The sequence below is a fragment of the Photobacterium sp. GB-50 genome (assembly GCF_003026755.1).
Lineage (GTDB): Bacteria > Pseudomonadota > Gammaproteobacteria > Enterobacterales > Vibrionaceae > Photobacterium.
This window is the reverse complement of sequence record NZ_PYNX01000002.1, coordinates 230,687-288,357: the sequence shown is the minus strand read 5'-3', so window position 1 is coordinate 288,357 and position 57,671 is coordinate 230,687. Positions and strand designations below refer to the sequence as shown.

The window sequence follows — 57,671 nt, the reverse complement described above, 5'->3', positions numbered from 1 at the left end:
CACCAATTGTTGCTGTTTTCATTGCTGGTGCATCGTTAATACCATCACCCACCATGGCAACAGAATGTAGCTCACTTAACTTGCGTACTTCTGTCACTTTATCTTCAGGTAATAGCCCTGCACGAAAATCAATATTAATTTCTTTAGCAATCGCAGCTGCTGCTCGTGGGTTATCACCCGTCAGCATCACTGAGTTCACGCCAATGCTTTTCAGCTTAGTGATCGCTTCTAAAGCATCACTGCGTAAATTATCACGCCATGCAACTAAACCCACCGCTTGCTGATTACGAACGGCAACCACCAGCGTTTTCCCTTCGCTTTCTAGATCTAACGCTTGCTGTTGCTGGTTATCCGTTAGCACAATGTGCTCTGGTAGGCGATCGGCAGCACATAACATAAAGTTATCGCCTTCGGTAACACCTTGAATACCGCGGCCAGCTAGTGCTTCACGATTTTCTGCTTCAACAACAGATAATGATTTTTCTCGAGCAAGGTTAACCACAGCCGTTGCTAGTGGGTGTAACGAACCGGATTCAACAGCGGCTGCTTGACGTAATAATTGATCGGGATTGTTATCCCAGCTAATTAAATCCGTCACGACAGGTTTACCTTCCGTTAGCGTACCTGTTTTATCAAACGCGACAGTTTCAACATGACCAAGCTGTTCTAATGCTGCACCACCTTTGATTAATGCACCGCGACGCGCTGCTGCCGCTAAACCTGAAGTGATCGCTGCTGGCGTTGAAATAACAAGTGCACAAGGACAGGCAATAAGTAATAGTGCTAGACCTTTATAAATCCACTCATCCCATGATTGACCAAATACAAGCGGCGGAATAATGATAACAAGTGTTGCTAATAGCATCATTGCTGGAGTGTACCAGCGGCTGAATTTATCAATAAAACGTTCGAGCGGTGCTTTACGTGATTCTGCATCTTCAATGAGATGAAGAATACGGTCGATCGCATTTTCACCTTGCGCAGAGACAATCGTTAATCGAACAACTTTGTCTGATGCCATGCTACCAGCCATGACTTTCTGGCCCGGTGTTCTTTCAACAGGCACAGATTCCCCTGTTAGTGCGCTTTCATCAAAACTCGCAACCACATCTAAAACTTGGCCGTCAGCAGGTAAACGCTCGCCGGGTACAACTTCAATCACATCACCAGGTTTTAATTCGCTTGCTGGAACTTTTTTCTTCTCACCGTTTGGCAGCACAACATTGGCATCTTCAGGCACCAAGTCCATTAACGCTTTTACACCACTTCGTGCACGTGATGCGGCATACCCTTCTAATTGCTCACCAATTAAAAACAGTAAAATCACCATTGCCGCTTCTGCGGTTTCCCCTAAGTACAATGCACCAATAGCCGCAATACTCATTAGGGTTTCAATCGAGAATGGTGAACCTGATTTACCTAAGCTAATGGCTTTTTTCACAATCGGTACTAAGCCAACAATTGTGGTTAAAGTAAATGCCGCTAAACCCCATGAATGTGACACTTTATCAATTAAGAAAGAGGCAATCATCATTGCCGCAATCACAAGGACTTCTAAGTGTTCTTGAATAAATGATTTTTTTGGTAACGCTTCAGCCGCAGCAGCATTAGAAACTAAGGTAAAACCCGTTGCCTGTGCTTTATCTTCAATCTGTTTTTTTAATTTATTGTTATCAGCTTGCTGATTGGCTTGCATGTTGACGATGAGCTTTTCCGTCGCAAACATCACTTTTGCCGTTTCAACTTCAGCAAGACTTGAAATTGATTTTTCCAATTTAGCCGCGCAGCTTGGACAATCCATGCCAATCACTTTCCAGCTAAATGTTTGACCATGAGCCGATTGTGCTAAAGACGCTTCAATCGCTTGATCTTGTTCTTTTGATGAGGTTGACGTTGAACAACAACTTTTTACTGAAGATGAATGACTTGAGTCGTCATGTCCTGAATGCTGGTGCTCTGACTCTACGTGCGCGTGTTGAGAAGCGATTTCAGTGTCTGATGGACCAATAGAAGATACTGTAAAGGTTGATGGTTTTTTATTTGGATGGATGGCATCTATTGCTGATAGTTTTGCAGCGTTAAGTGCTGTGTCACTTTTAGATGAGCAGCAGGAAGCAGGGCCGTCGGTATCAGATTCACCACACCCTTCGGTGTGTTTTTGCACACTCTCAGAAGGGGTTGATGAACAGCATGTCGCTGACTCACAAGATTCAACTGTCACTGTGGCTTTGGTTACTGCCGTTGGTTTTGCAGCATGAACATGCATTTTTTTATTATTACATTGAGCACACATAATCATTCTCCTTGAGTGCTTTGATTATCTGTAACTAATATAAACCTTGGAGTAATGTCTAAGGTCAATAAAAAAAGCCAAACTTTTATCGTTTGGCTTTGGCAATCAATTTCTACTACGCATACCTAACGTAATCGACGTAGTACCGTTGTGTTGTCTAACACCTCACCCCAGGCTTGGTAATCGAACCCCATATCGAAAATGTATTCCGTAAGCAATGTTCTAACGCAATTAACCAACGAGTCTGCATCCCACGGCTTGTCAAAGTAACTTTCAATACGTGCTTGGTTAATCGCGGCAATAGTATCTTGATGAGTTGCTTGCCCTGTCAGTAATACTTTTTTAGTTTTGATAAAACGGCTATCGTGGGTCACATCAGTCAGTAGCTCTACGCCATTTTTACCCGGCATGATATGATCTGAAATAACGACACCAATATAATGCCCTTCTGCATCTAACTCATCCATCAAAACTAAGGCTTCATCACCAGAATCACACTCTTCTATCATAAAAGCCGATTGTAATGGTGACAGATCTTTTAATACCGCATTTAACACTTCTGGTTGATCATCAACACAGATAACGACTATTTTTTCCATAACTCATCCCTTAGAGTGTCGGTAACTTGATCCTAAACGTGGTGCGTTCTTCATCACTTTTAACCACGACCGTACCGTCATAACTTTGTATGATCCGTTGTACAATTGATAAGCCCAAACCTAAGCCAAACGATAATCCCCCTTTTTTGGTCGTAAAATTAGGTTGAAATATTTTTCGTCGTGTCGGCTCATCAATCATCGGCCCATTATTAGTAATAGTGACTAAGATTTTTTGCTTTACATGTCGAGTCACAATTTCAATTTTCGGTGATGCTGTATTCTCCATAGCATCACAGGCATTTTTAATCAGATTAATCCATACCTGCACTAACTCTGTTGAACTCGCATTAATCGGTGGCAAGACTGCGGGGCGCAATACCACTTCAACAGGGCGTAGATTGCTTTGTAGTAAAGCTAGCGATTTGTGTAAGGTTTCATTGATATCAACATCGTTTTGCCGCACATGATCGCTGCCCCCTAATTGCTTTACCGACTTGACGATACTGGCAGAATGTTTAGCCGCTAAGCGCATATCGCGTAAATCACGTCCATAATCCCAATAGCGTAATGCTTCATCTAGCTGAGTGAACCATTGCTTAGGAACATCACCTTGCGGAATAGCTTTCGCTAATGTTTTTGCTTGCTCACGAGTCAAATTATGTTGCTTGATTAACGCCTTTGCTCGTTCTCGTACCTGTTGCGATCCTGTGGTCTGCCCAACGTTAATTCCTTGGAGCATAAATTCAAGCATCTCGGGTTTGCTTGTTGAAATAGAATCAATAATATTGGTTTGAAGATTTTCTGTTTTGCTACTGAGAACGCCTATCGCATTATTCAGTTCATGGGCAATACCCGCCGCAAGTTGTCCAAGAGTTGTCATCTGTTCAGTCGCATAAAGCTTTTGCAGTGCTTTTTCTTTTTCAAGCGCTTCCATACCAGTAAGCATTTGTCGACGAGCAAGTTCATGAACCATGACAGGCATAAACTGCTCAGTCATAGAGCCATATGTTTCTGGATCTTCCACTGGGGTTAGCAAATCAATCCAAGCAATTTCACTGTCTTTTTCTGCGACCACCGTCGTTGATGCCATTAATGTTTGCGCAAAAAAACTATGCACGCCAAAGAACATGCCTTCTTTGACGACAAACACTTTTGCACTTAAGCCATTCTCTTTATTTTTAAGATACCCAGACAATTCACCACTTTTTACCCAGTAAAGTTTGTCGTTATAGTCATTCTGGCGCAGCACATGCGTACCTGATGTAACAGACATCGTACGCGCAGAATCGCGAAAATACGTATCAATAATCCGCTTTAAGGCTTTTGGTTGAACCATGAACGTGTCCTTGTCTATAGGCAATAGCATTAATGCTTAAATATGGCCAATCACATGCAATAACCCAATCATAGCAAAGCTAAGTGCGACACCGACGACACCAATAATCACCCCTACTTTTGCCATTTGATTACTTTCAACATGCCCCGTTGCATGAGCTAATGCGTTGGGCGGCGTACTAATTGGTAGCGACATACCCAAAGAGGCCGCGAACGTCACCACAAGAATTAATGTTACTTCACCACCAAGTGGTACCAACGACGACATGGACATACCCAGTGCAGCCATAATAGGCATCAGTAAATTCGCAGTTGCGGTATGAGACATAAAATTCGCCATCACTAAACATAACATCGCCGCGCCCACCAGCACCAAGTACGGCGAGAAGCTATCAAACGGAATGCTATTGACCACCAGTTGAGCCAGCCCCGTTTTATCAAGTGCTAAACCCAGCGCAATACCGCCAGAGACTAACCACAGCACATCCCAAGAAATCTTTTTCAAATCTTCTTTATTGATAATGCCGGTTAACGAGAAAATAGCGACAGGAATAAGTGCCACAGTATACGAGTTCATACCATGTACTGATCCCATTAACCAAAGTACTATCGTTAATGCAAAAGTGATGTAAACCGTTATTGCTTTTGGTGTTTTAAGAAACTTACCTTGGATCGTTAATTCAATTTTGTCCTGTTTTGCTGGATAAATTGCATTAATTAAAAACCATGAAAAAACCAATAAAACCGCAACAAATGGCACGCCAAAAAACATCCACTCGCCAAAAGTGATCATGTTATCTTCTGATAGGTATTTAAGTGCAATCGCATTTGGCGGTGTACCAATTGGGGTACCAATGCCACCAATATTGGCAGCAACAGGTACACATAATGCAAACGCAATTTTACCCGGATCTTTCGATCCAAAAAGTGCAATGACTGGCGCTAATATAGAAAGCATCATCGCTGTCGTGGCGGTATTTGACATGAACATTGAGAAAGTGGCAGTGATTAGCATTAAACCAAACATCACATATTTAGGTTGATGTCCAAACGGCTTAAGTAATACTCGCGCTAAGTTTACATCTAAACGGTATTTAGTTGCCGCCATTGCAAGGAAGAAGCCCCCCAAAAACAACATGATGATTGGGCTAGCAAAGGTAGCCATAATGGCGTTGTAATCCAGTAACTCACCAAAGTGTGGCTGACCATGATCAATACGAAACTGATATAGTCCTTTATTTGAAAGTAATAACAGCTCTAAAACAATGATCACAACAGAGGTAGCATAAATGGGGATAGGTTCGAGCACCCAACACAGTGCTGCTAATAGAAAGATAGCAATAACCCGTTGCTGAATCACAGTTAACCCTTCAATGGGAAACGCAGAAGCCGGTAATAATAAAATAATTAAAGGCAGTAAAATCGGTATGATGTAACGAAGACTTTGACGCATATAGCATTATTCCCTTAACAATAACTACGCCATCACCTTTTTTATTCCGAATATAAAAGATGAAGTTGAGTGTCTTAATCAAGATGCTATTCTTTGTAACTTTGCGAGATAAAGATTGAACATCTCGATATAACACCCTGATTAGATGCAAGGTTATTTTGTAATGCTAATCGGTTAATTTCACAGCGTTAGATCAATAAAGCGATGAAATTAAAGTTTTCTTACAGAAAATTCAACGGCTAGATGCGACGTTTTATAGCCCTAATCAAACAAGAAGATACATAAACTATGCCCTGAATCACAGATACTATTAATATGGTAATTCAGAGCATATTTATTATTTGTTTTTTTCAGCTTTTACATCATCGTCGAGGTGCTCACTATTCAGTGCTTCTTCCAGTACCCCTTCGGTTCCCATATATGTACGAGATGAGCAGAACGGTGTCACTGGCACAGATGGCGTTAATATTTCATTATCGGCCACGTCTTGATGTTCATGCGCTAAACCCATTTTCTTCACTTGTTTTAATACCAAGTAAAAACCCAGTAAACCAAAGACAACAGAGCCAACCGCTTGACCGATTAACACCCCGCTCGCACCTGCAAGGTGTCCGCCAATAAGTACAAACGGGATCGTACCTATTGTTGCTTTCCCCATGTTCAATGCCGTTGACCATGTAGGGCGATTAAGGTTATTAAATGCCGCATTGGCAACAAAGAGTGCGCCATTAAAAATAAAGGTCACCGCGATGAAGGTACAGAACACACCAACAATTTCTGCGGCATCTCCCGTTAAACTAAAGATAGCAATGAGCTGGTTTTGCCCTAGCCATAAAACGATAGACACGAAAACGCAATATATCGCCGTAAAGAGCATTGCATCACGTAGAATTTGTTGAATACGATCCCAGCGTTCCGCACCAAAGTTTTGCCCAATGATAGGGCCAACGGCACCTGATAACGAAAAGATTAAAGCAAAGCAAACTGGCATAATACGCCCAATAACGGCATAACCTGCCACAAAGCTCTCGCCAAATTGCGCGATATTACTGGTAACGACCGCATTACCGATAGGCGTCGCAGTATTAGTTAAGATGGCAGGAAACGCAATTTTAGCAATGGTTGGCATCGCTAGTTTAAACTGAGAAAAATCAGGTTTTGCTAATAATTGATGTTTATAAATTACAACATATAACGAGAAAAGGGTCACAGCTAGGCGCGCAATAACTGAAGATATCGCAGCCCCTTGCATCCCCATTGAAAATCCAAAAATAAATAATGGATCAAGTACTGCATTAACACCACCACCAATCAGCGTTGCCATCATTGAACGACGAGCATCACCCACACCACGCATTGCAGCGCCTGCCGCCATAGATACCGCCATTAACGGTGCGCTTGGCAGTAGAATAACCAGATACTGGCTAGCGGCTTCTGCGACATATCCTTTTGCGCCAATTGCATCAAGTAATAAGGGCAAATTCCACAGCATCGCTGCAACCATTACAATGCTAATAAAGACAGCAAACAACATCACATTTGTCGCCATACTTTTGGCTTGTTCTCGATCGTTTTTACCTAAAGCGCGCGAGACAAGTGCGCCAGCTGCAATGGATGTCCCTATCGATATAGAGGTAGAAAAGAAGACTAACGTACCAGCAAAACCAATAGCCGCTGCCAGTTCCACTTCACCCAACAGGCTAATGAAAAACATATCTAATAAATCAACCAAAAACAGCGCCATCAAGCCGATTGCACCCGTTCCAGACATCACAACAATGTGACGCATTGGTGAGCCTGTAACAAATTTAGCTTGTTGGTTTTCTGTTATTTCTGTTGATGAGTGCTGTTTCACTAAAACCTCTATACCTTATAAAACGGCTCGAATATCCATATTTACAACCAAAAAAATAAAGGCGCTAATTAGCGCCTCTACATAATCGAATAATACTTAAATATATAGCATTAAAGTGGATGTTTAAAGCTATCCCCTATTTGAGTACTGATAGCGGTAAGTACATCACGACGGGTTATCACACCCAGTAATTGCCCATTATCAACCACGGGATAAATCTTAGGTTTTTGCCCCGTCATAATTTGTGCTAACTCAATAATTGAATCATCACTTGATACCGTTAATACATCATCTCGCATACAATCTTTGACAGTATGAGAGTCTTGGCAGTGATAACCGACTTTCAATAATGTATGGATCATATCTTGTTCAGATAAAAAACCGATAACCTGCTTGTATTCATTGATAACAGGCCCACCAATTTGCTTTGCTGTCAACAACTTGTCTAGCGCTACAGATAATGACATTGATTCACTGAATGTCACTGGGCGGACGTTCATATAATCTTTTACTTTTAATGATTCCATGTATCCCCCAAATTACCTTTGAGTATATTCACCTGACAAGCTTTATGGTTATTGTTGATAGCTAAAAACCTGTCCCTTATTAAAGTTAAGTCTATTTCTTCAAATTTACTAAATTAGAATTTATATTTTTATCAACGGTTAAGGGTATTTGACTCATAATTAATACATTGATACAAAAAAGCGCCTCAAAATTAGAGACGCTTTCACATTAAGCCAATGTTTCTGATTAATGCATCATCAGCATAGACAGCATTGCTAGCGGGATTTTCAAGCCTGAACCAAAGACAAGCTGTGAGCCTTCCACTTTTACAGTTAATTTATAGCTATTTTGATCTTCTGTAATAATCTTCTGTTGCAGTAACTCTGGCACTTTCGCTGCAAGCTGTGGTTCATTAGACACAAAAGCTTTTGGCATTGAGATATTAATGTTACCCACCAATTTATTTGGTAATGCAGCTAAGTTTTCAGACGCACGTGCTAAGCCCGGTTTAAGCTCAAGTAAAAGAGAGGCATTCACTTTGCCTTGATCGGTCATCATGCTGAGATCAGATAAATCAACAGTAGCACCTTTAGCGACTAATAAATCTAGAGCAAGCATTGCATCTTGCATCTGCGCTTGTTGCTGCTCTGCTGTTGTAGACTCTTCCATAACAGCTAAACGACTAATCGCTTTATAGTTAAGATCTTTCAATGCCAGTGCAAAATTGAAATCTGTATATTGCTGACCATCAAGGGTCACAATTTTCTTAATTGAAATATTATTCGTATTCGTTACTTGCTGTGTTTCGTCTGTCGGTGTTTTTTCATCTTTCGGCTGACTTAACGCATTTTTCATCATCACACTCATGCCTTCTAACTCAACATGATGCTGATTATCTGCCGATGCGAAATTTGCTTTACCTAAATTGAATGTCTGATCACCAATCCAGAAACTACCCTGCATTTGACCACTACCTTGACCTGCAAAGGTATTCACTTGCATAGTTTCGCCACTATCAGTTTTCACATCTAAAGAGGGTAACGTATAGTTGAAATCACCTGCACCATCCGCATTTGCACTCCCCGTCAACACAAAAGCTTGGCTTTTTACAAATGCGCCCGACTGATTATAATTAATCGGATTAATCGTCATCGTAAAATCGGTATTTCCCGTTAAAGAGGAGTCTGTCACTAAGGTTACCGGTTGAACATTTTTGCCCCAAATACTACTGATCAACGGCGCGACTTGTTTATCAATTTCTAATTCACTGCTCGACTTAACGCCTAAAAATCCGTTTTGAATATGATGCTTAACTAACCACGTGGTGGGTAAGCCTTCTTCTTCAAATGTTGCTTTTAAGCTATCTTTTAATTCAATACGAGAAACTGCATCAGAAGAAAGATAACCGCGTTCAAAACTTTGATTCGTAATGGTCATATAAGGGCTGTGATAATTTTTAATGGCCCCCATATATAAACTTTGACCTATTTGTCCTGTGGCTAATGGCCAACAAAGGATCACGGCAACCGCACCCGCTCCTGCTGCAACGTTCTTCAACAACATATTGAATCCTAATTAATAAATTTAAGTGCAAACATATGACTATATCATCAACTTTTTAAAGGGTTGACGTCAACTAGAACTCACTGATAACGAAAAAAACAGATCATCCTTGCAATGTCTATTTTTGATACTTTTCCTATCAATACCAGAGTATTTTGATATGGTATTAACAGCACAGAATATAATAATGAATAAATAAGGTAATTTAGTCTTATGAAAATAGCTCTATTTAGCTCAAAAAAGTACGACCAAGAATCTTTTTCTAAAGTAAATAAATCCTTTAGCCATGATATTACTTACTTCGATTTCCCGCTGAATCTACAAACAGCGAAAATGAGTGAAGGGTTTGATGCTGTTTGTGCATTTGTTAATGATGATCTTAGTGCGCCAGTCTTAAAGTGTTTAGCGAAACAAGGGGTTAAAGTCATTGCGATGCGCTGTGCAGGCTACGATCTTGTTGATTTAGAGGAAGCCAAAAAGTTAGGGCTACAAATTGTACGTGTTCCCGCTTATTCACCCGAGTCTATTGCAGAGCATACCTTGGGCTTAATGTTGAGCCTTAATCGCCATATTCATCGTGCTTATCAACGCACGCGTGATGCCAATTTTTCGCTTGATGGCCTAACCGGTTATAACTTCCACGGTAAAACCGTTGGTGTTGTGGGTACGGGGAAAATTGGCTTAGCTACGATTCGTATTTTAAAAGGCTTTGGCATGAATATTCTAGCCTTTGACCCATACCCAAATCCTGCTGCGATTGAATTAGGGGTAACTTATACTAGCCTTGATGAAATCTATCGTTTATCGGATGTAATTACTCTGCACTGTCCGATGTCGAAGGAAAACTATCATATGTTAAATCAACACGCCTTTGACAAAATGAAAGATGGCGTAATGATCATTAATACCAGTCGTGGTGGTTTAATTAAATCAAGTGATGCTATTGAAGCGTTAAAATCACAACGTATTGGTGCGTTGGGTGTCGATGTATATGAAAATGAGAAAGATTTATTCTTCCAAGATAAGTCGAATGATGTGATTCAAGATGATGTATTTCGTCGTTTATCATCTTGCCACAACGTACTTTTCACTGGACACCAAGCCTTTTTAACAGAAGAAGCTTTGGGCAATATTGCTGAAACTACGCTGCAAAATCTGTCTGATTTTGATCAAGGTAAAGTATCAGGAAATGAAGTGTTAGATTAATAAATAATGCCGCTAAATATAAAAATTTAGCGGCATTTTTATTTATGAAATTGATTTAAATAAATAATATTTAGCAGATCTTAACCAATCTCACTGAATAACCAATCACTAAAAGCTTTTATTTTAGGGGTATTTTGCATGTTATGTCGACACACGACATAATAACTAAAAGGTGAAGGCGCCATCATATCAAAAGGTGTAACTAGCCGTTTTTCCACTAACCTTTCAGCAATAAATGAGTGCCTCCCCATGGCAACACCGATCCCGCATTCAGCCGCTTGTAAAGCCAAATCGGAACGATCAAATGTACATTCCGATTCAGGTAATTGCGTACCGTATTGCTCTGCCCATAGCTGCCATTCATCATTCCGCCCAGCTCTAGCCCATGGCGCAGCATCATGGAGTAATAAACATTGCATTAAACCTTCAGGGTTATCATAAAGATCATTTGTAATAGCATAATCATGGCTACAAACGGGCTGCATCGCTTCATCCATTAATTTACACGAATGCAAACCTTGATATTCCCCTTTACCAAAATAAATCGCGCAATCAAAACTTTCCGTTTGAAAATCAACAAGTTCATTACGGGTTCGCAAATGAATACGTAGCATGGGATAAAGATCTATAAAGGATTTTAAGCGGGGTAATAACCAAGTTTGAGCAAACGTTGGGGGTACAGAAATATTTATATCGCCGCTTAACTCAACATTTTTCAAATCACGTATTTCGTGTGCAATATCGCCAAAGTTCGCAGCTAGCACTTGTTTTAAACGAAATCCCTCATCTGTGAGGATGAGCTTGCGGGGCTGGCGAATAAACAGCTGGACGCCTAATGCTTCTTCAAGGTTTTTAATTTTATGGCTAACTGCACTTTGAGTTAAAAATAGAACTTCAGCAGCACGTGTGAAGCTCATTTGTTCAGCTGCGATAAGAAAACAGTGTAAACCAGAAAGTACAGAACCAGAAAGGTTAGAAAGTTGCATAATACCGCCACATTAAAAATCTAGTAGCAAGCATAACAAGAAAATGATCGGGGCTCAGCTATAAATACTACTCCCCGAATAACGTCAATTAATTAGTTGTACTACGGTATTGCTCAAGCAAGCCTGATTTATACTCGTCAGTTAATAACTGCCAGTGACATCCTTTGACAGCACCAGCAAAAATCCATAACAAATTACGATTGACTTCTTCTCCATGGTGTTCGCATACTTTGCGATAAACATTGACTGCACCCAACTCTAGAAAAGTAGATACATCTAATACACCCGTTCGTTTCACCATTCTTTCAAGCGTTAATCGCATATTGGGTAAATCACGTAAACGTTTATTCGCACCAGACTGTTTAAATGCCTTATCTTTACATGAAAACTCAATCGATTTAGCGACCAATTGATTACAAACCTGCGGATCTTTTTCAAAAAGATCTCTTATTTCGTAATAATTAACTGTTGCCGTTTTGCTTTTCTTTATATGTTTAAATTTCGCACAACCTAACATTATTAACTCAGGATCCAGTTTTTCGCCACCTCGAATATACATAGACGCCGGTGTAACTATCGCAAACATCGCACCGTCTATAAATACTCCAGTTCCACCAAACATGGATCGTTTTTCTTGTTCTCCGAATTTGTTTAAATAATTTAAATAATCTTCCTTTGGTGATGTCACAACTAATTCTCCATAATGTGGTGATAATCAATTATTCCAAACACGTCAAATAACCTAGCCAAACAATAGATTAGATTGTTAATTATTCGACAGAGCAATTGTATGCTCTTAAGCATTGTAGATTAAATAAGCAGCAGCCAAAGATGAGATTACTCGCATATTTTTTGTCGCAAAATAATGTAATCAAACTAGATTTGCAGCATTTATCACGCAAGAATCAATAATGAATTGCATATCTATCATCATTATTATCAGCACCGACTATCTTTAAGGTATTTACAGCAAAAAGAGTATGCTCTGGAGATATGAAAAAAATCCCATTGTTCCCATATGCAAACCACATTCTTCCCGATGGAAGGACACAACTAAAAATTGCACAAGCTCGTCATATTCGTATGGTGAAAGAAGCCCTTATTTCTAAAAAAGGGTTTGTCATGGCAATGATAGATAACGAACGTGAGCACAGTGAAATTAAAGATGTTCCTGCATTAAGTACGCACGTTAAAATTATTGACTTCAACCGACTCGAAGGCGATTTATTGGGTATTACGGTAGAAGGTATCGATCTTCTAAAAATAGAACAAATTAAGATTGAGGATGATAAGCTTTTGGTTGCTGAATGTATGCCTGTTAGCACTTGGGCCCCCTCTAAAACGACAACGAGTAACCAGTGTTTAGCTCAACGATTAAAGCAACTTTATTCTTCTCAACCAGAAATGGAAAGTTTATATCCAACACCATTGTTTGATGATATGACGTGGGTCTGTCAACGCTGGTTAGAAGTTCTACCAATAGAAGTAAAATATAAGCAAATGCTGATTCATCAAAAAACGCCTAATCTGGCCATTCGTTTTTTAATAAAGTTACTTCAAGATAAAAATTTAAACCATTAGTGGGATTAATATCAGTTCTTTATTCATTTATAACCTACTCACTTCAAATAAATTACGTGATAAACTACTCGATAAGGCTATGAAACGATAGAATTTGATTATTACTTTATAAGATTAGTTTTACATGTCGCATTTATCTTTTTTTTGGTTAAAACATAGCCGTGATCATCAAATAAAAGCGTTGGAATCTGAGTTTTGTAACTTAGTAAAACAATCTGCGCAGCAAAATAAGCTGGAGCTTCCTCCAATCCCTGATGTGCTAATGAAGCTACATCAGTTATGTAATGATGATGAAAGCACCATTCATGACGTGGCTGATTTACTACTTGATGATCCCGTTTTAACCGCTACCATTATTCGAACATCTAATACGGTATTATTTAACCGCCGTAATGTTGTCTGTAACGATCTTCTTACTGCGGTCTCTCGCCTTGGATTGTTACGGGTCCGTGATATCGCCACCGCTCAAGCAGTTGCCGAATTACGAAAAGTAAAAACTGAAAACTTCGCGTGTAATCAACTGCTCAGCCAAAGTGCGATTCGCTCACGCCAATTTGCAGGTACGATGGCTCTGATTTGTCAAAGCTTGATAAAGCACAGTGACACCCCCTTAAAAATAGAACCAGAAAAAGCGTTATTAACAGGCTTGCTCGCTGATATTGGTATCTTTAGTTTAATCTACGAATATCTTAATTATATTGAAAACGATAATTACCTAGATATCGATATTGCCAAATATATTTTCAAAGAAACCTGCATGAAAACAAGTTTGATCGTATTAAAAGAATGGGGATTTGATAATGATTATCTTGAAATCGCCTCTAATAAACGACAGCCTTATGGAGAGAATAACGATACGTTGAGTTATCTTGATATCGCCCGTATGGCACACCATTTATTGTTATTTAAGAATAACGATGATGCTATCGACGAAAATGATGTTGAGCTTGACCTTGTAGGAGCTGAAGTTATGTATGAATTGACTAATTTACCTACTCACGAATTTAATCAACGAGTGAAAAACATCGTTCGTGAAAGTGGATTCTGACCTAATCCCCACCCCCTTCTTTTTTTCTTACTTAAAAAGAAGGGGAAACATCCATCTATAAGCCCCCCACTTGCCTATATACTCCTTCTTTATCGCTGTGTTACATTCACTTTCTGTTAAAAATATAAATAAATGAATTCATTATTGCTGGTTATTTTGTGTTATTGAACCAAATCCTCTAGCAAATAAATTACTCACCCTCTGAATATATTTAAGGACTAATATGTTGTCTGGGATTTTACTTATCTTTTTGCCGCTTATTATTGGCTACCTCATCCCTATTCATAATAAAAAGCACCTCGATTTTATTAATGCTCAAACTAGCCGCTTAGTCTTGGTCATTTTGACATTAATGGGATTAAGCTTAGCTGCGCTAGATAATCTCAGCCAAAACTTAAACCAAATCCTTATCTACACCATGACATTTTTCATCTCAATCAGTGTATGTAACCTTGCTGCACTCCCTTTTTTAGACCGTTTATGGCCAACACAAACGTTTGATGGACACCATCATTTACCGATGGCAAAAATGATGATGGAATCGGTTAAATTGGTTTTTGTTGTTGCAGCAGGGTTGATCGTAGGTCTATTACTCAATGTCGATTTGTCATGGGTTGATCAAGCTAGTGAAGCTATTTTATTACTATTACTGTTTTTTATTGGCATCCAATTACGTAATAGTGGTATGACCTTAAAACAAATAGTGCTCAATAAAAAAGGGATGATTATAGCTGCGGTTATTATTAGCACATCTTTTCTTGGTGGGATCATCGCTGCATTTATTCTCGATATTCCACTTAACCATGGCTTGGCTATGGCATCGGGATTTGGTTGGTATTCTCTCACGGGTATTTTAATTGGCGACGGTTTAGGAAGTGTATTTGGTGGTGCCGCTTTTCTTAACGAGCTACTACGTGAAATACTTGCGCTAATATTAATCCCACTCCTTATCCATCGTTATCCCAATACAGCTATTGGTTATGCTGGGGCAACTGCTATGGATTTCACCCTCCCCGTCATTCAAAGTACAGGAGGTGTGCGCTGTGTACCTATCGCTATTGTCAGTGGCTTTATTCTTAGCCTGTTAGTCCCCGTTTTCATTTTATTCTTCTTATCACTATAACTGTGATAAAAAAAAACCGCAGTTTTCACTGCGGTTTTTATTTATCGCTCTACCACTGTTGTATGATTTTTTTTGTCATGCCAAGGTGGATTGGTAAACGTAAGATATTGCACACCAGCATAGAGGGGATATAATCCTAATGTAGCAATACATAGATAAATCTTATCAAACTCACGCTTTAAATAACGTTGCTTTGTTAGCAGCTCATCATCGCTAGATATCACTTTCACACTTAACAAAGCACGTGATAGTGAAGTGCCGAGTAACCGATAACACAACCAGTGATACCCCATAAAGACACCAATAAATAAAGCCATGATGCCGATAATTAACAGTAACAATACTGGTAGCGCCATCGTATCGTTAAGTGATAACGATACTCCTGCACCATTGGTAATATAACCAACCACTGCAAGGAAGATATCTTTGACGATCATTGCAAACATCTGCACGATAGCCATATCAATCATAAATGTACCGACACGTCTGTATTTCAACGAAAAGCTGCTCATTGCCTAATTACTTACCAAGTTTTGAATTGATTTGAGCTTTAAATCCAGCCGCTTGTGCACCGTAGATAGCTTGGATACCCGTACCACCGACTTTTACTAAGCCTTTAGCACCTAAGTTCTCAGTCCAGTATTTATTATCTTTAACAAGCTCACCGTCTTTAACTGTGATACGTAAACGCGTAATACATGCATCAACGTCAACGATGTTATCTTTACCGCCTAGCGCTTCGATCATTTCATCGATTTGGCTGTCATCAGAACCATTCGCTTTTGCTGCTTGGTAATCTTTCTTACGTACAACCGCAACAGCGCTCCCTTTACGACCCGGTGTCTTGATATCAAACTTCAGAATAAACCAGCGGAATAACAAGAAGTATACAGGACCATAAATTAAACCTAGTAGTGGGATGTAGTACCAGTGGTTTTCAGTTCCGGTTAGGCCAGGAAGCATACCAAACAGTGCAAAGTCAATGAAACCACCACTGAACGTCATGCCCACTTTCACATTTAGCAAGTCCATGATCATGAACGATAGACCAGCTAGTGGTACGTGAATAAAGTAGTAAAGCGGCGCAGATAGGAAAAGGAATGTAAATTCAATCGGCTCGGTAATACCCGTTAGGAACGCTGTTAGCGCAACAGAGAACAATAAACCGCCAACCTCTTTCTTATTCTCTTTATCTGCCAATGTATACATCGCGTATGCAGCAGCAGGTAGACCAAACATCATGAATGGGAATTTACCTGTCATGAAGTTAGTTGAAGAGAACTGAGAATAATCACCGTTAGCTAAAGAGCCAAAGAAGATATTTTGTGTCCCTTTATAAACATGACCTGCAATTTCTACAGTACCGCCAATCTCTGTCTGCCATAGTGGAAGGTAGAATACGTGGTGTAGACCAACAGGGATAAGCGCACGTTCAATAATACCGAAGATGAAAGAGGCAATATAACCGTGACCAGATGCAGTCATTTCACCCAGTGTTGCCCCGATAGAACCAAATGCTGCACCGATGTAAGGCCAAATAAATACTAGCGCAATACCGTAGAACAATGCAGAGAATGCACTTACGATAGGAACGAAACGCGCGCCACCGAAGAAACCTAGAAATTCAGGCAGTTTAACGTCATGGTATTTGTTATGCAGAATAACAGTGATACCACCAGCGATCAGACCACCAAATACACCCATACTTAGCGTATTTTGAATGCCTAGTACGTCTGCTAACACACCAGCGTAATGGTTACCCATTAACACAACGGTGTTGTTAGTGGTATCTACCATGCCAGCAACAGAAAGCGTTTTCGCAATTGCAACGTTCATTACTAAGTATGAAATTGTTGCTGCTAGTGCTGCTGCACCTTTTTCAGCACGCGCAAAACCAATAGCAATCGCTAATGCGAACATTAATGGTAGGTTTGCAAAAACGATACCGCCCGCTGCAGTCATAACCTGTAAGAAACTATTTAAAAGTGTTCCGTCTTGCAAAATACCAATGTTGTACGCATCAATCATACTTTGGTTGGTAAAGCTACCACCAAGACCAAGCATAATACCAGCAGCTGGTAATAGCGCTATCGGTAGCATTACTGCTTGCGATAGTTTACTAAAGAAGGCTTTCATTACCTTATCTCCTCGATATGGGATCTAAACTTGTATCAAAAATAATTCAGACTTTATTTGTCTTTGTAACCATTATTTTTATTAATTCAATAAGCGTAGTAATGCACACTCACACGAGACAAGCTCAAATTACCGAGGTAATTGATTGTGATAGTGAACATTTAGCTCCTGAGTACTATATTTACCTGAAATAACATAAACACTAACGACATACCCCCGTAGTCATAATGTTAGTATTCATTCCTTGTTATTTCGGCATAAGTATAAATTTCGATAATTAATATAACTTGATGATTGTCATATTTACTAAAAGATAGTGATGGAAGATTCAGAATATATAATGGCGATCACATCAAAATAAATATATTAAAAAGCAGAAACAAGCCAATAACCAATTGATAATAAATAACTTTTAAACCAATTAATCTATTAATGCCAATAGATTAATCTCTAAAAAGTAACTTATGTAACCAATGTAACATTCGTTAAGTAAATAAAACTATTTATCGTTAGCATAAGTTAATATGGGTTGAGTATTTCGCACACCTATTTTAATTAGAATAGCCTAATATGATTATTTATAAATAAAAATGAGATTAAACGACTATTTTCATTAAAAGTAATGTAAATGAGAAAAATACCAGTGTTGTGGATGATTGAGAGGTTCTTGTTTTTGATATACAGTCCACTTTATAGCTAAGCGATTTCACGTGCAGATCTTTATCACAATTTTAAATTAAATGAAATAACACCTAATTATTTCAAAACGGTTAAAAAAAATCCCGTAATTTTCATTACGGGATTATGAGCATTCAACGAATAAGAATAAACTTATTCTTTATGAGCCGCTTTTTCTTCTGGAGTACGATAGTCAAAGAAGAAAATAAGTAGCATTGGCACAATGAATGCCACTGCAATTGATACTGCATATACCCACATTGGGTGGAATACTGGGATGGTTAGTAACGAAGTAAATGCAAACGCCTTAGTTTTAATACCACCGTATTGAGAACCTAGAATTGCAATTGTTAAACCACCAGCTAGACAACCAGGAAGCATACGTGAGTAAACTTTCTTAAATCGTAAGTGTATACCGTATAGTGAAGGCTCCGAAATACCACCGAATAAACCAGCAGCTAACGCACCAGAAGCTGTCTGACGCATGGTTTTATCTTTTTCACGTAATGAAATTAGTAGTACACCCGCTGTTGCACCGAAACATGCAAAGTTCCAAACACCCATAGGACCTTGAATGAAGTCATAACCCAATGTTTGAATATTCATTAGCATCAATGCATTTAGAGGCCAGTGAAGACCAAGAGGTACAAGGAATGGGTACAGTAATGGAATTAGAATCGCGAACACAAATGGTGCATGTGTATTAAGCCAAGCTAAACCAAGACCTAAGTAAGTACCAATCCAAACACCTAGAGGGCCAATTAGGAACGCTGTAAGCGGAATCATGATAATCAAAGATAAGAACGGCACAAATACCATGTGCAAATTATCTGGAACAATCTTCTTCAGGAAGCGATAAACCACAGCTAATACAGCAACCATGATTAGCGGTACAAATACGTTACCAGAATAATCATTAAGCTGCATTGGTAAACCAAACACATGGGCAACATGAGAGACAGTCCCTAAGGTCGTATCTTTAATCGATGTTGTTGATGCAAGTGAGGTTAGTTTTTGGAAATCAGGCGTCATAAGTGCGCCCATGATTGCAGCGCCCAACCAAGGATCAACCTTCAGTTTTTTCGAGGCATTGTAAGCAACCATAATAGGCAAGAAGTAAAATACTGTATGCCACATTGAGTCAACAAAAACCCAACCTGCAGACTTATCACCTCTAAAGTCAACAATATGAAGGGCGTCTAATACTGCACATAGTGCAATAATTAACGACGCACCTAATAAAATACCTAAAATTGGACGGAACGAATCTGAAAGGTATTCAAAAAAACCATCAACCCAAGCAACTTTCCCTCTTACACCACTAGAGCGCATAGAAGCTTTAATATCATCATTTGATGCATTATCAGCTTTCACTTCATTCGTGCTTGCTGTACCACTACCCGTTTGACTTTCCATCAGTTGCTGTAATGCGCTATGCATAGTCGCAACACCACCACCGATAACAATTTGGTAGCGATCACCGCTTTGAGGAATACACCCCATCACATCAGGAATGGCATCTAATGCTGCTTTATCAACAATAGAATTATCATTTAATTCAAAACGTAAGCGAGTTGCGCAGCAAGACAAGAATTTTATATTGCCTGCACCACCAACTCCTTCAAGGATCTTCTCTGCTGAAGACTTATTGCCATTCGACATAATTTTTTTACCCTTTGATATATCCAAATGTATAACTGCAGAATGTCATTGACACCGACAGAGACACCTGTAATAACTCATTAATTTAATTGGTATAATTAGGATTCAATAATAAATGCTGTCTGCTTTAATTAATTTATCTTTAGCATCTTCTAATAATAAACTGATTAAAGCATTCCTTGAAAGCATTACCCCCCATAATCAATATTGCGCGTTTTTACCCATTTTCTCCAGAATATACTTAAATAACATCAAAAATATAGAACATTGATCACATTAATTAAAGAAAAAGCATTAAATTGCTGATAGTAAAGATAAAAATTCACTTTTTATTAAGTTTCAATGACAAATTTAAAACGGGATGGATACAATGCTTTAACCAATAGTCATCATTAAAAGATCTGTGATATTTATCAATCAATAAAATATCCTACTTCTATATATCCATATAAGTACTATTAATTACGTTTCATTCTATGCTGAATATATACTCAGTTACCTTTGTTACTTTTGTAATAATTAAAAGTGACGATTTATATATATTTACTCTCGCCAACACTTCTAACCAAAAAAAAGAGAAGCCAGCGCTTCTCTTTTTTCACGACCAATCTATCAAAGTTATTTCTTCGCTAAAGGAAATAGCGTAAAGAAATTTTCAGTGGTTGCTCGTTCAACCTCTTCAACGGAAACACCTTTTAGCAACGCAATATATTGAGCAACTTCACGTGTATACGCAGGCTGATTTTGCTTACCTCGGTATGGCATTGGCGCAAGGAACGGTGAATCCGTTTCAACTAACAAACGATCCAGTGGCAATTGGCTCACCACATTTTTCAGATCGCTTGCTGTATTAAATGTTACAATCCCTGAAATCGAAATATAAAAACCAAGTTCAATCGCATCTAATGCCATTTCAAGCGATTCAGTGAAACAGTGTAAAACACCGCCACATTTTTGAGCCCCTTCTTCACGAAGAATACGCATTGTATCTTCACGTGCCATACGAGTATGGATAATAAGTGGCTTATTCAATTCAACCGCGACACGAACCTGTTGGCGAAAGATCTCTTGCTGAAGCTCTGCCGTATCAGGCTGGTAATGGTAATCTAACCCCGTTTCACCAATAGCCACAACTCTTTCATGTTGCGCAAAAGCCTTAAACTGTTCGTAGTTATAACCAGACTCAACATCTAAAGGGTGAATACCACAAGAAGCAAAAATATTTTCGTAAGGGGCGATCATTTCCATCATTTTAGGAAAAGCGGCCAACGTTACACCAACAGAAAGAAAGTACTCTACACCTCTTTCTTTGGCTTTATTAAGTACATCATCAATCCCTGTATGTAACTTATCGTAATCAAGTTTGTCGAGATGACAATGTGAATCAACTAACACGGGCGTTCCTCTTTTATCTCTGAATATGACTATAAATACAAATCTCAATACTACGCTTAATCTTGAATAAAACCAGTTAGCCACTCTACAACTAACAGCTCAATATTCAATCCTGTATGCTGCTCTAATTTACGGTATAGCGTATTAATTTTTCTTGATTGCTCAAGTAACAAAGCCCCCGAAACCTGTGTAGCAACCTGTTGTACTGCCACTAAAGATTCGTTGTGCACAAAACTATTGCTTACACCTTGCTGATACTTAATACAGTCGACTAAAAAATAGCTTAGCCATTTTAATGTAACAATACCGTCTGCAGTACACATCGCGGTAACATCATAGATACCAATATTTGGTGGCTGTAAAAACTCGGCAAAAGCTTTGATCAAATTAGCATGACGAATATTCATACCACTTTCAACAAACGCTAACGTTGACAATGGCGCCCCACTATTAAGGCGAATAGATTCAACGTTAATCGATTGCATTAATTTATGCTCAACCCACTGCTTTACATTTGACTCAGCAGGTATTGGCAAACGCCATTTATTACAACGACTAACAATAGTCGGTAATAAACTATCTAAACTTTGCGCCGTTAGAATAAACTGACAACCTTGCGGTGGCTCTTCAAGCGTTTTTAAAATCGCATTCGAGCCCGCTTCTCCCATTGCATCGGCATGTTCAATTAAAATAACACGCTGACCATTTAAGTGAGAGGTTTCCGTTGCCCAGCGGTTACATTGTCGAACCGCATCAACACCGATTTGTTTTCCTTCTTGTTCAGGCTTAATAACATGAAAATCAGGATGGCTGTTAGCTTCAAATAATTTACAGCTATGGCAAACATCACATGGTTCTGTTTCATTGTTTTGACATAAAACGGTTTTAGCTAACTGGCGCGCGAGGACATCACGGCCACTGCCTTTTACCGCCAACAACAAAATGGCATGATGAAGCCGCTTTTGCTCTAACAACTGTTGCCAATTCTGCCATAACGATTCTTGCCACGGATACAACATGTTATTGCTGCTCCAACCATGCATTCAGCGCAGACTGTAGATCTTCAGTAACTTTTTCTAAACGCTGACTTGCATCGATAATAATGACGTTTGGTTGATTCTCTGATAATTCAAGAAAACGCGCACGCGCACGATGGAAGAAATCGACATTCATTTGTTCGATACGATCTAGCGCACCACGACCACGGGCACGTTGTAACCCCAGTTCAGGCTCGATATCCATATAAATCGTCAAATCAGGACGAAAATCACCCAATACCGTATCACGTAGATTTTCCATTAATGCTTTATCAAAACCACGTCCGCCACCTTGGTATGCTTGGGATGACATATCATGACGGTCGCCAACAACCCACTGACCTTGGTTCAATGCAGGTTTAATCACGTTATCAACCAATTGAATACGTGCCGCATAAAGCAGTAATAATTCAGCCATATCGGTTAATGGCTCATCAGGATGCCCTTCTTTAACCAGTGCCCGCATTTGCTCTGCTAAAGGTGTACCACCAGGCTCTCGCGTTGATGCTGGATCATGAATACCATGCTGTGCCAAGGTCGCGATAACTTGCTTAATCGCAGTACTTTTACCGGCCCCTTCAAGACCTTCGATGACAATAAATTTACCGATCATTGTGACTGTTTTCTTAATGTTTTCAGGTATGCACGAACCGCACGGTTGTGCTCAACCAAAGTTGTAGAGAATTTGTGCCCGCCTTTACCATCGGCCACGAAATAATAGTAATTGCTCTTATCAGGATTAACGGCTGCTAATACTGATGCTTTACTTGGCATTGCTATCGGTGTTGGTGGTAAACCTTTCATGGTATAGGTGTTATAAGGCGTTGGGGTTCTAAGATCTTTTTTACTAATATTGCCTTTATATTTATCACCCATGCCATAAATAACGGTTGGGTCGGTTTGTAAAGGCATCCCTTTGCGCAAACGATTCATAAAGACAGACGCAACCAAACCTCGTTCTGCTGGCACAGCGGTTTCTTTTTCAATAATAGAAGCCATGATCAATACTTGATAAGGATCTTTTAAAGGCAGATCTTTCTCACGTCGCTCCCACGCAGTGGCTAACTCTTTATTCATCGCTAGATAAGCACGTTTCAGTACTGCAATATCGGTAGTACCCGCAGTGTAATGATACGTATCAGGCAGTAAATAACCTTCAATTTTAACGTTATCAATGCCGATCGCTTTCGCAATTTGTGGCTCTGTCATGCCATCAGTAATATGCTTTAATTCAGGCGCAGCTTGGATTTTTTTTAACCATTCACTAAAACGCTCACCTTCAACCAAGGTGATTGAATATTGAAACTCCTTGCCAGAAGCAATCAATGCCAAGACTTCTTGCAATGTTTTATGTGGCTCTAGACCGTAAGTTCCTGCCTTAATATCCGTTAAAGAGGGATCTAACTTTCCCACCCAGCGCGTCCATTGTGATGCCTTGATCACTTTATCTTGTACAAGCTGATTGATTAACCCTCTAAACGATGTCCCTGGTTTAACTGTTATCATTACCTGCTCAGTATTAATAACGGGCAGATTTAGCTCGTTCTTCACTTGAGTATACGCCCAACCAGCAGCACCTGCCGCTAGGGCAGCAAGAATGAAAACAATAAGAATCAACTTCTTTAACACGTATATAGCCTCTTTTGTAATACGTCGAGTAGTGACTGTTGTTGATAATAGGTAGAGTCAATCGCCATTATTGGCACTAACTCCATTAACGCATTGGTTATAAATACTTCATCAGCACAAAGCAAATCTGCCAGAGAATAATCACCTAATTCTAACGTATATGGCAACGTTGAAAGCAATGTAATGACATGTCGACGCATGACACCTTCAACTCCAGATCCTATTAATTCTGGCGTATAAACAACACGCCCTTTACGCCAGAAGATATTAGATGCTGTTGTTTCAATAACATGATCATTGGTATTGAGCACCACAGCATCCAACCATTGTTTATGTTCGACTTCTTGTTTTAAGAGTACCTGTTCTAATCGATTTAAATGCTTCATCCCCGCAAGCATTGGACTGTAACCCAGTTGCTGCTGACAAACCCCCAGTATGATGCCATCTTTCTGCCATTGCTTATAATGGGTAGGCCAATTGAAAGCACTAAAAATAACTGTCGTGTCATCGCAGCCCGTTGGGCTATACCCCCTACCGCCGCCACCTCGGCTGATTAATATTTTTATCCCACCACGATCAGTGAAAGATTGAGCGAGTTTTTTAGCCTGTAGAAAGACTTGATCCCAATCAGGTTCATTAATCGCTAACCTGCGCAACGTTTGTTGTAATCGTTCAAGATGAAACCGCCATAACAACAGCTTTCCCTGTTTAACGCCTATTGTCGAAAAACAGCCATCTCCATATTGTATAGCACGATCCGTTATTGCTAACTCTCGTTGTTTCTGACTGTTAATAAACGCCATCGATTATCCTTTTTATGATAAAAAACAGCCCAATACCTACAAAGATATCGGGCTGCTAATCATATCAGGTTATCAAGCGATTTTCCTGATGCTATTTAGAGGCAAATGTAACTACATTTTCTTAAATAGTAGAGAACCGTTAGTACCACCAAAACCAAATGAGTTACACAATGCGTACTCTAGATTTGCTTGGCGGGCTTCACCTGGAACATAGTCAAGATCACAACCTTCACCTGGATTATCCAAGTTAATTGTTGGTGGAACCACTTGATCTACTAAGCTTAGAATAGTGATGATTGATTCTACAGAACCTGCAGCACCCAATAGATGACCTGTCATTGATTTTGTGGAAGAAACCATAACGTTATCAACTGCGCTACCCATAGCACGCTTGATACCTAATGTTTCAGCAACGTCACCTGCTGGTGTCGATGTGCCATGCGCATTAATATAGCCAATTTGGTCTGCATTAATACCCGCATCACGGATACATGCTTCCATTGCTAGCGCGCCACCTGAACCATCTGCACTTGGTGAAGTCATGTGGTAAGCGTCACCACTCATGCCAAAGCCTACAAGCTCAGCATAAATTTTAGCGCCACGTGCTTTTGCGTGTTCATACTCTTCTAGCACGATAACACCCGCACCATCACCTAGTACGAAACCGTCGCGATCTTGGTCCCATGGACGAGAAGCCGCTTGAGGGTCGTCATTACGCGTAGATAGTGCTTTTGCTGCTGCGAAACCGCCCATACCTAATGGCGTTGATGCTTTTTCTGCACCACCAGCAACCATCGCATCTGCATCGCCGTAAGCGATCATACGCGCTGCATGACCAATGTTATGAAGGCCAGTCGTACATGCGGTAGAGATTGCGATATTTGGACCACGTAGACCGTACATGATAGACATGTGTCCAGCGATCATATTTACAATTGTTGAAGGAACAAAGAACGGGCTAATTTTGCGCGGACCTTTTTCCATTAAAGCTTGATGGCCAACTTCAATTAGACCTAAGCCACCAATACCAGAACCGATAGCAACGCCAATGCGTGCTGCATTTTCTTCAGTAACTTCAATACCTGAATCTTTGAAAGCTTGTACGCCAGCAGCAATGCCATACTGAATGAATAAATCCATTTTGCGTGCATCTTTCTTGGACATGTAATCTTCGCAATTGAAGTCTTTGATCATGCCGGCAAATTGAGTAGCAAATGCGCTTGCATCAAAATGTTGGATAGTACTAATACCACTAGTGCCTGACTGTAAAGCTTTCCAAGAAGATTCAACAGAATTACCAACCGGGGTAAGCATACCCATGCCAGTTACAACTACACGACGCTTAGACACGATTAATTTCTCCGGGAATTGAGGATAAAACAGGAAATTAAAAAAAAACAGGCGGTCATAAAGACCGCCTGGATATATTCATTTTTATATTACTGTGCGCTGTTTACGTAGTCGATTGCAGCTTGAACAGTAGTAATTTTTTCAGCTTCTTCGTCTGGAATCTCTGTATCGAATTCTTCTTCAAGTGCCATTACTAGTTCAACTGTATCTAGTGAGTCTGCACCTAGATCGTCAACGAAAGATGATTCGTTTTTAACTTCAGCTTCGTCTACGCCTAGTTGCTCAACGATGATTTTTTTTACGCGTTCTTCGATGTTGCTCATACTAATATATTTCCTTAACAAGAATTCGCTAATGCGATTTGCTGTAGTTTATTCATTACGACAAAAGTTGCAACACTCATAGTGCTGGTCAAACCACGATTTTATCATAAAACTAGGTCAGTTTGACTTGCGTCATTAAGTATTGCAAATCTTTTGATTAAATCATGTACATACCGCCGTTAACGTGCAAAGTTTCGCCCGTTACGTAAGCAGCATCATCTGAGGCTAAAAATGCAACCGCTGCTGCAATTTCGCGCGGATCACCTAAACGACCAGCAGGTACATTTGCAAGTGTTGCTGCTCGTTGGTCATCATTTAACGCTTTAGTCATATCTGTTTCGATAAAACCTGGAGCGACTGCGTTAACTGTAATACCACGAGAAGCTACCTCGCGTGCCATGGATTTTGTGAAACCTAATAGGCCAGCTTTTGCTGCTGCGTAGTTCGTTTGACCCGCATTACCCATAGTACCCACAACAGAGCCAATACTGATGATACGACCATTACGTTTTTTCATCATTGCACGCAGTACCGCTTTAGAAAGGCGGAAGATAGATGTTAGGTTCGTATCAAGGATATCTTGCCATTCATCATCTTTCATGCGCATCAATAGATTATCACGAGTGATACCAGCATTGTTCACCAAAATGTCAACATCGCCAAAATCTGCTTTAATCTGTTTTAAAACTGATTCAATAGACTCAGGTGACGTCACATTTAGAGCAAGACCTTTACCTTTATCACCAAGATATGCACTGATAGCTTCAGCACCACTTTCAGATGTTGCAGTACCAATAACTGTTGCGCCACGCTCTACTAAAATTTCAGCAATTGCACGGCCGATACCACGGCTTGCACCTGTAACTAGTGCAACTTTACCTTCCAGGCTCATTGTAAATCCTCTTTAAAGCTTAATGACTACTTAGCCACAGCCGCTTCTAATGAAGCAATATCATTAACTGCAGCACCGCTAAGTGCGCGATCAATACGCTTGGTTAGACCAGTTAATACTTTACCAGGCCCCATTTCTAATAATTCTTCGATACCTTCAGCAGCCATGCGCTCAACTGATTCAGTCCAACGTACCGGGCTGTATAGCTGTTTAACAAGTGCAAACTTGATTGCTGCAGGATCAGTTTCTGTTGCCACGTCAGCATTGTTAATAACAGGTACAGACGGTGCATTAAATGCGATAGTTTCTAATGCTACTGCAAGTTTATCCGCCGCAGGTTTCATCAATGCGCAGTGAGAAGGCACAGATACAGGAAGAGGAAGTGCACGTTTAGCGCCCGCTTCTTTACATAATACGTTTGCACGCTCTACCGCTTCTTTATTACCCGCAATAACAACTTGACCTGGTGAGTTGAAGTTGACAGGAGAACAAACTTCACCTTGTGCCGCTTCCTCACATGCTTTCGCAATTGCATCGTTATCAAGGCCGATAATTGCAGACATAGCACCAACACCAGCCGGTACTGCTTCCTGCATAAGTTGGCCGCGTAGCTCAACCAGTTTAACCGCTGCTTTAAAATCGATAACACCAGCACATACGAGTGCTGAGTATTCACCTAGGCTGTGACCTGCAAGAACCGTTGGTTGTTCACCACCTTGCTGCTGCCATACACGCCAGATTGCAACAGATGCTGTTAACAATGCAGGCTGAGTGCGTTGTGTTTGGTTTAAATCTTCTGCTGGACCGTTTTGAACTAACGCCCAAAGATCGTAACCTAGCGCATCAGATGCCTCAGAGAACGTTTCTTTAACCACATCAAATTGTTCTGCTAATTCAGCTAGCATACCAACGGTTTGAGAGCCCTGACCTGGGAAAACAATCGCGAACTTAGACATTCGAGAATCCTTCTTTATTGACTAATCATTAGTCGATTAATATGCATTAAAACTAATATATTGCTTATTAGTTTTAATGCACTAAAAATAAAAGCAAATCAGTAATGTTTAATCACTTGATTAAAACTTCACTAATGCTGAGCCCCAAGTAAAACCGCCACCAAACGCTTCGAGTAATAATGTTTGACCGCGTTGAATACGGCCATCACGAACCGCTTCATCTAATGCTGTTGGGACTGTTGCAGCCGACGTATTACCATGACGATCAAGCGTAACCACAACTTGATCCATCGACATTGATAATTTTTTCGCCGTCGCTGAGATAATACGCATATTTGCTTGGTGAGGTACAAGCCAATCTAACTCAGACTTATCCATGTTATTTTCAGCCAGCGTACTTTTCACTAAGTTCGATAACTGGGTTACCGCTACTTTAAAGACTTCGTTACCTGCCATGTAAAGCCACTTGTTAGCATCAAAATCTTTACCATATTCTGGTACTGCGAGACTTAATAAACCACCAAAATGGCCATCAGCATATAAATGCGTTGAAATAATGCCAGGCTCTTCACTCGCACCAATCACAACCGCACCCGCCGCATCACCAAATAAAATAATGGTTGAGCGATCCTCTGGATCACAGCAATGAGAAAGTGCATCAGAACCGATAACAAGTACATTTTTCGCCATACCCGTTTTGATATGCTGATCAGCAACACTTAACGCATAAACAAAGCCTGTACATGCCGCTGATAAATCAAATGCAGGACAGCCTTTAATATCTAGCATACCTTGCACTTGGCAAGCTGCTGATGGAAATGTGTGACTGGCGCTAGAGGTGGCAACAATGATCAGATCGATATCTTCTTTATCAATCCCCGCCATCTCAATTGCCTTTAACGAGGCTTGGTAGCCCATTACGGCAACAGTTTCATCTTCAGACGAAATACGGCGCTCACGAATACCTGTTCGTGTCACAATCCACTCATCGCTTGTTTCTACCATTTTTTCTAAGTCCGCATTCGAGCGTACTTGTTGTGGCAGGTAGCTGCCAGTTCCTAGAATTTTGCTATTCATGAAGACTAATAGTGCCTCTCGAGTAGGACCTCTTCTAAACGGTCACTGATTTTATTCGGTATTTGTCGTTTAACTTCGTAAACCGCTTCGCTTATCGCGTTGGCAAAAGCGACAGTATCAGCACTTCCATGGCTTTTCACCACAATACCGCGCAATCCTAACAGACTTGCACCGTTATACTGGTCGGGGTTCAACTGTTGCAAGCCTTCAAAGAGCTCACTAAACAGCCATTTAGCAATAATGCGTCGAATAGGGTTACGACCTATTGCATGTTTTATCCGTTCAATAAATAAGTTTGCGACCCCTTCACTGGTCTTTAAACTCACATTTCCAACGAAACCATCACACACAATAACATCGGCTTTATCTGAATAAAGTTGGTGACCTTCAACGTAGCCAACATAATTGATATCCGGAGATTGAATCAACATTTCAGCACAACGTTTAACCAAATCATTACCTTTGATCTCTTCTTCACCAATATTTAATAATGCGACACGCGGTGTAGTACCTAAGGTTTGTTCAGCAAGAACAGAGCCCATAACTGCAAACTGGAATAAAGTATCAGCATCACAAGACACATTCGCGCCAAGATCAAGGAGCCATGTTGGATTTGCACCACGATTGGGTATCGCTGAAATTAATGCAGGACGCTCAACCCCCGGAAGTTGTTTCAACACAAAGCGTGATAATGCCATGAGGGCGCCAGTATTACCGGCACTGACACATGCATCTGCTTGGCCTGCTGCAACTGCATCTAATGCCATACGCATAGATGAGCCTTTACTATGTCGAAGGGCTTGTGATGGGCGTGTTTCGTTAGCGATAACGGTATCGCAATGCACGATCGTTAGCCTAGGATGGTTAAGCTTATTAAGGAGAGTTAACTGCGCAGTGATTGCACTTAGATCACCAAAAAGAATAAGTTTGAGCTCAGGCGAATGCAACAGTGCCTGCACGGCGGCAGGCACTGTTACTTGAGGACCGAAATCCCCGCCCATTGCATCAAGTGCAACGGTAAGACCCATCAAGGTTCAACCTTACTTGTTGATAACCTTGCGGCCACGGTAGAAACCGTCAGCTGTCACGTGGTGACGTAGGTGAGTCTCACCAGATGCTTTATCTACAGAAACTGCTGCTGTAGTTAGGGCATCGTGTGAACGACGCATACCACGTGCTGCACGTGATTTTTTGCTCTTTTGTACGGCCATTAACCCTACTCCTGTTAAATTTAACTCTTAAGATTTTTCAATACTGCAAACGGATTCGGACGCTCATCAGCAACGGGGATCTCACCAAAAGACATGTTCTTCGAGCCAATTTTACAATCAGCATCGTCGTGCATTGCGACTTGTGGTAATTCCAGAATCAATTCGTCTTCAACAAGTTGAATCAGGTTGATCTCGCCATTTTCGTCGACGATTGTCGGCTCATAGGCTTCCGGTAACTCATCTACGGCTTCTTCGTTGCGAACCGGACTATAACAGAATTCCACATGAATATGGTGTGGAAATTCTCCCTGACATCGCTGGCAGGTCAACATCACGTCTACATCTGCGATACCGCGGATGAAAGGAATACGACGTTGGTCAAGGTCAAAAGACAAGTTGACGTTTGCATCACTTATTACGCTCTGGGTTGATTCAGCTAGGCGAGACAAAAGATCGGCTTTGATGATGCCATCATAATCGAGTCTTTTTTGTGCTGTACGTACTGGATCTACCTTTAGCGGCAATTTTACCTTTTGCATAGGGCGCGAATATTAGCCTTATAGTCTGTTTGAGTCAAAGGAAATGTGTGTGATTTAACAGCTTTTGACCAATTCTCATGCTGTGATGAAAATTACAAAACGCTTCGACACCACATCTCAGTAATAAAAGTTTAAATGTCTGCTACTCAATCACTTGATCGTGTCGGAACAATCGATGAAATAACACCCAATATAACGCACAAAGCAACTAACATAGCCGTATGATCATATGCAGTCGCTGTCAATAACTCACATATATTTTGATCAATATAAGTCTCGTCATTGGCCACGTTGGGGATCTAACAAATTATGCGGAACATACACCGAATTGTGGAATGAAACAACCGTAATACAACAATCTCAATTCAATATAATCCTAATAAAAGTTGCAGCAATCATAGTGAAACTTGCTATATCATTGCTGTATTAAAATTCATTCTAGATGTGTAGAACATTGTTATGACACAACCATTATTACTGGCATCAACCTCCCCTTACCGAAAAATGCTACTCGAAAAGTTAGCGATCCCTTTTGAAACAGCAAGCCCTGAAACTGATGAGACGGCATTAGCCACAGAATCTGCCCAAGAGTTAGTCTGTCGACTTGCACAATTAAAAGCCAAAGCTTGTGCCAATACTTACCCAGATTCTCTTATTATAGGATCAGATCAAGTTTGTGTGATTGATGGGAAAATCTTAGGCAAACCCCATACTGAAGAAAATGCTTGTAAGCAATTACAAGCCGCAAGTGGAAAAACCATTACCTTTTACACAGGGCTATGTGTTTACAATGCAAAAACACAATCAACACAAGTCATTTGTGAACCTTTTCATGTTCACTTTAAAACACTTACGCCACAACAAATTGAAAATTACGTGAGAAAAGAGCAACCTTTGTATTGTGCAGGGAGTTTTAAAAGTGAAGGTTTAGGAATTGCACTATTTGATAAACTTGAAGGGCGTGACCCTAACACGCTCGTAGGATTACCTTTAATTGCATTAACTGAGATGTTAGCTAATGAGGGCGTTTCGGTCTTATAAGACTTACTCACTAACATTCGTGCAAAACAAAAGGCGAGACGATTTCCTCGCCTTTCACTTTGGTTACATTTGACGTAGCTTTTCCAAACAACGTTCTAAAACCGGTTCCATTGGCGCGCTAATATCCATCGCTTCATCCGTACTTGGATGCGTAAATTTGATATTTGCAGCATGAAGGAACAAACGCCCTAAACCTGTTTTTTTAGTGTAAGCATCAAAACGTGGATCACCATATCGATCATCCCAAGCAATAGGATGGCCTTCATACTGACAATGCACACGGATCTGATGCGTACGACCCGTTACAGGGCTTGCTTGTACCAATGTTGCCTGTGAGAATCGCTCTAATACTTTAAAACGCGTATCGGATGCTTTACCTTGTGGGTTAACACGTACAATGCTGTTTACTTCATTTTTTAACAAAGGTGCAGTGACTTTTCGGCAATTCGCTTTCCATTCCCCCATTACTAAAGCGAAGTAATATTTCTGCACCGTTTTATTTCTAAATTGCTCTTGCAATTGACGAAGAGCTGAACGCTTCTTTGCCACTAACAAAATGCCCGAGGTATCACGGTCAATTCGGTGAACGAGTTCCAAAAATCGCGCATCAGGGCGTAACGCTCGTAATGCTTCAATAGCACCAAATTTTAAGCCACTGCCGCCATGAACTGCTGTCCCTGATGGTTTATTCAGAATTAACATATGATCATCTTCATAGATGATGCAATGCTCTAATTCAGCGACTTTATTCAACTTGGTACTGACTGGCGCTTGTTCTTCTTTTTCAGGAACAAAAACCGGCGGTACGCGTACTAGATCACCATCCTGCAATTTATATTCAGGTTTAATACGTTTTTTGTTTACTCGCACCTCGCCTTTACGCAAAATGCGGTAAATCATACTTTTTGGTACGTTTTTAAGCCTAGCGCGGAGAAAATTATCAATCCGCTGGCCTGCAAAGTCATCGCTAATGTCGATGAATTGCACTTTAGGTTTATCTTCTGTCATAGGTTTGATTGTATCATGCAAATAAAGCAGATTGCCGCAAAAAAGTGAGCCTGCTATCATTGTGTGCTGAGGTAGGTTTTTTTGTCTACTTCATTGACAAGATGAGCATATAATCATCTTTATGGCTATTTTTTATACAACTCAGATAATCAACGCAGCAAATGGCGTAAGACGTTAGGGTTATCGGAGTTTTTTTTAGTGCGTCAAATTACATTTTTTTTTGATGTGACAGATACAACCACTTCAATGTGGTGATACCAGCTGTATTTTTTAGATCTAACCATCTCACATACAGTTGGCTGATAAGTGTGGCCAGAAAGCACTCCTGCATTCCAACCGTGAGGTTGCAACCGTACATCAGACTTGGAGTCCGGCGCCATCAAAAAACAGATGTAACTAGCGTACTAATACAACGACAATAAATGAGTACAATATAATGAAAAGAATGTTGATTAACGCAACTCAGAAGGAAGAGTTGCGCGTCGCATTAGTTGATGGCCAAAAGCTATTTGATCTTGATATCGAAAGCCCTGGTCACGAATCTAAAAAAGCAAATATCTACAAAGGCCGCATCACACGCATCGAACCAAGTCTGGAAGCAGCGTTCGTTGATTATGGTGCTGAGCGTCATGGTTTCCTTCCTCTTAAAGAAGTTGCGAAAGATTACTTCCCTGCCAATTATTCTTACCAAGGTCGTCCTAATATCAAGGAAGTCCTAAAAGAAGGCCAAGAAGTTATCGTTCAAGTTGATAAAGAAGAACGCGGAAACAAAGGCGCAGCCCTTACTACTTTTATCTCTCTAGCTGGCAGTTATCTTGTTTTAATGCCTAACAACCCTCGTGCTGGCGGTATTTCTCGCCGTATCGAAGGTGAAGAGCGTACCCAACTTAAAGCTGCATTAAGCACATTAGACTTACCCCAAGGTATGGGTCTGATTGTACGTACAGCTGGTGTGGGTAAATCAGGTGAAGAGCTTGAGTGGGATTTAAACGTTCTACTAAACCACTGGAATGCAGTAAAAGAAGCAGCCGATTCACAATCAGCTCCGTTTCTTATTCACCAAGAAAGTAATGTGATTGTTCGTGCAATCCGCGATTATTTACGTCGTGACATCGGTGAAATTCTTATCGATAGCCCGAAAATTTTTGACCGCGCACGTGATCATATTAAATTAATTCGTCCTGATTTCTTGTCTCGCGTGAAGCGTTACGAGGGGGAAGTTCCACTATTTAGCCACTACCAAATTGAAAGCCAAATTGACTCTGCGTTCCAGCGCGAAGTTCGTTTACCTTCAGGTGGCTCTGTTGTTATTGATCCAACAGAAGCATTAACGTCTATCGATATCAACTCTGCTCGCGCAACGAAGGGCGGCGATATTGAAGAAACAGCATTACAGACAAACTTAGAAGCTGCTGATGAAATTGCGCGTCAATTACGTCTACGTGACTTAGGTGGTCTGGTTGTTATCGATTTTATTGATATGACACCTGTTCGCCACCAACGTGAAGTTGAAAACCGTTTACGTGAAGCTGTTCGTATGGATCGCGCACGAGTTCAAATCGGTCGAATCTCACGTTTTGGTCTACTTGAAATGTCTCGTCAACGTTTAAGCCCTTCTCTTGCAGAAGCAAGCCACCATGTTTGTCCTCGTTGTTCAGGTACTGGTGTTGTACGTGACAATGAATCACTATCACTATCAATCTTACGACTGATTGAAGAAGAAGCGCTTAAAGATAACAGCTCACAAGTACTTGCTATTGTACCTGTACCTGTTGCCTCGTACCTTTTAAACGAGAAGCGTCGATCAGTTCAACACATTGAAAAATATCATGGTGTACGTGTTGTTATCGTTCCTAACTCTGATATGGAAACGCCGCACTTTGAAGTTCTGCGTATTCGTGAAGGTGAAGAGCAAGACACCCTTTCTTACCATATTCCTAAAACGTTAGAAGCGTTAAAAGAAGCAGAAGCCATTGAAGCACCACAACCTGAGCGCGTCATCAAAAAGCGTGAAGAGCCAATACTTCAAGGGTTCACTGCACCAAAACAACCAGCACCTGTTGCAACGCCTGCCACTAAGCCGACACCAAAAGTAACGGCTAAGCCTGCCACTGCATCAGCCAATAAACCTGGTCTGTTGAGCCGCTTCTTCTCTGTATTAGCGTCATTCTTCTCTGGTAGCCCTGAACAGCAACAAGAGAAACCTGTTGAAGCAAAAACAGAACAAAACAACAATCAAAATAATCGTCGCAACAATAATCGTCGCAACGATCGTTCTGACAACCGTCGTAATAACCGTGACAACAGTCGTGATAACAACCGTCGTAATAACCGTGACAACAGTCGTGATAACAACGATGTTGAGAACAATGACGAGCGTCAAGAACGTAATAACGAGCAACGCCAAAATCGTCGCCGCAATGACCGTAATGACAAAAACCGTCAACAGCAAAACGATAAGGCTGCCAAAGCTCCTCGCCAAAACCGTAATAACGATGAAGTGAAAGAGCAGAAGCGTCAGTCTCGTAAAGAAGAAATTCAAGCGCAAAAACAGCAACGTCAACAACAAGACGAGCAAACAGCAAAAGCAACAACTGAACAGCCTGTTGATGCACAACGTGATAGCGAAGAAAAAGCGGTAAAAGTGAAACAACGCCGCCAGCGTCGTCAACTTCGTAAAAAAGTACGTATCACAGATAATGTTGAAAAATCAGTTGAACAACAAAATGCAACCGTTGATGCTGTCGAAAAAGTTGAAGCTGTTGAAATTGCTGTAGAGCAAACACCATCACCATTAATGGCATTGGGAACTAGCATTGCTAAAGAAGCACAAGACAAACCTGAACAAACTCAGGGTGTGACTGACGAGCAAGCTGATAATGAAGAGCAAGAAGGCACTCAACGCCGTAATCGCCGCTCACCACGTCACTTACGTGCAAGTGGTCAACGCCGTCGCCGTATGCGTGATACACGCGTAGAGAAATCTGACTTTGTTACCAATGAAGAAGCAAATGCTATTGAGCAGGCAGCTATTGATGCTGCTGATAGTATTAGCGAGATGGTCAATGTTGTTTCTATCGTTGAGAAACCAAAAACAATGCGTCCTACTTCAGGGGTTGCAATTCCTGAAATGGCAATGGGCAAAGTTTGGTCTCGTATCAAACCAGCCGTTGAAGCACCTGTTGAGAAAAACATCACAGAAGAGAAAGTCGATGCTGCAGATGTGATTGATGAAGTTGAAACAAATGACATCATCATTAATGCACCAGTAGTAGAAGCTAAATCTGAAGTAGTTGCAGTTGAAACAACGACACTTTCTGGTGTTGCTATTCCTGAAATGGCGATGGGTAAAGTCTTCCCACGCTTTACAGCAGAAGAAACAACAGTAGAAATAAAGTCTGAGCCTGCTGAAGAACAAGTGATCGAGCAACCTATTATTGTCGAAGAAGTCGCAGCTCCGGTGATCAAAACAGAAGAGACAGTTGAAATGAAATCACCTGTAACTCCAGTTGTTGATTTACCTGCTGTAGCAACGGCGGTAATGGCAACCTCACCTCGTGGTTTCCATGCTGCTTCTGCAATGACAAAAGCGCCAGCACCTGAAGAGCATGTTTCAGGCTCTATTGTTCAAGCGGCACCATTACGCGAGCGTACCAATACACGCGCAGCGGGTAGCCAAACAGCAACAAACAGTGCTACAGCACCAATGACTAAACCCTCTTTTGACTAAAAGTTAAGTTTAGCAATGAAAAAGCCATGCTCTTGCATGGCTTTTTTTATTATCTAATTATGAGTCAAAACCAGCGCACTTTATGTTTAATAATTACATATAGCTCTAATTTTTCACTTGTAAGCGGAGTAAATGCCGTTATTAGCCAACAAAAGTTGAAGCTAATTACAACTTTCTGTAGCATTCTGTTAACCAAAATGCGCTTTAAATACAGCAAATAATAGAAGAATCCTCAACTAACATGTTAGATTTTCCCCAAAAAACTCATCAATCCGTCAAGAACGACGTACTTTCAGGTTTAACCGTTGCACTTGCACTGGTTCCTGAAGCCGTTGCTTTCGCATTCGTTGCTGGCGTTGACCCGATGGTTGGCTTATACGCAGCCTTCATTGTCGGTTTAATTACTGCCGTTTTCGGTGGTCGCCCAGGTATGATTTCTGGTGCTACAGGTGCAATGGCCGTTGTGATGGTTAGCCTTGTTGCCCAGCACGGTATTCAATATCTTTTTGCTGCCGTCATGCTTGCAGGTTTACTTCAGATCCTAGCGGGGGTGTTCCGTCTTGGTAAATTTATTCGAATGGTGCCTCACCCTGTCATGATCGGTTTTGTTAACGGTCTTGCGATTGTAATTTTCTTAGCTCAGTTAGGTCAGTTCAAAGTTCCGGCTCTTAATGGTGGCTTAGAATGGATGCACGGCACACAGCTTTACATCATGTTAGGCTTGGTTGCGTTAACCATGTTTATCATTCATTTTTTACCAAAACTAACTAAAGCAGTTCCCTCTTCACTTGTTGCCATTTTAACTGTTACAGCATTAGTTCATGTCTTAGGTTTAGACTCTCGCACTGTCGTCGATTTTGTTCGTACCATGAGTGGTGACGCAAATGCAACACTGGCAGGCTCTTTACCAACATTCGCTTTACCGGATGTTGGCTTTAACCTAGAAACCCTAAAAATTATTTTGCCTTACTCATTAATCCTTGCTGCGGTTGGTTTAATCGAATCATTACTAACGCTAACTGTGATTGATGAAATGACAAATACACGTGGTCATGGTAACCGTGAGTGTGTTGGTCAAGGTGTTGCAAACGTTACTTGTTCAGTATTCGGTGCGATGGGTGGTTGTGCCATGATTGGTCAATCAATGATCAATATTAACTCAGGTGGTCGTGGTCGTTTATCCGGTATTACAGCAGCCATTGGCCTTCTACTGTTCATCTTATTCGGTTCATCATTTATTGAAATGATCCCACTTGCTGCGCTTGTTGGCGTAATGTTTATGGTTGTGATCGGGACGTTTGAATGGGCAAGTTTCAAAATGATGCGTAAAGTGCCAAAGCACGATTTCTTTACCATTATCTTAGTAACTTGCGTGACGGTAATTGCAGATCTCGCGGTTGCTGTACTTGTCGGTGTTATTTACTCTGCACTCGTATTTGCTTGGAATCACGCTAAAGAAATTTATGCCGCAAGCCACATTGATGATAATGGTGCAAAAGTTTACCAAGTAAATGGTCCACTTTTCTTTGGTTCAGTATCACATTTTCTTGAGTTATTTGATGCTCAAAATGATCCAAAAGAAGTGATCATTGATTTTGCTAAATCACGTGTTGCCGATCATTCCGCTATCGAAGCGATAGATACGATTGCAGAACGTTATGCTAATCGTAATAAAACCATTCATTTGCGTCACTTAAGCCCTGAGTGCAGTAAGCTGCTGAAAAAAGCAGGAACGTTGGTTGAAGTGAATGTTCTTGAAGATCCAACCTATAAAGTTGCTTCTGACGTACTCGGCTAAGAGATATTAACAAGCCCACTGACAAGGTGGGCTTTTTTCTACCTGTAGATCATATTTTACGTTTGTTTTTCTCATTCCGGCTCCCCTTATGTCAGGTTTTCTGAAACAATCACTGTATTAAGTGATTAATATTTCAAACATTCGGCAAAGGATTCGCACTGTGTTTACCATTTATCCTGTAGATAAAACTCAATCTGTCCACATTAAAAAACGCATTGATAATAAAACGAAGCCCATTGGTGCGTTAGGCCAATTAGAACCACTTGCTGAACAACTCGCATTAATACAACAAAGCGATAGACTGACCATCGATAATCCTCATCTACTTATTTTCGCGGCAGATCATGGCATTTCACAACATGGAATAAGTATTGCTTCCGCAGAAGTCACCACCCAAATGGTCCATAATTTTTTAGCCGGCGGTGCGGCAGCGAACTGTTTTTGTCATAGCAATAATATGGCGCTTAAAATTGTTGACGCCGGGATTTTAGGCGATGTTAATGACCATCCAGATTTAATCAGACAGCCATTAGGCAAAGGCACTCAAGATTTTACCACTCAGAATGCAATGTCGCTTGATACCGTGCAACAAGGAATATCCGCAGGAGCGAGCGTTGTTGATTCGCTGCATCAATCAGGTACCAACCTTGTTGCGTTTGGGGAAATGGGGATAGGCAATACCAGTAGTGCTGCCGCAATTATGGCATTGCTGCTTAATCTTCCTGCTGATGCATGCACAGGGCATGGTACAGGTATTGATGACAGCCAATATCAAAAAAAATTAGCGCTTATTCGTCTTGCCTGCAAACATCACTATAGTGCGACAGGCGATCCGTTAAAAGTGTTATCCGCTGTTGGTGGGTTTGAAGTTGCACAAATCACAGGCGGTATACTACAAGCGGCTGAAAACCGAATGATTGTATTGGTTGATGGCTTCATTGTAACAGCAGCAGCCTTGCTGGCTGTTGCAATTAACCCTAATGTTATCGATTACCTTGTTTTCTGTCATCATTCAGAGGAAGCCGGACATCATCGTATGCTTCAACATCTTAATGCCTCGCCATTACTTAACTTAGGCTTACGTTTAGGTGAAGGGACTGGTGCTGTATTAGCATTGCCTTTAATTAACGCTGCGTGTGCCTTTTACAATGATATGGCGAGTTTTGATGATGCAGGAGTTACTGTGTGAGCACCGATCATCAAACACAGAGCAAAGCATCACTCACGGAAAGTGGCTATCGATATCAATGGCAACTCTTTTTAGTCGCATTAGCCTTTTTCACTCGTATTCCTATACCAACCAGTACTCCATTTAGTACTGAGCGATTAAATCATGCCAATCGCTACTTTGGTGTTATTGGTCTTATTGTGGGAGCAATATGTAGCTTAATATACCTATTATTTATTCTGCTTTTTCCCCCTACAATTGCGATTGGTATTGCAATGATTTCAGGTCTGTTAATCACGGGAGCTTTCCATGAAGATGGACTGGCTGATGTATTTGACGGCTTTGGTGGTGGTTGGACGGTTGAATCAAAGCTCAACATAATGAAAGATTCTCGCCTAGGTACATATGGCGCTTCTGCACTAGTCATGGCATTAGGTTTAAAATGGATTGCACTGGTCTCATTGGCTGATATAAACCTCTACTTCCCTGTTTATGCCTTCATTGTTATTCATTGTATAAGCCGAGTCGCTGCAGCAAGTATTATCTTCTCTTACCCTTATGTTCGCGCAGATCAGGATAGTAAGGTTAAACCTTTAGCCAATCAGCAATCTTTACTCGATATTGGGATCTTACTAACAACAGCAATACTAGTACTTTCAATATTACCGCTATCTCTTGCATTAAGTTGTCTTATAACAACCATCTTGATTCGCCAAAGTTGTGGCTATTGGTTCAACCATCAACTCGGTGGGTATACCGGTGATTGTTTAGGGGCGACACAACAACTTGCAGAGATAGCCGGATACCTGACATTATTAACCTTTGCGAACCATTATCATTTTTAAGGATTTCAGATGATAGATACAACCAACAAGGATGATCGCCATAAGGCGCGTCAGCAAAAATTAAAAGAGCAAGTCGATGCTCGTATTGATGCCGCCCAACACGAAAAAGGACTGGTTCTGGTAATCACTGGCAATGGTAAAGGAAAATCTACTTCAGGGTTTGGCATGATTGCGCGAGCCGTCGGTCATGGTCAGCGCTGTGGTGTCGGACAATTTATAAAAGGCACATGGGATTGTGGTGAGCGTAATTTACTAGCGCAACACGGTGTCAACTTTGCAGTCATGGCGACTGGATTTACATGGGAAACCCAAAATAAAGAAGCCGATACCGCCGCTGCAAAAGAAACATGGCAACAATGTAAAGCAATGCTAGCTGATGATAGCTATGATGTTGTATTACTCGATGAGCTGACTTATATGATTACCTATGATTATATTGCGTTAGATGACGTAATTGAGGCTATAGAAAAGCGTCCTACAACACAATCGGTGATCATTACAGGACGAGCTGCACACCGACAATTACTCGAAATTGCCGATACTGTCTCAGAAGTGCGTAATGTTAAGCATGCCTTTGAAAGCGGAATAAAAGCGCGAAAAGGGATTGATTGGTAAATGCGAATAAGCCATTAAAAGTAATAAACCTTACTTTTAATGGCTAAATAACCAACAACCAATTAATTTTTTACATTTATTACTATCACAGAGTCTATAGCTTCATATAATAGCCACATGCTTATCAGCCAGTAATGCTATTTTTGGAGCAATTATGCCGTCCCATTTACCAAAAGCGTTTAGCAAACCTTTTCTTAAAATATTTCATACCTTAGAAGCCATTCTTTTGGTGGGGATAACACTTTCTACCGTCGTTGCCATGTTTAATGAATTTATACATGTCATCGTAGAGAGAAATATTCTACTAACGGACATTCTTTTAATGTTCATCTATTTAGAAATATTGGCCATGGTTCAACAGTTTGTTGTTAATGGTAAAATTCCAGTTCGTTATCCTATCTATATTGCAATAATGGCGATTGCTCGCTACATCACCCTGGGAATGAAAGAGTTAGATGGCACGGTTATTATTTGGCTATCGTTAGCTGCATTTGTTTTAGCTGCAGCAACAGTACTTATTCGTATCGGTCATCATTACTGGCCTTATGACACGCCAGAGGATCCAAGCAAAAAACAAGCAGATAGCTAATATTATGATTTAAATATCAAAAAGGCACTCTATCGTGCCTTTTCTCTATTGCTATCTTTTAAACTAATTAGCGTTTAAAGGTAACACGTTCTGTTTCATCTAAATGAATTTGCGTTTCTGCAGGTTGAGTTTGGGCGATCACTTTACCGTGACGCACTGAGTATTGAACTGGCACTTGGCGACGCACCGCATCAAAACCATTCTCTGCAGGTAAAACCAATAAACTGCCCGGCTTACCCACTTCAATGCCGTAATTATCTTGAATGTTTAAGGTGCGTGCTGAGTTTTTGCTGATCAAATCTAACGATTGATTGATTTGATCATAACCCATCACTTGGCATACATGCAGACCCATGTGAAGCACTTGTAGCATGTTGGCTGTACCTAGCGGATACCAAGGATCAAACACATCATCATGACCAAAGCATACGTTGATATCAGCCCCTAGCATCTCTTTAACACGTGTTACACCACGACGTTTAGGATAATCATCAAAACGCCCTTGTAGGTGAATATTCACTAATGGGTTAGCAACAAAGTTAATCCCTGACATACGTAATAAGCGGAACAAGCGTGATGCGTAAGCACCATTATAAGATCCCATTGCAGTGGTATGGCTTGCTGTGACTTTCTCGCCCATATTATATTTATGTGCCAGTGCGGCTACTGTTTCAACAAAACGTGACTGTTCATCATCAATTTCATCACAATGCACATCGATCAATCGATCGTATTTACGTGCTAATTCAAACACGTAATGCAGCGATTCCACACCGTATTCACGAGTAAATTCAAAGTGTGGAATAGCACCGATAACATCAGCGCCAAGTTGTACTGCTTGTTCAAGTAGCTCTTTACCGTTGGGGTAAGACAAAATCCCTTCTTGTGGGAAAGCGACAATCTGAATATCCACCCAAGGCTTCATTTCTTCACGTACTTCAAGCATCGCTTTTAATGCAATCAACGTCGGATCGGAAACATCCACATGAGTACGTACATGCTGAACACCGTTAGCGATTTGCCACTTCAAGGTCTGCTTAGCGCGTGTTTTTACATCTTCAATCGAAAGTAACTGCTTACGCTCAGCCCAACGCTCAATGCCCTCGAATAAGGTACCTGAAATATTCCAGCTCGGCTCGCCTGCTGTCTGCGTGGTATCTAAATGAATATGTGGCTCACAAAATGGCGTTACCACTAAGCCACCAGCAGCATCTAGCGTCTCACCTTGGTGATCTGTGATGGTATGGTTATCTACAATTTGTGTAAAAACACCATTCTCAATCAGAATTTGCTTTAAGCCTGCTTCATTTTGCAACGTCGCATTATTAATCAATAAACTTGTCATCATTTTCCCTTACGCCACTTGCTTTACTGCATGTGTCTTTTTATTCATTACTGTGTTTAATAGCACGTAGCTTATCGCACCACCTAACACCGCATTCACAGGTACGATACCTGGCAAGAAATGCCCTGCCGCAACACCGACAGTAATCGCTAACATGCCAGCCCAATTAACCGTTTTAAATTCTGCTTTAGTAAAATCTTGGTAGCGCTTACGATTGATAAAGAAATCCGCAATGATCACGCCGCCAATCGGTGGAATCGCTAAGGATAGGAATGTTAGCCAACCCACAAAATTGTTATAAAGCCATAGCGCACAAAGTGTGCCGATCAAACCATTCACGACTGACAAATACTTACTCGGCAATCCAGTGATATTTGCAAAGCCTAAGCCTGAAGCATAAAGCGCATTATCATTAGTCGTCCAAATATTAAGACCTAATACGATAATGGCAGGGATCAACAACCCTTGTGCAATCATCACTTCAGAAATATCAGAATGCCCTGTTACTGCAGCACCTGCTGCGCCAAAGATAAACATCAGAGAATTACCTAAGAAGAAAGCAACCATGGTCACGAGTACTGCTGATTTAGGCTTCTTACCAAAGCGAACAAAATCTGCGGTTAACGTTCCCGCACTCACAAACGAGCCAACAACCATCGCCAGTGCAACCGGAAAATCGATAGGATCGACAGGCTTCATCATCTTTAATTGATCAACACCACCAATACTTTCAACAGCCCCAGCTACAGAATAACTACCTAACACTGCAATTGCAGGTACAGCAATGGCTGATAGGATCATTAATGCCGACATACCAAAGTACACAGTAACCGTCATCAATATACCGGATACGACAATTAATACATTGGTATCAATGCCAGTGGCTTTATGAACAGGGATCGCAAACATTGCAACCCCCACACCGAACCAGCCAACTTGTGTACCGCCAAGCAATGCAGACGGTAGCCATGAGCCTTTAGTACCAAAAGAAAAACGAGCAAGAAGATGAGTAGAGAGTCCGGTGGAAGCACCGATATAGCCAAGAAAAGAAGTGTAAATACCGAGGATAAGATTGCCGATGAGAACAGCAAGGAAGAAGTCGTCAAATGAAAGTCCAGTACCAAGTGAACCACCTGTCCACATACTGGCGGAGAAAAAAGTGAGACCTAACATGACCATTGTCAGTGAAGCGACACCCTTTCGAGCAGTAAGGGGTACAGGCCCTAAACTGTAATTATTATCAGCAGCCATTTTCATCTCCGATATGAATAAATTCGTAAATCCAAGTTAAACGGCGCGCATTATGCTGATAATAAAAAAGCAATCAAGAACAATAAATTCAAACAAAAAATCGAAAAATAACTAATAAACTATAAAAACATTTAAATACAAAAAGTTAAATACAATACATAAGAATTAGATCGTACAATTTGAAACACTTAATTATCAGCTTAATATTAATTATTCGACTTACAAATTAATAATACCTTATGGGAATCTATAATTCAGCGGTAATATTTTAAGGCAATCTTTAATAAAAAAAGGGACCCATCGGATACCTTTAAAATATCATAACCTCTTATTAAATAAGCACTTGTGCAATGGCATAACCAATACAGTAAGCTGATACAACACCAATAGTACGAATTTCCGACACCATCGCGACAATGACAATCATGATTAACGCTAAAATAAACAGTATCACCGCATGCATTGCAGTTTTAGGTAACTCTTCATTTAATGATGTTGAAGTCGTATGAAGAATTTGATCGCGCCAAACAGGATCGTTTAAACGACGTTGATACTCAGGATCATCAGCGATTTCTTTACCTCGACGCAAGCTATGCAGTGACAGTAATAACGTACCGACCAAGGTCGCAGGTACAGTTACCATCAAAATAGATAACAGGCTGATTGATTCATTAATGCCCGAAAATTGAGCAAGGTAATACACCACAGCGGCAGAAATAGGACTCGCCGTGATCGCTAATTGCGATGCGACAAAAGATGCAGCCATTGGTCGCTCAGGACGAATGCCATCTTTCAAGGCAACATCACCAATGATTGGCATAATGAGTACACTGCGTAACCAATACCTAGCATGAATGTCATCACGTAAGAGACTAATAGACCTACGATAGTCACACGCTATGGATTGCTACGTAGAATACGCTCTGTAACTCGCACAGCGAAAAAAGCCGATTAGCATTACTACATCAACACATAAGAAAACAGTGAAAGAAACGTTATAGTTACGTTTTTATAACAATGTTACTGGGGCATTCATTGATCTGGCATAGATCGGCATTCACATCTTGGCTGCCTAATAGCCGTAACCATAATGCAGAAAGGTGTTTGGGTTGCACTTTTCGCTCCTCCATTTTTATCGGTGCTATTAATTGCCAACCTTGCTGCGGTGACTGCTTGGCAACGATAAAACGAAATGGCAAATATTCGATTAATCCTAACCGCAGATCTGTCACCACTAATTGATCATCAATCGTTTGATACTGAACAAAATCACTAGCAAACTTAGTTAGCATTGCAACATGCTCTGAGGGCTGTTTTAACGGTAACGTGCCTCGCTCTCGTTGCACCCATTGTATAGGGTAACCATCATCATCTTTTGGATCGAGCAAAGATGAAAAGCCCTCATAATATTTATCATCATCAAGAATAATAAACCGCCAAAGTACCGTATTAAACGGGGTTGGGCTGATAAACATGGGCTGATTGGCTAACGGTGTGTGCTTTAACTCTTGTTCAATACGGTGCTCAATAACCTTATAAGCAACAACTGACCATGCTAAGTAAATCGTTGAAACGATTAGTCCAATACTACAGAGTTTTGCCATTTTCTCTCGCCACATCAAGCTTGCAATCAGCATGATAAGCAAAGGCAATGTATAGAGTGGATCGATAATAAAGAGACTCGATACCGCAACGCTGTTATCTAAAGGCCAAAACAGTTGCGTGCCATAGGTAGTAAATGAATCAAGTAATGGATGAGTGATCAAACATGCGGCAACTAAGAGCCATAATCGACCAAATGATAATACCGTAGGTCGATAGTGATGCCATAATGTAGTGAGTAATAAAGAGAACGGTAACAACACAAAAAGTGAATGGCTAAAGCCACGATGCTTCACCGTATCTGAAATAGGATCACCATAATCAATAAAAACATCTAAATCAGGTAACGTCCCTAACGCAGCACCAATCAATAATGTTTTAGGCTTACAGTGGCGTCCTGCTGCAACAGATGCCCCTAGTGCAGCTTGAGTTATTGAATCCACATACACTCCTTGTATTTAGCTTCATATCTAGCATGAAATATAAATACATAATCATTATTAATATATTAATCAGTTAACTATACCATGACAAAGTTATTACATTACGCAGTCAAACGGTACTTCTACCTTCAGTAATATGACACTACTGATATAGACAGGGATGTAGTTCGCATATCTGGCGTTGTCAGTCTATTAAAGGTAATAAAATGAAAAAAACTTGTCCTTGCTGTCAGCATAAAACCTCAGTACCAACACTCAACCAAGATACCCTCTCTTTTACCTGTGAGAGCTGTGGCATCCATCTACAACATAATGAAAACCAAGTGTTCGGCTATAGCATCGCATATATTGGTATTGTTAGCCTTGTTTTACTTATACTCAATATCAATGCCTTTATTGCCATCGCTACTGCAACAGTCAGCTATGCCATGATCCGCCGTAAGTTCATTGAACCAAGAATTGGTCTTCAAGTTAGCCAAATCAGTCATTTCCTAAAACAACTCAATATTGCACAATGTAATAAAAAAGGATGATATAGCGTCATCCTTTCTTGTATTCATCACAGAATAAAGCCGTTATTCTTCATCAGTGATCGGCGTAATACGATGTTCATTCGCTGTCGCAATCCAAGCGGCACAAAATAATGTCAAACGCGCAAAGAAATAGAAAAATGCCATTAAGCCTATAATTGAACCAAACGCGGCACCTGATGGTGAGCTTGCCAGTTTAGGTAACATGAATGTCATAGCAAACTTAATTGCTTCAAAGCCTATCGCGGCAAGTAATGTTCCTTTCATCAGTGCCCTACGATTAAAACGACGCTTAGGTAACATCCAAAAGATCCATAAAAACATAAGATAGTTAGCACAGATCGATATTGTTAAAGCTGTTGCGGTAAGAGCAGGGCGTAACCAAGTAATATTTTCTAAACCTAGCGCATTAACAATTGTTGCTTGTGCAGAGCCTGCCACTGACGTTAGTACAACAGTAAAAATTAATGCGCCCACTAACCCTGTCAGTGCGACAAAATCTTTCACATATTGCAGTAAAAAATGATCTTTATCTTCAGGTTTGCGTTCCCATACATCACGGGTTTGTGCTCGAATGGCTTCACGTAAATTCCCCATCCAACTAATACCAGAATACAAAGCAATGGCTAAACCACTTAAACCGACAGTTGTACGCTGACTAATAGCAATATTAACAGTGTTTTTTAATGTCGTTGCTAAGCTTGGATCAGTAACACCTGCAACTATTTTATCAATAATGCTATTTAGTAATGAGGCATTAGAGGCCAATATAAAACCCGCTGCTGCAAACAACACCATTAAAATAGGGATAAGGGATAAAAAAGAGAAATAAGTGATTGCTGCACCAAACTGACTCCCCAAACGATCATTAAAGCGATCCGCAGCACGGATCAAGTGATCAATAGGAGGCAAGGCTTTTATTTTATCGACCACAAAAGTAACAATCGCCATTACTTTTGACATCAAGGTTGTTTTTTCATCTGTCGACGTCGGTTTATCTATCATAATTCATCATCATGGCGTCATTCATTTATCAAGTGACAGTAATCACTGCTCACCGTCTTACTATAAAGTCGCCATTTACTTTTTAGTATCAAATACATATAAAATAGAAAAGGCTTGCCTTAATAAGCAAACCTTTTCAATAATAACGTGACCAATATAAAAATATTGTTAATTAAACAAACCTTTAAGCAATTGATCCGCTACATTTTTAATCTTCTCGTCTTTGGCTTTATCACCCAATAGCTTTTCAAGACCTCGGTTTAGCTCTTTCTTCGCTTTTTGCTCTAATTCGCTATTTTGCTTAAAGAGATTTTTTAAATCTAATTGGTATTTAGGCTGCTGCCATGTGCCTTTTATTTTAATAGGAACAGTAATCCCTTTCAATTCATCTAACCCTTTACCACTTGCTACAATAGCAGTATCAACAGAAAAGTTTAATGACTCATTATTTAAATTAGTCGTACCACGACCATTGATATCAAGTAATGGTGAAACAAGGTGAAGATTGTCGATCTTTGCTTGGCCTTGCCCTAATTGCAACAATGCCGTTAAAGAAGAAAAATCTGTTTTCTTTTGCTTCTGACTATCAGATAACTTTTCACCTTTTAGACGGGCTTTTGCTGAACGGATCATCTCTGATATATTCACTCCATAAACAGCGCCATCGGTTAAATTCACATTAATCGTACCTGTACTGTTATTTTTCAAATGTTGTGAAGATAAGCCTTTACCTGCAAGATTGGCGATAATATTTGCACGTCCTGCTAACTGCTTATTATTAGCAACATCTTCCAATAATGGCTGGATTTCAACGCCTTTTATTTGATTATGTAATTGATAACTCGCTAAAGGTGTATTAACGTTCAATTGTGCTGTTCCACTCACAGTGCCTTTATATAAATTTGCCGTGAACGAATTTAACTTTGCAATCCCATTTTGAATCACAACCGACAGTTTCACATCAGACAAGTGTGCATGTGAGATAGTGAACTTTTTCGCCATTATCGTTCCGTCAACATCAATACCTTTTAGTACTGAAAGATCCGGCTCTTGTATTGCAGAGGAAGTATTTGATACCGATGGTGAAGAGGTTTGTTGTGACGTTGACGAAGCAACTTCGGTTGATGTGTTATTCGCAGCTTGATCTGATACTGCAGGCTTTTCCGATGAAACCTGGCCGTGCTGCTTGTTTAGCCAGTTATCAAGATTAATATTATCGCTAGATAAATTAAAACGGATCACAGGAACATCACGGTTGATAAAAGATACATCTCCCATTAACGCTAGTTCATCTGCATTTGCATTGAGTTTTGATAACGTCGCTGTTTTTGTCGTTATATCATAACTAGCATTGGTTTTTATGTTTACCTGCATCTTAGGGCGAGGTAACGCTTTTCCTGACAATGCATTATCTATTGAAAGATTCTCTAACGTTAGAATATTTCTATCCGACGACAATTTAAACTGGGTCTGCCCTTTGGTAACAAAAGCCAACTCAGGTAATTGACCATCTATATTTAAATTAACCGTTGCCCATTGACCATACTGAAAATGATCCAGCGTTACTTGAGCATGTTTTATCTCTGTTTTTCCATCTTGGGCCGTCAGAGATACATCTAGATTTTTTAATTCAGCCAATTGATATGCAGAAGACAGATTCAACTCGGTACTGCCTTTAGCTGCAAATTTTAGCGCATTTGCACTGCCCGAAATATCAAATGTCGCTTTCGTCCATGTATTTGGTGTCAGTTTATCTAAGGTGAAATTCACCTTATTTAACGCTATATTCGAACCGATTTTGTCATTTATAATATCAACACTAGCATTGATAAGTTCAACCCCAGCAAGAGATATTTTCCACGGTTGTGTCGTTACCTTTGATGCCGTTGACTTCTCATCCTGAACCTTACTAACAGCATCTTTATTAGCTTTTGATGATGTAGAGTCATTCACTTCTTTAGTTGATGACTTTTCAGTTAAGCCATCTAAATTACTACGACCATCTTTCAATGTTTGCACAAAAACATGCGCACCATCTAAACGCACTTTACCAATATCAAGCTCATGAGATAAAAGCGGTAATACGGAAACAGACAACTCAGCTTGCTTAAATTGAATCAGGTTTGGCTGAGCAAAGCCTTGAGGGTTATTTAACGTTGTTTCCCCCACACTTAAGCCTAATGTTGGGAAAAAACGCCAGTTAATATCGCCGCGAATATCCAACTCACGCCCTGTTTGCTTTTTTACTTGCTCTGCAATCACAGCTTTAAACTGATTGGGATTGACTAACGTGACAAGGGCTGTGATCCCAAGTACAACGACGATAATAATACCGATTAAAACATACAGTAATTTTTTCATACTACCCTCTTTCCCTTGCACCCATTATCACGATGAGGAATCTGCATAAGAAATATAAACAATTAAAATATAAGCTTAATGTTATTAAGCTCTGCGTTATGACAATGATTTATAATGATAGTTTCGCCCTAAACATCATAGTAATACCATCAGGCGATAAAATATCACACATAACAAAAAGGCAATCACTATGGATTGCCTCTTAAAATATAGATTATTGATGATTGAAATTAACTCTCTTTATCATCTTCATTAATACGACTAGCTACTGCACCTTGCTGATATTTATATTTAGCGTCAACACGTTTATTATACGGTTTTTCAGCTTCACCAGATAAGGTTTCAAAACTTAACGCACCAATTGGCATATGTGGACGCAATGCCAGTGGTAAGCGTCCTGAATTATAAAATTCAAGTACGATACGACCAGACCAACCTGGATCGATACGGTGTGCAGTAACGTGTACCATTAGACCTAAACGTGCTAATGATGATCGTCCATCCAACCAACCTACGATATTGGCAGGTAATGTCACTGATTCATGCGTTACTGCTAAAGCGAGTTGTCCTGGATGAAGGAAAAAGGCTTCTCCTTCCTCAACAACAATTTCATCACTCATAACTTTATCAAGTTGCGTTGCTACATCTTCTTTCTTTCCAGAAAGGTCGATAAAGGGTGCACCATGATCATTAAAAATACGGAAGTTATTACCAAGGGTCACATCAACCGTTAAACCACTAATACAGTCATCTGCTGGACGTGGCTCGATATTGATTTTTCCTTCATCAAGGTACGCCTTGATATCCTTGTCACAAAGTCTCATTTGAGCTTTCTCCTGAATAACAAAACACACGTATTATCAATAAAATAATACCTGTGTAGGCAAATCTTAACAGGGTTTCCCGAAAGATAAAAATAAGGCTGGCAAAGGCCAGCCTTATAAAAAATTAAGAACGTAACAACTTCGCTATATGCGCTTTAAGTACGTCGATAGCAATTCGGTTTTTACCACCGCGAGGAACGATGATATCAGCATATTGTTTTGACGGTTCAATAAATTGCATGAACATAGGGCGTACCGTCTTTTGATACTGAACGAGTACTGATTCCATAGTACGACCACGCTCTGCAACATCACGCTGTAGACGACGAAGTAGACAGATATCAAGTGGTGTATCCATAAATACGCTAGCGTGCATGATCTCACGAAGGCGTGGATCTGTAAGCAGTAAGATACCTTCCAAAATGATCACCTTCTTTGGTGTCATTTGCGTGGTTTCTTTCATGCGAGTATGTTCGCTATAGCTATACTGAGGTACTTCTACTGCTTCACCCTTTATTAATTGCTCTAGGTGATCACAAAGTAAATCATGATCAAGCGCATTCGGGTGATCATAGTTAGTTTTGACCCGCTCATCCATGGTCAGGTGGCTTTGATCGTTATAATAGCAATCTTCCGTAATAACACCGATCTGATGATCGCCTACTTTTTCTTTTAGCTCTTTGTATACAGTACTGGCAATCAGACTTTTACCGGATGCAGAAGCACCTGCAATACCAATAATAACGCATTGGTGTGAATTTTCAGACATATCAGAAGGCACCTGTTAGACCACGTGGCGAGATAAATAATTAAACCGCCTGATTATAAGCCGTTGTTATGCCAGATGCCAACAAAAATGAGACATCTAGCACATTTGAGCAGAGAGCGGGCAAAGACCGTCTCATATTTTTGTTACATAGTACGAATTGTAATCTGCTCTACCGCCGTTTCACCTTGCCAGTACAAACGACTCGCAACAGTCGCGGCTAATTCAATATAAGCCATCGCTTGCTCAGAGTTAGGAGATACTGCCACAGTTGGTTTACCGTTATCAATATCTTGACGTACCTTAATATCAAGTGGTAGCTGCGCTAATAATGGCACTGAATATTCTTGTGCCATTTTTGCTGCACCACCAGTACCGAAAATATGCTCTTGATGACCACAGTTACTACAAACGTGGTAACTCATATTCTCAACAATACCCAGTACTGGCACATCCACTTTATTGAACATACTAATACCTTTAATGGCATCAGCTAGGGCTAAATCTTGTGGTGTAGTAACCACTAACGCCCCTGTAACAGGAATTTGCTGAGATAACGTCAGTTGAATATCACCGGTACCCGGTGGCATATCAATCACAAGATAATCAAGATCAGGCCACCATGTCTCATTAATAATTTGTGCTAACGCTTTTGAGGCCATAGGACCACGCCAAATAGTTGCACTTTCCGCAGGTACAAGGTAACCCACTGAATTGGTATATAACCCGCATGATTCAATTGGCAGCATCATTTTGCCATCTGGCGATTGTGGCTTTTGATCCATGGTGCCTAACATCATAGGAACAGATGGGCCATAGATATCTGCATCAAGTAATCCAACTTTAGCTCCTTGTTGCTGAAGACCTAAAGCTAAATTAACTGACGTTGTTGATTTACCCACACCACCTTTCGCCGAACTTACTACGATAATATTTTTCACACCACGTAATGGTTGCTTGTTCTCAACAGCCAAGGTAGCCACTTTTGCGCGTACATTAAATGTCGCATTTGAAGGAATAACACCAGTATGTTGCTCGCTGGCAATCCACTGTTCAAGCTCATTAACCAATGTAGCCGCAGCAAAAGGAATCGTGATGGTAATTAAACCATCTGCAGAGATAGAGACAACATTGGGCATATCCGCCCACTCTGAATTCAAAAGAGAATGCTCAAAATGATTTAGCCATTGGCATATATCAGCAACATTCTGAAAACGATGAGTTACATCGTTAGTCATAAGTTAACGCTCCACATAATTATTATCAAACGAGCAACAATTTAACCTTTAGTTAGTCATTTAAGAGCTTGTTGCTGCGCTAATTTTACTTGTTTTACTTAATGCTACCACCAAAGCATAAAAACTGCCCGATTTCACAAGCTTTTAAGCAGATAAAACCGTATCTGATGCTAGGAATAACGACAACCATCAGGTAGTATTTACAGCTACGTTTTTTACCCATCATGAGCGAAATAAGTAATTATGGCTGCCAATCCAAGAAAAATTCTGGTTACCTGTGCCCTACCGTATGCTAACGGTTCTATCCACTTAGGTCACATGCTTGAGCATGTACAAGCGGATATTTGGGTTCGCTATCAGCGCCTACGCGGCAACGAAGTTCATTTCATTTGTGCCGACGATGCACACGGAACTCCAATCATGCTTAAGGCCCAGCAGATGGGTATGGAACCTGAGCAAATGATTGCCGAAGTGAGCAAAGAGCACCAAGCTGATTTTGCTGGCTTTGATATTGATTTTAGCAACTACCACAGCACACACTCACCAGAAAACCGTGAGTTAGCATCTTTTGTATATACCCAGCTAAAAGACAATGGCTTTATTACTAGCCGTACTATTTCTCAGCTTTTTGATCCTGAGAAAGAAATGTTCCTCCCTGATCGTTTCGTAAAAGGTACATGCCCTAAGTGTAAAGCCGAAGACCAATACGGTGACAACTGCGATAACTGTGGTGAAACATACAGCCCAACAGATTTAATCAATCCAAAATCAGCCGTTTCTGGTGCTACACCAGTCATGAAAGATTCTGAGCACTTCTTCTTCGACCTGCCTCAATTTGAAAGCATGTTAAAAGAATGGACTAAATCTGGTGCTCTTCAAGAAGAAACCTCGAACAAGATGCAAGAGTGGTTCGAGTCAGGACTGCAACAGTGGGATATTTCTCGTGACGCTCCTTACTTCGGCTTTGAAATTCCAGGTGAGACTGGCAAATACTTCTATGTATGGCTGGACGCACCAATTGGCTATATGGGTTCATTTAAAAACCTATGTGACAAGCGCGACGATCTAAACTTCGATGAGTTCTGGAATAAAGATAGCTCAACAGAGCTATACCACTTCATCGGTAAAGACATTGTTTACTTCCACAGCCTATTCTGGCCTGCGATGCTAGATGGTGCAGGGTTCCGTAAACCAAACAATGTATTCGTACACGGCTACGTAACAGTAAACGGTGCGAAAATGTCGAAGTCTAAAGGCACGTTCATCAAAGCCGGCACTTATCTAAAACACCTAGATCCAGAATGTCTACGCTACTATTACGCTGCCAAACTAAACAGCCGTATTGATGATCTGGATTTAAATCTAGAAGACTTCACACAGCGTGTTAACAGTGATGTAGTAAACAAGATTGTTAACCTTGCATCTCGTAATGCAGGCTTCATCGCTAAACGTTTCGATGGCAAGTTATCTGATAATTTCGTTGAACCTGAGCTATATGCAGAATTCGTTGAAGCCGCTGATCGTATCGGTGAACTATACGAAAGCCGTGAATACGGTCGTGCAATTCGTGAAATCACAGCACTTGCTGATAAAGCAAACCAATATGTTGATGAAAAAGCACCTTGGGTTGTTGCGAAACAAGAAGGTAAAGACCAAGAGTTACAAGAAATTTGTACTGTGGGTATCAACCTATTCCGCGTGCTAATGGCTTATCTGAAGCCCGTCATGCCAAAACTGACTGAGCGTAGTGAAGCATTCCTAAACGAAACACTAACTTGGGAAACAATTGCCAAGCCGCTAACAGCTCACGAAGTAACGAAGTTTAAAGCTCTATTTAATCGTATCGATCCTGCACACGTTGCAGCAATGGTTGAATCATCGAAAGAAGAAGCTGCAGCAGATAAAGCCGCTGCTGAAGCCGCTGCAAAGCCAGCAAGCCCTTTAGCTGATGAACCAATTGAAGCTGAAATCGAATTTGACGATTTTGCTAAAGTTGATATGCGTATCGCTAAGATTGTATCTTGTGAAGAAGTACCAAAGGCAAACAAACTGCTTAAATTCCAATTAGATATTGGCGGTGAAATGCGCCAAGTATTCTCTGGTATTAAGTCAGCTTACACACCAGAAGAGTTAGTGGGCAAAATGACTGTTATGGTAGCTAACCTGAAGCCTCGCAAAATGAAATTCGGCATGTCTGAAGGCATGATCCTAGCAGCGGGCCCTGGTGGTAAAGATCTTTGGATCCTAGAGCCACATGAAGGTGCGCAGCCAGGTATGCGTGTAATGTAATTTACACCTCACCTATATATAGAAGGGCACTGTATGTGCCCTTTTTTATTGTCGCCGCCCCATTACTACTGGATATAAACTCATATTTTTAGAATAAAAATTCAAACAAGAGCCAATAAAACATTTTAATTTTATAAAATAAATATTAGTGAAATAGCTTAATCCTCTGAAGTAGTACTATTTTCTTACAGAATGAGAGTAAACAACGCCCACTAGGTAGAGTTATATATAAGATAAAAGCGTGACCAACCCGATATAAAAACCACTCAAATGTTAAAATATAGTTAATATTACCCTTATTTAACTTTAAATAAATATAAAAAACGTGACTCAAGCCATATAGTTAATATTTGATCGTATTTTTGCTTTGGTTGAAACATTGAAGTGCTGATAGTCTCTTTGTGGCTCTGATATATAGATGGACAGAGTGAATAATTATAAGGAAAATTCAATGTCAACGACAAAGAAAAAAATGTCCCTCACCTCCCGAGTGATCCTCGGTATGGTACTGGGTATTCTAACAGGATTTTTAATTCGCACCTTTTTAGCTGATATCTCTTTTATCCACGAATACATCGTTAACGGTTTGTTTGATGTAGGTGGCAAAATTTTCATTGCCAGCTTAAAGATGCTTGTAGTACCTCTTGTCTTTGTATCACTGGTTTGTGGTACTAGCTCATTAAAAGATATTGCAACATTAGGCCGCCTTGGTGGTAAAACAGTCTTGTTCTATCTTGCAACAACTGCCATTGCTATTACCCTAGCGCTTTTCCTTGCTAATGTTTTCCAACCAGGCGCTGGTGCAGATTTAAGCGCAGCAACAACATTTGCCGCAAAAGAAGCACCAACGCTAGGTAGCGTTATTGTCGGTATGTTCCCAACTAACCCAATAAGCTCTATGGCAAATGGTAATACTCTGCAAATTATTGTCTTTGCCGTATTATTCGGTATCGCAATTAGCGCTGCGGGTAAACCAGGTGAACGTATTGCTGAAGTTTTCAAAGATCTTAATGAAGTGATCATGAAGCTTGTAGCGTTGCTAATGAACATTGCACCATTCGGTGTGTTCTTCCTAATGGCTAAGCTATTTACAGGATTAGGTCTAGATGCAATCTTTAACCTAATTAACTACTTCTTAGTCCTTGTTGCAGCGCTACTTATCCACGGTTTAGTAACATACAGTGCGATGCTAAAGATCTTTACCGGTCTAAGCCCTATTACTTTCCTAAAGAAAATGGAAGATGCGGTGATGTTTGCTTTCTCAACGGCATCATCAAATGCAACGATTCCAGTTACCATGGAAACAGCAACCAAACGTCTTGGCGTAAATAATAAGATTGCTTCATTTACAGTACCGCTAGGTGCAACCATTAATATGGATGGCACGGCTATCATGCAAGGTGTCGCGACAGTATTTATTGCTCAAGCGTTCAACATTGACCTAAGCATGGGTGACTACATTGCCGTTATTGTAACTGCAACACTAGCCTCTATTGGTACTGCGGGTGTTCCTGGTGTCGGCTTGATCATGCTGGCCATGGTACTAAACCAAGTCGGTCTTCCGGTTGAAGGTATTGCAATCATCATGGGTGTTGACCGCCTACTTGATATGATCCGTACCGCTGTCAATATTACTGGTGACTCTGTAGTAACATGTATTGTTGCTAAGAGTGAAAACGAGATTGATATTGAACGCTTCAATGATCCTGCTGCTGCAGTTAAAGATGAAGAAGTTAAATTTCATCCTCTAAAGCAAAGCTCATAATTCGGTCATTCTCATTGTATAAGGCGCCTTTATGGCGCCTTTTTTATTTCACTATTTTGGTGCACTTGAACCAAGTTAGCTCACAAGACACCGTTACACCATATTTAACTTGTTGTTTTAATTAAAATATATTAACGGCATGACGATTGCTTGCTTACTAAAAGAATAAGAGTAATTAAAGGGCTATTTATGTGGTTGATCATAGCTGCTATTATTTCACT

The 57,671-nt window shown here is 40.4% G+C and carries 49 protein-coding genes and 1 pseudogene (2 of these 50 running past the window's edge); 15 read left to right on the top strand and 35 right to left on the bottom strand.

Features of this window, described 5'->3' with window-relative positions; genetic code table 11:
- The 7 genes from C9J41_RS03995 to C9J41_RS03965 all read right to left on the bottom strand — a co-directional run.
- Window positions 1–2,293 carry the 5' portion of a zinc/cadmium/mercury/lead-transporting ATPase gene (locus C9J41_RS03995; RefSeq protein WP_107259645.1) on the bottom strand. The gene continues 287 nt to the left of window position 1, outside the view, so 2,293 of the gene's 2,580 nt are visible here — the first part of the coding sequence; its start codon is at window positions 2,291–2,293; the stop codon falls past the left edge of the window.
- A 125-nt stretch (window positions 2,294–2,418) separates the two neighbouring features.
- Complete coding sequence (locus C9J41_RS03990) at window positions 2,419–2,892, bottom strand: response regulator (protein ID WP_107206220.1); 474 nt, start codon at window positions 2,890–2,892, stop codon at window positions 2,419–2,421.
- A 10-nt stretch (window positions 2,893–2,902) separates the two neighbouring features.
- Entirely contained in the window at window positions 2,903–4,228 is a 1,326-nt protein-coding gene (locus C9J41_RS03985) for an ATP-binding protein (protein WP_107206219.1), read from the bottom strand.
- A gap of 36 nt (window positions 4,229–4,264) precedes the next feature.
- Window positions 4,265–5,680 carry a DASS family sodium-coupled anion symporter gene (locus C9J41_RS03980; RefSeq protein WP_107206218.1) on the bottom strand — a complete coding sequence of 472 codons (1,416 nt, stop codon included), beginning with the start codon at window positions 5,678–5,680 and terminating at the stop codon, window positions 4,265–4,267.
- A 337-nt stretch (window positions 5,681–6,017) separates the two neighbouring features.
- Entirely contained in the window at window positions 6,018–7,535 is a 1,518-nt protein-coding gene (locus C9J41_RS03975) for an MATE family efflux transporter (protein ID WP_107206217.1), read from the bottom strand.
- Window positions 7,536–7,645: 110 nt separating this feature from the next.
- Entirely contained in the window at window positions 7,646–8,062 is a 417-nt protein-coding gene (locus C9J41_RS03970; RefSeq protein WP_105059872.1) for a CBS domain-containing protein, read from the bottom strand.
- A 226-nt stretch (window positions 8,063–8,288) separates the two neighbouring features.
- Window positions 8,289–9,605, bottom strand: coding sequence for a DUF945 family protein (locus C9J41_RS03965; protein ID WP_107206216.1), 1,317 nt, complete (start codon window positions 9,603–9,605; stop codon window positions 8,289–8,291).
- A 213-nt stretch (window positions 9,606–9,818) separates the two neighbouring features.
- Between C9J41_RS03965 and C9J41_RS03960 the strand changes: the two genes are divergently transcribed.
- Window positions 9,819–10,811, top strand: a complete 993-nt coding sequence (locus C9J41_RS03960; protein WP_107206215.1) for a 2-hydroxyacid dehydrogenase — start codon at window positions 9,819–9,821, stop codon at window positions 10,809–10,811.
- An 80-nt stretch (window positions 10,812–10,891) separates the two neighbouring features.
- On the opposite strand, the gene dsdC is transcribed toward C9J41_RS03960, so the two are convergent.
- Together dsdC and C9J41_RS03950 are read right to left on the bottom strand one after the other, a co-directional pair.
- Window positions 10,892–11,797: a DNA-binding transcriptional regulator DsdC gene (gene dsdC, locus C9J41_RS03955; protein ID WP_107206214.1), complete on the bottom strand. Its 906-nt coding sequence runs from the start codon at window positions 11,795–11,797 to the stop codon at window positions 10,892–10,894.
- An 88-nt stretch (window positions 11,798–11,885) separates the two neighbouring features.
- Window positions 11,886–12,485 (bottom strand): TfoX/Sxy family DNA transformation protein, encoded by a 600-nt coding sequence (locus C9J41_RS03950; RefSeq protein WP_107287134.1) that lies wholly within the window; start codon window positions 12,483–12,485, stop codon window positions 11,886–11,888.
- 305 nt (window positions 12,486–12,790) lie between these two features.
- On the opposite strand from C9J41_RS03950, the gene C9J41_RS03945 reads away from it, so the two are divergent.
- From C9J41_RS03945 to C9J41_RS03935, 3 genes are all read left to right on the top strand, one after another.
- The gene (locus tag C9J41_RS03945; protein ID WP_107294242.1) at window positions 12,791–13,378 is read left to right on the top strand and encodes an LON peptidase substrate-binding domain-containing protein; all 588 of its coding nucleotides are present in this window, start codon (window positions 12,791–12,793) and stop codon (window positions 13,376–13,378) included.
- 124 nt (window positions 13,379–13,502) lie between these two features.
- Window positions 13,503–14,426 carry an HDOD domain-containing protein gene (locus C9J41_RS03940; RefSeq protein ID WP_107206211.1) on the top strand — a complete coding sequence of 308 codons (924 nt, stop codon included), beginning with the start codon at window positions 13,503–13,505 and terminating at the stop codon, window positions 14,424–14,426.
- Between the two features lie 223 nt (window positions 14,427–14,649).
- Window positions 14,650–15,549, top strand: a complete 900-nt coding sequence (locus C9J41_RS03935; RefSeq protein WP_107206210.1) for a lysine exporter LysO family protein — start codon at window positions 14,650–14,652, stop codon at window positions 15,547–15,549.
- A 41-nt stretch (window positions 15,550–15,590) separates the two neighbouring features.
- On the opposite strand, the gene C9J41_RS03930 is transcribed toward C9J41_RS03935, so the two are convergent.
- The 16 genes from C9J41_RS03930 to yceD all read right to left on the bottom strand — a co-directional run bounded on the left by C9J41_RS03930 (window position 15,591) and on the right by yceD (window position 31,237).
- Complete coding sequence (locus C9J41_RS03930; protein WP_107206209.1) at window positions 15,591–16,061, bottom strand: RDD family protein; 471 nt, start codon at window positions 16,059–16,061, stop codon at window positions 15,591–15,593.
- A gap of 7 nt (window positions 16,062–16,068) precedes the next feature.
- Entirely contained in the window at window positions 16,069–17,685 is a 1,617-nt protein-coding gene (locus tag C9J41_RS03925; RefSeq protein WP_107245929.1) for a PTS transporter subunit EIIC, read from the bottom strand.
- 831 nt (window positions 17,686–18,516) lie between these two features.
- Complete coding sequence (locus C9J41_RS03920) at window positions 18,517–20,025, bottom strand: PTS transporter subunit EIIC (RefSeq protein WP_107206207.1); 1,509 nt, start codon at window positions 20,023–20,025, stop codon at window positions 18,517–18,519.
- Window positions 20,026–20,643: 618 nt separating this feature from the next.
- Window positions 20,644–21,420 carry a TatD family hydrolase gene (locus tag C9J41_RS03915; protein ID WP_107206206.1) on the bottom strand — a complete coding sequence of 259 codons (777 nt, stop codon included), beginning with the start codon at window positions 21,418–21,420 and terminating at the stop codon, window positions 20,644–20,646.
- 56 nt (window positions 21,421–21,476) lie between these two features.
- Window positions 21,477–22,439 (bottom strand): DNA polymerase III subunit delta', encoded by a 963-nt coding sequence (gene holB, locus C9J41_RS03910; RefSeq protein ID WP_107206205.1) that lies wholly within the window; start codon window positions 22,437–22,439, stop codon window positions 21,477–21,479.
- A 1-nt stretch (window position 22,440) separates the two neighbouring features.
- Entirely contained in the window at window positions 22,441–23,070 is a 630-nt protein-coding gene (gene tmk / locus C9J41_RS03905; RefSeq protein WP_107245926.1) for a dTMP kinase, read from the bottom strand.
- The gene (mltG, locus tag C9J41_RS03900; RefSeq protein WP_107245924.1) at window positions 23,067–24,086 is read right to left on the bottom strand and encodes an endolytic transglycosylase MltG; all 1,020 of its coding nucleotides are present in this window, start codon (window positions 24,084–24,086) and stop codon (window positions 23,067–23,069) included. The genes tmk and mltG overlap by 4 nt, the downstream gene beginning before the upstream one ends.
- Window positions 24,080–24,889 carry an aminodeoxychorismate lyase gene (gene pabC / locus C9J41_RS03895; protein WP_107206202.1) on the bottom strand — a complete coding sequence of 270 codons (810 nt, stop codon included), beginning with the start codon at window positions 24,887–24,889 and terminating at the stop codon, window positions 24,080–24,082. Before pabC ends, mltG begins: the two co-directional genes overlap by 7 nt.
- A 111-nt stretch (window positions 24,890–25,000) precedes the next feature.
- Entirely contained in the window at window positions 25,001–26,239 is a 1,239-nt protein-coding gene (gene fabF, locus C9J41_RS03890) for a beta-ketoacyl-ACP synthase II (protein WP_107206201.1), read from the bottom strand.
- 89 nt (window positions 26,240–26,328) lie between these two features.
- Window positions 26,329–26,562 (bottom strand): acyl carrier protein, encoded by a 234-nt coding sequence (acpP, locus tag C9J41_RS03885; RefSeq protein WP_005368712.1) that lies wholly within the window; start codon window positions 26,560–26,562, stop codon window positions 26,329–26,331.
- 157 nt (window positions 26,563–26,719) lie between these two features.
- Complete coding sequence (fabG, locus tag C9J41_RS03880) at window positions 26,720–27,454, bottom strand: 3-oxoacyl-ACP reductase FabG (protein WP_107206200.1); 735 nt, start codon at window positions 27,452–27,454, stop codon at window positions 26,720–26,722.
- Window positions 27,455–27,480: 26 nt separating this feature from the next.
- Entirely contained in the window at window positions 27,481–28,410 is a 930-nt protein-coding gene (gene fabD / locus C9J41_RS03875) for an ACP S-malonyltransferase (RefSeq protein WP_107245920.1), read from the bottom strand.
- A gap of 120 nt (window positions 28,411–28,530) precedes the next feature.
- Window positions 28,531–29,487: a beta-ketoacyl-ACP synthase III gene (locus C9J41_RS03870; protein ID WP_107206198.1), complete on the bottom strand. Its 957-nt coding sequence runs from the start codon at window positions 29,485–29,487 to the stop codon at window positions 28,531–28,533.
- Window positions 29,488–29,492: 5 nt separating this feature from the next.
- Window positions 29,493–30,518: a phosphate acyltransferase PlsX gene (gene plsX, locus C9J41_RS03865; RefSeq protein WP_199187011.1), complete on the bottom strand. Its 1,026-nt coding sequence runs from the start codon at window positions 30,516–30,518 to the stop codon at window positions 29,493–29,495.
- A 9-nt stretch (window positions 30,519–30,527) separates the two neighbouring features.
- Entirely contained in the window at window positions 30,528–30,698 is a 171-nt protein-coding gene (gene rpmF, locus C9J41_RS03860; protein ID WP_005368719.1) for a 50S ribosomal protein L32, read from the bottom strand.
- A gap of 20 nt (window positions 30,699–30,718) precedes the next feature.
- The gene (gene yceD / locus C9J41_RS03855) at window positions 30,719–31,237 is read right to left on the bottom strand and encodes a 23S rRNA accumulation protein YceD (protein WP_005368721.1); all 519 of its coding nucleotides are present in this window, start codon (window positions 31,235–31,237) and stop codon (window positions 30,719–30,721) included.
- A gap of 459 nt (window positions 31,238–31,696) precedes the next feature.
- Between yceD and C9J41_RS03850 the strand changes: the two genes are divergently transcribed.
- Window positions 31,697–32,278 carry a nucleoside triphosphate pyrophosphatase gene (locus C9J41_RS03850; protein WP_107294241.1) on the top strand — a complete coding sequence of 194 codons (582 nt, stop codon included), beginning with the start codon at window positions 31,697–31,699 and terminating at the stop codon, window positions 32,276–32,278.
- Window positions 32,279–32,341: 63 nt separating this feature from the next.
- On the opposite strand, the gene rluC is transcribed toward C9J41_RS03850, so the two are convergent.
- Complete coding sequence (gene rluC, locus C9J41_RS03845; protein WP_107206469.1) at window positions 32,342–33,286, bottom strand: 23S rRNA pseudouridine(955/2504/2580) synthase RluC; 945 nt, start codon at window positions 33,284–33,286, stop codon at window positions 32,342–32,344.
- 436 nt (window positions 33,287–33,722) lie between these two features.
- Between rluC and rne the strand changes: the two genes are divergently transcribed.
- The 6 genes from rne to C9J41_RS03815 all read left to right on the top strand — a co-directional run bounded on the left by rne (window position 33,723) and on the right by C9J41_RS03815 (window position 42,031).
- Window positions 33,723–37,016 (top strand): ribonuclease E, encoded by a 3,294-nt coding sequence (rne, locus tag C9J41_RS03840; RefSeq protein WP_107294240.1) that lies wholly within the window; start codon window positions 33,723–33,725, stop codon window positions 37,014–37,016.
- 241 nt (window positions 37,017–37,257) lie between these two features.
- Complete coding sequence (locus C9J41_RS03835) at window positions 37,258–38,814, top strand: SulP family inorganic anion transporter (protein ID WP_107206194.1); 1,557 nt, start codon at window positions 37,258–37,260, stop codon at window positions 38,812–38,814.
- 160 nt (window positions 38,815–38,974) lie between these two features.
- Window positions 38,975–40,003 (top strand): nicotinate-nucleotide--dimethylbenzimidazole phosphoribosyltransferase, encoded by a 1,029-nt coding sequence (cobT, locus tag C9J41_RS03830; protein WP_107245917.1) that lies wholly within the window; start codon window positions 38,975–38,977, stop codon window positions 40,001–40,003.
- Complete coding sequence (locus C9J41_RS03825; RefSeq protein WP_107245916.1) at window positions 40,000–40,827, top strand: adenosylcobinamide-GDP ribazoletransferase; 828 nt, start codon at window positions 40,000–40,002, stop codon at window positions 40,825–40,827. The genes cobT and C9J41_RS03825 overlap by 4 nt, the downstream gene beginning before the upstream one ends.
- 9 nt (window positions 40,828–40,836) lie before the next feature.
- Window positions 40,837–41,442: a cob(I)yrinic acid a,c-diamide adenosyltransferase gene (gene cobO / locus C9J41_RS03820; RefSeq protein ID WP_107290505.1), complete on the top strand. Its 606-nt coding sequence runs from the start codon at window positions 40,837–40,839 to the stop codon at window positions 41,440–41,442.
- A gap of 154 nt (window positions 41,443–41,596) precedes the next feature.
- Window positions 41,597–42,031 carry a phosphate-starvation-inducible protein PsiE gene (locus tag C9J41_RS03815; RefSeq protein WP_107206190.1) on the top strand — a complete coding sequence of 145 codons (435 nt, stop codon included), beginning with the start codon at window positions 41,597–41,599 and terminating at the stop codon, window positions 42,029–42,031.
- A gap of 67 nt (window positions 42,032–42,098) precedes the next feature.
- Here the strand turns inward: C9J41_RS03815 and C9J41_RS03810 are convergent, their stop codons facing one another.
- The 4 genes and pseudogenes from C9J41_RS03810 to C9J41_RS03795 form a co-directional block, all read right to left on the bottom strand.
- On the bottom strand, window positions 42,099–43,376 hold the full coding sequence (locus tag C9J41_RS03810) for a cytosine deaminase (protein WP_107206189.1): 1,278 nt from the start codon (window positions 43,374–43,376) through the stop codon (window positions 42,099–42,101).
- 9 nt (window positions 43,377–43,385) lie between these two features.
- Window positions 43,386–44,627: a cytosine permease gene (gene codB, locus C9J41_RS03805; protein ID WP_107206188.1), complete on the bottom strand. Its 1,242-nt coding sequence runs from the start codon at window positions 44,625–44,627 to the stop codon at window positions 43,386–43,388.
- Between the two features lie 385 nt (window positions 44,628–45,012).
- Window positions 45,013–45,557 (bottom strand): annotated as a pseudogene (locus C9J41_RS03800) (anaerobic C4-dicarboxylate transporter family protein); the annotation flags it as partial.
- Between the two features lie 71 nt (window positions 45,558–45,628).
- Window positions 45,629–46,672, bottom strand: coding sequence for a metal-dependent hydrolase (locus tag C9J41_RS03795; RefSeq protein ID WP_107294239.1), 1,044 nt, complete (start codon window positions 46,670–46,672; stop codon window positions 45,629–45,631).
- 206 nt (window positions 46,673–46,878) lie between these two features.
- On the opposite strand from C9J41_RS03795, the gene C9J41_RS03790 reads away from it, so the two are divergent.
- Entirely contained in the window at window positions 46,879–47,205 is a 327-nt protein-coding gene (locus C9J41_RS03790; RefSeq protein ID WP_107206186.1) for a hypothetical protein, read from the top strand.
- Window positions 47,206–47,247: 42 nt separating this feature from the next.
- On the opposite strand, the gene yhjD is transcribed toward C9J41_RS03790, so the two are convergent.
- The 5 genes from yhjD to apbC all read right to left on the bottom strand — a co-directional run bounded on the left by yhjD (window position 47,248) and on the right by apbC (window position 53,396).
- Window positions 47,248–48,207 carry an inner membrane protein YhjD gene (gene yhjD, locus C9J41_RS03785; protein ID WP_107206185.1) on the bottom strand — a complete coding sequence of 320 codons (960 nt, stop codon included), beginning with the start codon at window positions 48,205–48,207 and terminating at the stop codon, window positions 47,248–47,250.
- 168 nt (window positions 48,208–48,375) lie between these two features.
- Window positions 48,376–50,568 carry an AsmA family protein gene (locus tag C9J41_RS03780; RefSeq protein ID WP_107294238.1) on the bottom strand — a complete coding sequence of 731 codons (2,193 nt, stop codon included), beginning with the start codon at window positions 50,566–50,568 and terminating at the stop codon, window positions 48,376–48,378.
- Between the two features lie 230 nt (window positions 50,569–50,798).
- Window positions 50,799–51,392: a dCTP deaminase gene (gene dcd / locus C9J41_RS03775; protein ID WP_107206183.1), complete on the bottom strand. Its 594-nt coding sequence runs from the start codon at window positions 51,390–51,392 to the stop codon at window positions 50,799–50,801.
- Between the two features lie 124 nt (window positions 51,393–51,516).
- On the bottom strand, window positions 51,517–52,161 hold the full coding sequence (udk, locus tag C9J41_RS03770) for a uridine kinase (RefSeq protein WP_107294237.1): 645 nt from the start codon (window positions 52,159–52,161) through the stop codon (window positions 51,517–51,519).
- Window positions 52,162–52,304: 143 nt separating this feature from the next.
- Window positions 52,305–53,396 (bottom strand): iron-sulfur cluster carrier protein ApbC, encoded by a 1,092-nt coding sequence (apbC, locus tag C9J41_RS03765; RefSeq protein WP_107245907.1) that lies wholly within the window; start codon window positions 53,394–53,396, stop codon window positions 52,305–52,307.
- Between the two features lie 243 nt (window positions 53,397–53,639).
- Here apbC and metG point away from each other — a divergent pair, with 243 nt between their 5' ends.
- From metG to C9J41_RS03750, 3 genes are all read left to right on the top strand, one after another.
- Window positions 53,640–55,685: a methionine--tRNA ligase gene (gene metG, locus C9J41_RS03760; RefSeq protein WP_107245905.1), complete on the top strand. Its 2,046-nt coding sequence runs from the start codon at window positions 53,640–53,642 to the stop codon at window positions 55,683–55,685.
- A 451-nt stretch (window positions 55,686–56,136) separates the two neighbouring features.
- Window positions 56,137–57,450 (top strand): dicarboxylate/amino acid:cation symporter, encoded by a 1,314-nt coding sequence (locus C9J41_RS03755; RefSeq protein WP_107206179.1) that lies wholly within the window; start codon window positions 56,137–56,139, stop codon window positions 57,448–57,450.
- 150 nt (window positions 57,451–57,600) lie between these two features.
- On the top strand, window positions 57,601–57,671 hold the start of the coding sequence (locus tag C9J41_RS03750; RefSeq protein ID WP_233217624.1) for a hypothetical protein. 823 nt of this gene lie beyond the right edge of the window; 71 of the gene's 894 nt are visible here — the first part of the coding sequence; it begins with the start codon at window positions 57,601–57,603; the stop codon falls past the right edge of the window.

Bases quoted from the DNA above. Each gene is read 5' to 3' on its own strand.
- C9J41_RS03990 (WP_107206220.1), bottom strand. From the start codon at position 2,892: ATGGAAAAAATAGTCGTTATCTGTGTTGATGATCAACCAGAAGTGTTA.
- C9J41_RS03985 (WP_107206219.1), bottom strand. From the start codon at position 4,228: ATGGTTCAACCAAAAGCCTTAAAGCGGATTATTGATACGTATTTTCGC.
- C9J41_RS03980 (WP_107206218.1), bottom strand. From the start codon at position 5,680: ATGCGTCAAAGTCTTCGTTACATCATACCGATTTTACTGCCTTTAATT.
- C9J41_RS03970 (WP_105059872.1), bottom strand. From the start codon at position 8,062: ATGGAATCATTAAAAGTAAAAGATTATATGAACGTCCGCCCAGTGACA.
- C9J41_RS03965 (WP_107206216.1), bottom strand. From the start codon at position 9,605: ATGTTGTTGAAGAACGTTGCAGCAGGAGCGGGTGCGGTTGCCGTGATC.
- C9J41_RS03960 (WP_107206215.1), top strand. From the start codon at position 9,819: ATGAAAATAGCTCTATTTAGCTCAAAAAAGTACGACCAAGAATCTTTT.
- dsdC (WP_107206214.1), bottom strand. From the start codon at position 11,797: ATGCAACTTTCTAACCTTTCTGGTTCTGTACTTTCTGGTTTACACTGT.
- C9J41_RS03945 (WP_107294242.1), top strand. From the start codon at position 12,791: ATGAAAAAAATCCCATTGTTCCCATATGCAAACCACATTCTTCCCGAT.
- C9J41_RS03940 (WP_107206211.1), top strand. From the start codon at position 13,503: ATGTCGCATTTATCTTTTTTTTGGTTAAAACATAGCCGTGATCATCAA.
- C9J41_RS03935 (WP_107206210.1), top strand. From the start codon at position 14,650: ATGTTGTCTGGGATTTTACTTATCTTTTTGCCGCTTATTATTGGCTAC.
- C9J41_RS03930 (WP_107206209.1), bottom strand. From the start codon at position 16,061: ATGAGCAGCTTTTCGTTGAAATACAGACGTGTCGGTACATTTATGATT.
- C9J41_RS03925 (WP_107245929.1), bottom strand. From the start codon at position 17,685: ATGAAAGCCTTCTTTAGTAAACTATCGCAAGCAGTAATGCTACCGATA.
- C9J41_RS03920 (WP_107206207.1), bottom strand. From the start codon at position 20,025: ATGTCGAATGGCAATAAGTCTTCAGCAGAGAAGATCCTTGAAGGAGTT.
- holB (WP_107206205.1), bottom strand. From the start codon at position 22,439: ATGTTGTATCCGTGGCAAGAATCGTTATGGCAGAATTGGCAACAGTTG.
- tmk (WP_107245926.1), bottom strand. From the start codon at position 23,070: ATGATCGGTAAATTTATTGTCATCGAAGGTCTTGAAGGGGCCGGTAAA.
- pabC (WP_107206202.1), bottom strand. From the start codon at position 24,889: ATGGCGTTTATTAACAGTCAGAAACAACGAGAGTTAGCAATAACGGAT.
- acpP (WP_005368712.1), bottom strand. From the start codon at position 26,562: ATGAGCAACATCGAAGAACGCGTAAAAAAAATCATCGTTGAGCAACTA.
- fabG (WP_107206200.1), bottom strand. From the start codon at position 27,454: ATGAGCCTGGAAGGTAAAGTTGCACTAGTTACAGGTGCAAGCCGTGGT.
- fabD (WP_107245920.1), bottom strand. From the start codon at position 28,410: ATGTCTAAGTTCGCGATTGTTTTCCCAGGTCAGGGCTCTCAAACCGTT.
- C9J41_RS03870 (WP_107206198.1), bottom strand. From the start codon at position 29,487: ATGAATAGCAAAATTCTAGGAACTGGCAGCTACCTGCCACAACAAGTA.
- rpmF (WP_005368719.1), bottom strand. From the start codon at position 30,698: ATGGCCGTACAAAAGAGCAAAAAATCACGTGCAGCACGTGGTATGCGT.
- yceD (WP_005368721.1), bottom strand. From the start codon at position 31,237: ATGCAAAAGGTAAAATTGCCGCTAAAGGTAGATCCAGTACGTACAGCA.
- C9J41_RS03850 (WP_107294241.1), top strand. From the start codon at position 31,697: ATGACACAACCATTATTACTGGCATCAACCTCCCCTTACCGAAAAATG.
- rluC (WP_107206469.1), bottom strand. From the start codon at position 33,286: ATGACAGAAGATAAACCTAAAGTGCAATTCATCGACATTAGCGATGAC.
- rne (WP_107294240.1), top strand. From the start codon at position 33,723: ATGAAAAGAATGTTGATTAACGCAACTCAGAAGGAAGAGTTGCGCGTC.
- C9J41_RS03835 (WP_107206194.1), top strand. From the start codon at position 37,258: ATGTTAGATTTTCCCCAAAAAACTCATCAATCCGTCAAGAACGACGTA.
- cobO (WP_107290505.1), top strand. From the start codon at position 40,837: ATGATAGATACAACCAACAAGGATGATCGCCATAAGGCGCGTCAGCAA.
- C9J41_RS03815 (WP_107206190.1), top strand. From the start codon at position 41,597: ATGCCGTCCCATTTACCAAAAGCGTTTAGCAAACCTTTTCTTAAAATA.
- C9J41_RS03810 (WP_107206189.1), bottom strand. From the start codon at position 43,376: ATGACAAGTTTATTGATTAATAATGCGACGTTGCAAAATGAAGCAGGC.
- codB (WP_107206188.1), bottom strand. From the start codon at position 44,627: ATGGCTGCTGATAATAATTACAGTTTAGGGCCTGTACCCCTTACTGCT.
- C9J41_RS03790 (WP_107206186.1), top strand. From the start codon at position 46,879: ATGAAAAAAACTTGTCCTTGCTGTCAGCATAAAACCTCAGTACCAACA.
- yhjD (WP_107206185.1), bottom strand. From the start codon at position 48,207: ATGATAGATAAACCGACGTCGACAGATGAAAAAACAACCTTGATGTCA.
- C9J41_RS03780 (WP_107294238.1), bottom strand. From the start codon at position 50,568: ATGAAAAAATTACTGTATGTTTTAATCGGTATTATTATCGTCGTTGTA.
- dcd (WP_107206183.1), bottom strand. From the start codon at position 51,392: ATGAGACTTTGTGACAAGGATATCAAGGCGTACCTTGATGAAGGAAAA.
- udk (WP_107294237.1), bottom strand. From the start codon at position 52,161: ATGTCTGAAAATTCACACCAATGCGTTATTATTGGTATTGCAGGTGCT.
- apbC (WP_107245907.1), bottom strand. From the start codon at position 53,396: ATGACTAACGATGTAACTCATCGTTTTCAGAATGTTGCTGATATATGC.
- metG (WP_107245905.1), top strand. From the start codon at position 53,640: ATGGCTGCCAATCCAAGAAAAATTCTGGTTACCTGTGCCCTACCGTAT.
- C9J41_RS03755 (WP_107206179.1), top strand. From the start codon at position 56,137: ATGTCAACGACAAAGAAAAAAATGTCCCTCACCTCCCGAGTGATCCTC.